Origin of the sequence: Thiohalorhabdus sp., from assembly GCF_046545655.1 — a bacterium.
In the GTDB taxonomy this organism is placed as follows: domain Bacteria; phylum Pseudomonadota; class Gammaproteobacteria; order Thiohalorhabdales; family Thiohalorhabdaceae; genus Thiohalorhabdus.
In genome coordinates, this window is sequence record NZ_JBKGZG010000013.1 from 1 (window position 1) to 48653 (window position 48653).

The window sequence follows — 48653 nt, forward strand, 5'->3', positions numbered from 1 at the left end:
CGTGGGGCTGGCTGGGCTTGGTGGCGGCGGTGACCTCCTGCGCCGGGCCGGCCCCTTGGAGCGGGTGATGGGAGTGATGGAGGATGATTTTCAGGGACTTTCCGGGGCGCTCCTTCGGGAGGATTACGCCGAGGCGGCGGCCGCCGCCCGCCGCCTGGCGGATCACCCCACCCCCAGCCTGACGGAGAAATTGAGCCTGCTGAGTCGGGTCGGCCTGGGTGCCGGGGAGCTCCGAGAATACGACGAGCGGACCAGGGGGGCGGCGCGGGATATCGCGGAGGCCGCGGACGCGGAGGCCCTGGAGCGCATGACCGAGGGCTTCCACCGCTTGGTGGACAGCTGTTTGGCCTGCCACCGCCGGTTCGGGGACCGGCGCGGCACCGAGGTCGGGGAATAGGAGGAGGCAATGGTCGGGCGCATGCCGGCATTCCCGCGCCGCCACCGAAACAGCGGGCCCCCGTGGGATGGGCTCTCGACAAGGTGCATTGGTCATGGCTAGGCGGTTCCCTTCCTTCCGCCGTTGGATCTGGGTGGTGCTGGGCCTGGCGGTCGGCCTGGCCCTGGTGGCGCTGCTCGTCGCCAATCGCCAGTCCCCCGGGCAGGAGGAGGCGGCCAGGGAAGTGCCCACCCTGTCGGTAATCGAAGCCCGACCGCTGGATCTCCGGATGGAGGCGAGCGGCTACGGTGTGGCCCGCGCCGCCGAGAGCTGGAAGGCCACCGCCAACGTCGGTGGGCGCGTTGTGGAGCGCCACCCCGAGCTGGAAAGCGGCAACATCCTGCCGGAGGGCACGGAGCTGCTGGCCCTGGACCCCACCCGCTACCAGCTCACCATCGCCGAAGCCGAGGCCGAGCTGGCGTCCCTGGACACGGAAGAGCGGCAGCTCGATACCGAGGAGGAGAACACCCAGGAGCTGCTGGCACTGGAGCGGGAGCGCCTGGAGCTGGAGGAGCAGGAGCTGGACCGGGTCCAGCGGCTGGCCGAACAGGACCAGATCTCGCGCTCCGCCCGCGACAAGCAGCATCGGGCCACCGTGGCGCAGCGCCAGGCGGTGGCCAAGCTGGAGAACGAGCTGGCCCTGGTCCCCACCCGCCGCAAGCGGTTGCAGGCGCAGCAGGAGCAGGCCCGGGCGCGGCTGGAGCGGGCCCGCGAGGACATCGCCGACACCCGTTTCGAGGCCCCCTACGACCTGCGTATCAGCGAGGTGGACATCGAGCTCCACGACCAGGCCTCCCCGGGCCAGCTGCTGTTCAGGGCGGACAGTACCGAGGCGGTGGAGGTGGAGGCCCACGTCCCCTTGCCCATGCTGCGGCGGGTGGTGGGCGGCGTGGCGAAGCTGGAACAGCCGCCCGGGGCCCTGGACCTGCAGGAGCGGGTGGGCCTTCAGGCCCTCGACGCCGAGGTGGCGCTGGCCGGGATCCGGGAGGTGGTCTGGTCGGGCCGAGTGGCTCGGATCGCCAGCGGTCTGGATCCGAGCACGCGGACCGTGCGGGTGGTGGTCCGGGTGGAGGCCCCCTACGATAAGGCCGAGCCGCCGGAGCGCCCCGCCCTGCAGCCAGGGATGTACGTGCGCGTGCGGCTGTCTGGCCCGAGCCCCGTATCGCGGCTCATCGTGCCCGCCTCCGCCGTGCACGACGGGGCCATCTACCTCGCCACTGCGGAGGACCGCCTCCGCCGGCAGCCGGTGGAGGTGGCCTTCGAGCAGGACGATCTGGCCGTGATCGCCGACGGCCTCGCCCCCGGCGATCGGGTCATCGTTGACGACCCCGTCCCCGCGGTGGACGGCATGGCGGTGGATCCCCACCGCGATGAGGCGCTGGAGGAAGAGCTGCGCCGGCGCGCCGAGGGAGCCGGGGCGTGATCCGCTGGTTCGCCGGCCATTCCACCGCGGCCAACCTGCTGCTCGTCGTCCTCCTGGCCACGGGCCTGTTCGCCGCCCCCGAGCTCAAGCGCGAGACCTTCCCCGACTACCGGCCGGTGGAGGTGAGCGTCGAGGTGGAGTACCGCGGCGCCACCGCCGCCGACGTGGAGGACGAAGTCTGCCGCCGCCTCCACGACGCGGTCCAGAGCGTGGACCGCGTCGACGAGATCACCTGCACCGCCCAGGACAACCGGGCCAGTGCTGTGGCCACCATGGCCGAGGGCGGCGATCCCATCCGCTTCCTCAACGAGATCGACACGGAGGTGGCCGCCATCACCGACCTGCCCGAGCGGGCCGAGGAGCCGGTGGTGCGCGAGCTGCACCGCAGCGACCTGGTGGCGGCGGTGGCGGTGGCCGGCGACATGCCGCGGGACCGGCTGGAGGACTACGCCTACCGATTGGAGGAGCGGATCATGGCCCTGCCCGGGGTGGCGGAGGTGGCCATCCATGGCGTCTCCCAGCGCCAGTGGGAGGTGACCGTCCCACGCGAGGTTCTCGGGCAGCACGGGCTCTCCGCCCAGTCCCTGGCCCGCCGTGTGGCGCGCCAGAACGTGGACATGCCCCTGGGCACCCTGGAGACCCCCGAGCGCGACATCCAGCTGCGCTTCACCGACCAGCGCCGGTCCCTGCGCGAGCTGCGCGACCTGGTGGTGGTCTCCGACCCCGATGGGGGCGAGCTGACCCTGGGCGACATCGCCACCCTGGAGCAGGTAGGCGAGCGGGACGAGGAGAAGATCCGCTTCGACGGGGAGCGGGCGGTAGTGCTGGAGGTCAGCAAGACCCTGCGCGACGACTCGCTGCAGGTAATGGACCGCCTCACCGAGCTGGTCGATGCGGAGCGCCAGCGCTTCGAGGGCGGGGTGCGGCTGGCCGTCACCCAGGACATGACCAGCATCGTGCGCGATCGCTTGCAGATGCTGGTGGAGAACGGGGTGCTCGGGGTGCTGCTGGTGGTGGCGGTTATGAGCCTGTTCTTCCGGCCGCGCCTGGCCCTGTGGGCGGTGCTGGGGCTGCCGGCCGCCTTCATGGGCGCCTTCTTCGTCATGGCCGTGACCGGCCTGTCCCTGAACATGATCACCCTGGTGGCGCTGCTCATGGCCATCGGCATCGTCATGGACGACGCCGTGGTCATCACGGACAACATCGCCGTCCATGCCGGGGAGCAGGGTTCGGCCGTGGCGGCGGTGACGGAGGGGACCCGCCAGGTGCTGCCCGGCGTCCTGTCGTCGTTTTTGACCACGGTGGCCGTGTTCGCGCCCCTGTCCTTCCTCGCCGGGGAGCTGGGTGCCGTGCTGGAGGTGCTGCCGGTGGTGCTCATCGCCGCCCTTGCCGCCAGCCTCATCGAGGCCTTCTGGATCCTGCCGCACCACCTCAAGGGCAGCGTGCCGCGACTGGCCGAAGGCCACGACTCCCGCTTCCGCAGCGCCTTCGAGCGGGGCTTCGCCGCCTTCCGCGAGGCCGTGGGCCGGGCCGCCGACCGGGCGGTGCGGTGGCGCCACGCGGTGCTGGGGGCGATTCTGGCGATCCTGCTCGGCTCGGCCGGCTTTCTGGCCGGCGGCCACATCGGCAGCGAGGCCATGCCCGAGATCGACGGCGACGTCCTGGAGGCGCGCATCCTCATGCCCCAGGGCACGCCGCTGGCGCGCACCGAGGCGGTGGCCGAGCGTGTCGAGCGGGCCATGGGCCAGCTGGACGAGCGGCTTACCCCGGAGCAGCCCGACGGCGCCCCGCTGGTTGAGGCCGTGCAGACCCGCTTCAACCACAACCCCAGCGCCGGCGAAGCTGGGCCCCACGTGGCCACGGTCATGGTGGACCTGCTCACCGCGGAGCGGCGCACGGTGACCCTGGACGAGCTGACGGCGGCGTGGCGGGAGGAGATCGGCTCCGTCCCCGGCATCCACAGCCTGACCATCCAGGAACCGGGCTTCGGGCCCGCCGGGATCCCGGTGGAGTTGCGCCTGCGCGGCGAGGACCTGGACGCCCTCAAGGCCGCCGCCTTGGACGCCGCCGGGCACCTCGCCGGCTACAGCGCCACCTACAACGTCATGGACGACCTGCGTCCCGGCAAGCCGCAGCGCAGCCTGGAGCTGGCTCCCGGCGCCCACGGCCTGGGCCTCACCGCCGAGGAGGTGGGCGCCCAGCTGCGCGCCGCCTGGCTGGGGGAGATCGCCGATACCCAGCGCATCGGCGAGCGGGACGTGGAGGTGCTGGTGCGCGAGCCCGCCGGGGACCGCGACAGCCTCGGCGACCTGGCCGACCAGACCATCACCCTGCCCGACGGCGAGCGGGTGCCGCTGGGGGAGGTGGCCGAGATCCGCGAGCACCGCGACTGGGCGCAGATCAACCGCATCCACGGCCGGCGCACGGTCACCGTAGAGGCCAACGTGGATGCCCGGAAGAGCAGCGGGCAGGAGGTGGTCGCCGACCTGCGCGACGGCTGGCTGGCGGCGTTCGAGGAGCGCCACCCGGCGGTGGACGTGGTGTTCGAGGGCCAGGTGGCCCGCTCCGCGGAGACGGGCGCCTCCATCGCCCGGGGGCTTCTGATCGGCCTGGTGGGCATCTTCGTGATCCTGTCCTTCCAGTTCCGCAGCTACGTGGAGCCCCTGATCGTCATGCTGTCCATCCCCCTGGCCCTCCTGGGGGCCGTGTGGGGCCACGTGCTGACGGGCTACTACCTGTCCATGCCCTCGCTGCTCGGTGCGGCGGGCCTCGCCGGCATCGTGGTCAACAACGCCATCCTGCTGATCCATTTCATCAAGGCCCACCGCGCGCGGGGGCTGCCCGCCGCGGAGGCCGCCGGCCAGGCCAGCCGCGACCGCCTGCGGGCCATCCTCATCTCCTCGTCCACCACCATCGCCGGCCTGCTGCCCATCCTGCTGGAAACCAGCACCCAGGCGGACGCAATCAAGCCCCTGGTGGTGTCGGTGGTATTCGGCCTGCTCACCGCCACCGTGCTGGTGCTGCTGGTGATCCCGGCACTGTACGTGCTGTTCGACGACTGGGGGTGGGCGCGGACGACTGGGCCGGGGGAGGAAAACGAATGAGGAGTCGCCTCAAGGCCCTGCTCACGGGCACCGTCCAGCCCCTCACGGAGGGGGGGGCCGGCAAGCGGCATCCACAAGACCCCCGTCGCCCGGCCCCTCTGGCTGGGGGAGGAAGGGCTGGAGGGTGATGCCCAGGGCAACCGTCGCCATCACGGTGGGCCGGACAAGGCCCTCCACCACTACCCCTGGGAGCATTACGCCCATTGGCAGGGGCTTCCCCACCCGCCGGAGGTACTGGGGCCCCGGGCGCTTTCGGGGAGAACCTGAGCACCGAAGGCCTGACGGAGGCGGAGGTCTGCCTCGGCGACATTCTTTCGCTGGGGGAGGTCGTCCTTCAGGTCTCCCAGCTGCGGCAGCCCTGCGCCACCCTCAACGTGCGTTTCGGGATTCCGGACATGGCGCGGCGGGTTCAGGAATCGGGGCGTGTCGGTTGGTACTACCGGGTGCTGAAGCCGGGCTCCGTTTCCCCGGATAGCTGTCTGGTCCTTCTCCAGCGCCCGCGCCCGGAATGGCCGCTGAGCCGGGTCGCGCACCTGCTGTTCCGCGATCCCCGGGATCTCGCCGGGATCGAAGGCCTGCTGGCCGTTTCCGAGCTGGCGGCGGTCCAGCGGGGCCTGCTCCAGAAGCGCCTGGCGACGGGTCGCGTGGAAGACTGGTCGGGGCGGCTGGGCGAGCCTACCCCCAACACGTGATTGCAAGGAGACCACCCATGTATCAAAAAGCGATCCTGGCCTCTGCCCTGGCTACGGTGGCCCTGGCTGGCCCGGGAGAAGCGGCCCCGGACCAGGAGGGAGCTCCCCGGGATCCGGACCAGCGCCAGGTGCTGGATCTGCCGCCCGACGAGCGCCATCTGGTGCTGGAAGAGATGCGGAATTTCCTGGTGGCCATGCAGGAGATCACCGCGGGACTGGCCGTCGAGGACATGCAAAAGGTGGCCGACGCGGCCCGGCGGATGGGCGGGCAGGCCGCCAACGAGATCCCGCCGCGGGTGGTGGAAAAGCTGCCGGACACCTTCAAGCGGCTCGCCGGCAAGGTGCACACCACCTTCGACCGCATCGCCATGGACGCCGAGTCCATGGGGGATCGGGCCCTTTCCCTGGAGCAGCTGGCCCGGCTCCAGCAGCAGTGCGTGTCCTGCCATGCCACCTACCAGATCGAAAAGAGGCCCTTCGAGACCGCGGAGTGATGCCGGGCTTTTGCCTTTTTTGAGATTTGCACGGGGCGGCTGTTTCCCGGGGGGTCCGCAAGGGAGTGCTCGGACCCTTTCGCGGGAAAACAATGGCCGGTTACGGGCCCGGTAATGTAGAGCACAGAACTGGATGGTCGCGCACGCAAGGAGAATAACCCTTCCAAAGCAGAAAGGGGTATGCGGAGCCATGCTTGTTTTTCCGGCGTGATAATGATTTGATCGAGCCGGGAACTACAAGCCGGCAAGCAAACGGGCCTTGCCTGCCGAAAGGAGACGCCTCCGATGGTGGATGTGGAATACGGCTACGTGGGCAACGGCAAGCGTGTCCATATTGTGCGGGCCGACAGCACGACTTATTGCGAGCGCACCATTTCCAAGCGGGTACCGGACCCCGCGGCGGTGGATCCCGAGGAGGTCTGCAAGACCTGCATGCAGCGGCGCGAGGAGGTGGTTTCCCCGGAGGAGGACGGGCACCCTCAAGGACAGGGAATGGCAGAGGTTGCGGCGGACCCGACCCCCGATCCGGCCGGCGCCGCGGAGGAGGCGGTTGCTGCCGAGGGCGCTGGACAACCGGAGGACGATAAGGAGGAAACCGCCGCCCCGTCCGCAGGAGCCGGTGCTCCCGCCGCCGCGCAGGGCTCCTGGGAACGGATGCAGGCCCTCTGCGAGGAGCGGCTGGGCAGCCTGTGCGCCCCCGCCCTCGCGGCCGCCGTCCTGGTGGTCCTCATCGGGGCCGTTCTGGCCGCCGGGCTCCTGACCGTGGTCGTGGTGCTGGCGGTGGTCGTGGGTGGCGTCTACGGCTACCTGCACCTCACCGGGCAGGAGGAGCGGTGGAGCCGGCTGATGAGCGCTGCCGCCCGCCTGCTCAGCGACGTGCGGCAATGGGTCCGGGGCCTGCTGCGGTAGGAGCGGGGCCCGCCGCGCTACCAGAGGGTGTAGCGGTAGCCGAGGAAGAAGCTGTCCACGTCGAAGGAGGCGGAGGCGGTTCGGGTCTGGGTCTGGTCGGCGGGGTTGGTGGACTCGAAGGAATGGTCGGCGCTGTAGCGCTGATAGCGCAAGAAGACGCCGTGGTAGGACACCTCCGCCCCCAGCGCCGAGACCTGCTCGCTGGACTCCCCGTCCGGAAAGGGGGCGCCGAAGCTGTAGTCGGCCTGGTGGGTGGCCATGTAGGCCCCCGCCTGGAGGCGTAGCGGCCCGAACCAACGGGTGGCTCCCACCCCGGCGAAGGGGGCCTCGTCGGTGCCCCCCAGCTCGAGGAAGACCCCCCAGTCCCCGTAGAGCCGGCCGGTGAACAGGAAGGAGGCGCCGTAGCCGGGCTCCTGCTCCTCCAGGGCGGAGCCGCAATCCCCCGAGCAGGAGGTGCTCTCCGTCACGCCGAAGGCGCCCAGGTGGGTGCCCCCCTGGGCCTGGCCCGCGGCGGCCAGGGATCCCACCAGAACCAGCCGCGCCCACCGCGCTCTCGCCGCCATATCCCGATCCCCTCTGCTCGTGCTCAGAACTGGTAGCCCACCTGATACAGGTTGTAGGTGGTGTCCGCGGTGCCGTCCGTCCAGTGCTGGACAGTGGCTCCCAGGGTGAGTCCGGTGCTCACGAACCGCAGCTCCACCCCATATTGGGTGATCTCGTAGGTGCGGTCGAGCGTGCGGTTGCCGGCTGCGGTGCGGCGCTCCCGGGCCCGCGCGTCCAGGGCCTCGTAGGACAGGAACGGCGTGAGGCGCAGGTCGCCCCCCGCCTTCACCGGGGCCCGGACACCCACCAGGTAGCCGTAGGTCTCCTCCCGACCGTCCACATGCTCCTCCGGGAGGGTGGTCGCGGGGCGGTAGTCCATCTCGTACTCGCCGTAGCCCACCTTGGGCCCGGCGAAGAGGACGGCGCCCAGGTCCGGGGTGAAGCGGTGGCGGTACTCCCCGATGGCGTAGAGCGTGGTCCGCCACAGGGTGAGGTCATCGTCCCCGGAGCGGAGCCGGGCGGTGCCGCTGACGTAGTCGAACTGTCCGCCAAGGGTGAAGGCGAAGGGCCCCTCCAGGGCCTGCCGCCGGGCCACGCCGAGGGTCAAGCCCGTGAGGTCGGCGTCGGACGAGCTGTACTGGCGGAGGCCGCCACTGACCCGGTAGCGGGCCTCTCCGATACGGGAAACCGGCGGATCCAGGGGCGGGCTGGAGAGGATGAACCGACTGCCCAGAGCGGCGGCGGACCCGGGCAGGAGCGGGCCGAGCAGCAGGAGGACCAGAGGCGGAAGCAGGCCGGGGCGGGACAAGGGGCTCCTCCTGGACAAAGGGTATCCGGGAGCAGGATACCAGGAGGTTGCGGATGTGCCCGCCGGGAGCGCGCCCTTGCGATCAGCGCTCCGTGGATTCGAGCCGGACCCGTCGCCCCTGCACGCCCGGAATTTCCCGGGTGGGCCGCTCGAACCGGCCCTGCAAGGCGTCGGCGCCGCTCTGCGGGTGGGCATGGTCGACGAGGTCCTCCCTGGAGGCGCGCCGTGCCTCGGTGTTGATGCCCAGCTCGCGGTCGCGCAGCGCCTGCAGCCAGGGCTGGAGCTCCCCGGCGTGGTTGAAAGACCACGCCAGCTTGGGCTCGCCGAAGGGGAGGTCGTCCCCGGGCTGGCGGTCGGTCCCCGTGTCCCACAGGTGCCAGGTCTTGCCGTAGCTGTTGATCTGCCGGCGCATCAGCATCTTCTCCGCCGGGGCGGGGAGTCCCGGCGCGGCCAGCTGCCCGGAGAGGATTTCCCCGTTATGGGGATGCCAGAAGGCCTGTTCCTCCGGGGGAAGCTGGTTGAAGAGCCGCTCGGAGATGATGTACTCGATCCCCACCAGATTGGCGTCGGCGGTGTTGCCGTCGAACATCACGCACTCCGCGAATTCGTCATTGGCCAGCCGGCACCAGTGGTGGGCGATCCACTGGCGCTCGGGGTCCTCCTTCATGGGGTGGAAGCCCACCAGGTAGGTGTGGAAGCCCCGCAGGGGCGGCCGCGGCTGCATGGCCGTGGCCCCCGTCTCCAGCAAGCGGGTTAGGGGGGTCTTGCTGTTTCCCCGAGGCCTGGTGGGGTTGTGGGACCGGCCGGGCCGAAGCAGAAGGTAGGCGGCCGCCAGGGTAAGCCCCGTGGCCAGCCCGAACGGCGAGATCCGCAGAGCGGAGATCCAGTTCAACATGGCTGCCTCCTTTCCTGGGGGACGGGGTCCTACAGGCCAGCGGCACGATGGGTCCGTCGCTCGATCTAGTGGTTGTGCCGATTGATGTAGTCCGTGACGAACTGCTCCATCTCGGCGTTCTCGCACCGGAAGCCCATGGATTCCGCCTGCCCCACCGCCTCCTCGCCCGACTGGCCCCGCTCACTGGCGGTGTGCATGAGAAGGAAGGCCCCCGAGCGTTTGCCCGATTTGCAGTGTACGAGGACCGGCCTGGGCAACTGCTGCAAGACTTCCCGGAGCTCGTCCACCCGCTCCTCGCTCAGGTCGTCGGTGCTGACGGGGGTGTGGACGTATTCCATGTCGTTCCGCCGGGCCTGCTCCTCTTCTTCCCGGGGGCTGAGGTATTCCTTCTCCTCCCCGGCCTCGCGGAGGTTGGCCACGGCGCGGAAGCCTTTTGCCGCCAGCTCCTCCATTTCCTCGGGATCCGGAACGGACAGCCCGACCACATAGTCTTCGTCCATCTGGATGATCTGCATCATGGCCGCGCTCCTGGGGGCCTGCGCTGGTCCGGTCTGAGGGGCCGGGGAAGAGCAGCTCCGTGGTAAAGGTTTTGGCACGCGGGCGCGGAGCGGCAATTGGCTTTCACCCTATAGGCGTTGGGGAAAGGGCGGGCGGCCCGGTGGGGTCCCTACCGCCAAGCGCAGGTTTTTGTTGCCCCTGCGGTCCAAACCTGGGACCGTCGAAAACGGTAACCAGAGGAGGCCGGCATGCTGGTGCTGGGGCATCGTGGCGTGATGGGGGAGGGGTTCACGGAGAACACCCTGGCGGCCTTCCAGGCGGCGGTGGATCTGGGCGTGGACGGCATCGAGACGGATGTGCGCCTCAGCCGGGACGGACGGCTGGTGCTCTTCCACGATCGCCTGGACGCGGCGGGGACCCCCGTGGCCGAGCTCGACCACGCCGAGCTGGAGGCCGCGGAGGGCCACCACGTGCCGGAGCTCCATGAGGTGCTCGCCCGCTGGCCGGATCTCCTCTGGGACCTGGAGATCAAGAGCCCCCATTTCATCGAGCCCCTGCGGCGCGCCCTGGATGGGATCGAGGCCCCCCGTCTGATCCTGTCCTCCCCCTACCACGACTTCCTCCACGCGCACGGGCGGGACCTGGGGCTGCCCTTCGGGCTGGTCCTGAACCATCGGCCCGTGTCGGCGGAGGCCCTGCTGCGGGCCTGGGCGGGGAGGATGCCGGAATACTGCATCTGGAACCTGGACTACGTGGATGGGGGCATCCTGAAGGCGGTGGGGGAGTCCGGGGTGGCCAACCTGGTGTACAACGTCCACACCCCCGCGGACGTGCGGACGGTGCGGGACTGGGGCTGCGCGGGGGTGATCCTGGATCAGCCCGAGGTGGCGCTGGCCGTCCTGGGGAGGGACGCCAGATGAGGGTGGGCGTGGTGGGCGGAGGCATCAATGGCCTGAGCACCGCCTGGGCCCTGCTGCAGGCGGGCCACGAGGTGGAGCTGTTCGAGCGCGGCGAGCTGATGCGGGCCACGAGCAGCGCCTCCACCAAGCTGCTGCACGGCGGGCTGCGCTACCTGGAGCACGGCGAGCTCCGCCTGGTGCGCGAGTCCCTGCAAGAGCGCAACTGGTGGCTGCGCCACGTGCCGGATCTGGCCCAACCCCTGCGGCTGGTGCTGCCCGTCTACCGCTCCGCATCGCGACCGCGCTGGAAGCTGAAGGCCGGCCTGTGGCTCTACGACCGCCTGGCGGGGCGGCAGGGCATTGGTGCCCATGGCTGGCGGTCGCCGGCGCAGCTCACCGCCCTGGCGCCCGAGCTGCGCGCCCCCGGGCTGCGTGGCGGCTATGTCTTCTACGACGGCCAGATGGACGACTACCGTCTCGGCCTGTGGGTGGCGGAGCGGGTCCGGGAGCTGGGCGGGGTGCTCCACGAGCATGCGGAGGTCCGCCGGATCAGCGAGGAGGGCGCCCTGGAGACGGCCGGGGAAAGCCATGAGTTCGACCGGGTGGTGAACGTTGCCGGGCCCTGGGCGGAGCGGCTCAATGCAGCCAGCGGCATCCAGGGAGGCTGCCGGCTGGACCCGGTGCGCGGCAGCCACCTGCTACTGGAGCGGCCCTTGGCGGTGGGCTTCCTCCTGGAGGCGCCGCGGGACCGCCGGCCCTTCTTCGCCCTGCCCTACCAGGGGCGCACCCTGGTGGGCACCACCGAGGTGCGCCAGGGCCTGGACGAGCCCATCCGGTGCAGCCCGGAGGAGCGGGACTACCTGCTGGAGGCCTACAACCACTACTTCCGCCCGGCGGACCGGGAGGAGATCGCGGAGACTTTCGCCGGCCTCCGCCCCCTGATCCGTGGGGGAACGGATGTGAACCGGGCGAGCCGGGAGTACCGCATCGAGCAGCGGGGGCGGTTGGTGATCGTCTGTGGGGGCAAGTGGACCACGGCCCGCCGCCTGGGCCAGGAGGTGGCGCGCACGGCCGGCGGCTAGCGGTGGTCGTCGCGGGACACCAGGTGCCATCGGCCTTCTCCCGTATGGGGCCGGATTTCCGGCCGTGCTAACAATGGCCGGAAACCCTCCCGCCCCGGATCCCTACCGTGCAGTCGTCCTCCCCCTTCCGCTCCCTCCTCCCCGGCATGGCGCCCAGCCTGCTGGGTGCGGTGGCCGTGGTGGGGCTGCTGTACGTGGGCCGCAATGTGCTAATCCCCATCGTCATTGCCGCCCTGCTGACCCCGCTACTGGCCCCGGTGGCCGGTCTGCTTGAGCGCCTGCGCCTGGGGCGTATCGGCAGCGCCCTCATCGTGGCGGCCCTTCTGTCGGTGGTGGTGGCCTCGGTGGCGGGGGTGGTCTCCCGCCAGGTGGTGGTTCTCGCGGATTCCCTGCCCGACTACCGCGCCAACATCGTGCAGCGCATCGAGGGCCTGCAGCCCGAGGGGAGCACGGTGCTGGGGCGGATCATGGAGGCCGCGCAAAGCGTCCGCGAGGAGGTGGGCGGGGAGGAGGAAGAGCCGCCGGGGGCCGGCGAGGGCGAGGCCGGAGCGGGGGAGGAACGGGAGCCCGTGCCGGTGCAGATCCACCAGGAGCCCGCCTCCGAGGTCCTGGCCGTTCTCCGCACCTATGGCGGCATGTTCATTCAACCCGTGGGCATGGCCGGCCTGGCCTTCGTCTACCTCATTTTCTTTCTGATCTACCGCGAGGACCTCCGGGAACGGGTGATCCGCCTGGCGGGGATCGGGCGCCTCAGTCTGACCTCCCGGGCCCTCGACGACGCCGGCCGCAAGATCACTCACTATCTGCGCGCCCAGGCGATCATCAACGTGACCTACGGCATCCCCGTGGGCATCGGTCTGTGGTTCCTCGGCGTCCCCAACGCCGCCCTGTGGGCGATCCTGGCCATCCTCCTGCGGTTCATTCCCTTCATCGGCCCTTGGGTGGGGGCCGGCTTGCCCGTGCTCCTATCCTTTGCCGTGTTCGACGGCTGGGTCCGTCCGCTGGGGGTGCTGGGGCTCTTCCTGGTCCTGGAGCTGTTCTCCAACAACGTGCTGGAGCCCTGGTTGTATGGGGCCAGCACAAGTCTGTCGCCGGTGGCCGTACTGTTCGCGGTGGTCTTCTGGAGCGCGCTGTGGGGCCTGGTGGGTCTGGTGGTGGCCATCCCCCTGACCGCCTGCCTGGTGGTGCTCGGCCGCTACGTGCCCGCCCTCCGGTTCTTCCCGGTTATCCTGGGCCGGGAGCCTCCCCTGCCGCCCGCGGCGACCTTCTATCATCGGCTCCACGACATGGACGAGGGCGAGGCCAGGCGCCTGTTGGCCGACCACAGCGAACGGCACGGCCTCGTAACCACCCTGGACGATGTGGTGCTCCCTGCCCTGCGCTTGGTCCAGGAGAACCATGTGGGTGGCGAGCTGGGCGCCGGGCAGGTGGACGGGATGGTGGGCGTTGCCCGCAAGTCCATCCTTCCCCTGGTGACCGGCGAGGAGCCGCTCCCCGAGCCCGCCGTGGAGGTACCCCATCAAGCGGGGCTGGTCTGTATCCCCGCCCACGACGACCTGGATGAGCTTCCCGCCCAGCTCCTGGTGGCCCTGCTGCGCTCGAAGGGCATGCCGGCGGTGCACATGCCGGCGGATACGCTGGCCGGGGACCTGGCGGCCCGGCTTCCGGGGGGGCATCGCGCCGTGCTCTGCCTCTCCACCGTACGTCCCGCCGAAGATGCCCGGGTCCGCTACCTGTGCAAGCGCCTGCACGGCCGGGACCCAGTCTGGCCTATCCTGGTTGGGGCCTGGGGGCAGGACCCCGATTCCCTCCAATCCCTGCGGGAGGCGGGGGCGCAGGTGGTGACGGGCAGTCTGGCAGAGGCCCGCGAGTGGGCCCTGCGCAAGCGGCAGGAGCTGGAGACCCTGGAACCGTAGCGGAGCGGCGATCGCCGCTCCGTCACCGAATTTTACGGGTTTTTCGGCTGACCGGGCCCGGTAGGGGGACGTCCGCGGGCGGAACGGTTGGGAGCAGGCGAGGAATAGCGGAAACCTTCGGGATTAAGAGGCAGGATGAGGGGTTTCGTCTCTTGCAGAAGCCCTAATTCAGGCCGCAATGATGGAAAAATTAAAAAGTAACTTTCGGAAAAATTTACAATTAAATTTCCTTTAAGGGTTGCAATGCCGTTTGGTGGACCCTTTGTGTTTCGTGTAATAGTGGAAAAGCAGGGGGATCGTTTCTGGGCGTGACGACCGATAAGGAGCGGTGATGGATACACCCGCAGGCTTGCCCCGGGTTCCGGAGGTTCTGCTCCCCAAGGTGGAGGAGCTGGGAGAAGGCAGGAATGGGTGGCTGGGGGGAGGTCTGGGCGTGCGGCGGGAGGCCTCCCAGGCCCTGGGGCCGCCGGTGCTCATGGGCGAGATGGAGCTGACCGAGCAGGAAGCCAGGGAGCTCAACCTGCTCTTCCATCGCTACAAGGGGCGCCCGGTCTGCAAAGACCCGGGCGACGCGCGCCCCGCGCTGCTGGTTTCCCCCCGTACCCTGCGCTGGAGCGGCGCCGACCGGGCCTATGTAGAGTTCAACATCCTGGGGATCCTGTGAGCCCCTGAGCCCGGGCTTCAGGCCGTGTCGGCCTGGGGCGCGGCGGCCCGCGTCCCGTTGGCGCGCTCCGCAAGGAGGGCGTCCAGGGCCTGGAGCGCTCGCGGCGAGGCCTCCCGGAGCACGGCCTCGGCCCGGTTGTCCACCACCCGGTCCACCCGCACCGGGAGGCGGTGGCGTTCCAGCCCTTCGGCGGTCTCGCGGGTGAGCTCCACCTCGTCGATGGCGTGTGGGTAGAGGGTCCAGGCGCTGAGACGGATGCGCAGCGCCTCCCGGCTCGCGCGCTCGGCGACGCACATGGCGACGGGCAGGCCCTGAACGTATATGGTAACCAGCATGTTCAGCTCATGGGACGGGTTGGTGCGCTGGCTCATGGGGTTCTCCTGGGAATCGGCTGTCCGCACCCGGAACAAAAGCAATTCCCGTGCCTTTCGTGAAAAAAATTTTCATATCAGGGCATTATCCGGTTGCCCGGACGGACCTACCAGGCTGTCCCCGTTACGACCGTCGCCGCCCGCCGACAGCCTCCCGGGTCCCCTGGTCCGTTTGTCCCGAAAGCCACCCCATATCGCGGATTTCCTGTTGCATCGCGGGCCCTTGGAGGTGATGCTTTGCGGCGACAGAGGGAAGCGGGGCCGCACGGGCCGCCCGGTTCCCAACCCGTCCTGGCAATCGGACAGTCACGAGGAAGACATGGGTATATGGGAGTCCCTGCGGGGAGAGCGGGTGGAGGTGGAGCTCACCGACGCCCGGGGCCGCAAACGGCGGAAGCGGGTGCGGCCCGAACGGATCCCCCGCCTGGAGGAGAAGGGCTACAGGGTTCGACGCCTGGACCGGGTGAAGGTCCACGTCCTCGACGCCTTCCAGGGGCCCTCGGAGACGGAGTGGGTGGTCGGCCGGGATGTCACGCGGGACGTGGTGGAGCGCTTCGCGGATCCCGAGACCGACGCCCTGTACGCCGTGGTGCTCTACGAGGGCGCCGAGGTCCGGGACACCAAGATAACCAACCGGACGAAGTGGGAGGAGCTGCGGGCCTCCATGGACCGGTAACCGGCCGCGCGGTTGGCTGCCGGGGTCGAGGGGCCGGCACGGAGTGTTGAGCGGATTGGAGAAGCGGTACCGACCGGCCTGGTGGCTCCCCGGCGGCCACCTGCAGACCTTGTGGCCCGCCCTTATGCGGCGGTCCGCCGAGGTGCGGGTGCGGCGGGAGCGAGTGGAGCTTGAGGACGGCGACTTCCTGGACCTCGACTGGCTGGCGAACGGGCCCGCCACGGGGCCGGTGGTGGTGCTCCTGCACGGCCTGGAGGGCTCGCTGGAGTCGCACTATCTGCCGGGGCTCATGCGGGGGCTGGGGGAGCTGGGACTGCGGCCGGTGCTCATGTACCACCGCGGCTGCAGCGGCGAGCCCAACCGCACCCATCGGCGCTACACCGGGGGCGATACCGGCGACCTGGCCCGGGTGGTGGCGCTCCTGGAGGAACGGGAGCCGGACACGCCGCTGGCGGCGGTGGGCTTCTCCCTGGGCGCCAACCTGCTCCTCAAGTGGCTGGGGGAGACCGGCGCGGAAAATCCGTTGGCCGCGGCGGCGGCCGTCTCCCCGCCGTTCCGCCTCGACCGCGCCGCGGCCCGGCTGGAGCGCGGATTGTCCCGCATCTACCGGGGCCACCTCCTGCGCTCCCTGCGGGCCTCGGTGGCGGCTAGGTACGCCGATCGCCCGCAGACCAGTCCCGTGTCCCTGGAGCGTGTCCGAGCCGCCAGCTCCTTCCGCGAATTCGACGACGCTTTCACCGCCCCCGTGCACGGCTATGCCGGGGTGGACGACTATTACCACCGGGCTAGCTGTCGTTCCTACCTGGGCGACATCACCGTCCCCACCCTGGTCCTGCATGCCCTGGACGATCCCTTCACCACCCCCGACGCCGTGCCCGGCGACGATGAGCTTTCGCCCGCCATCCGGCTGGAGTTGCACCGCCACGGCGGCCACGTGGGCTTCGTCACCGGGCGGATCCCCGGGCGTCCCGGCTACTGGATCGAGGAACGGGTGGCCCGCTACCTGAGCGGGGCGCTGTCATCGAAATTTCACCGCCCTGACCAACCCCTTTCACATTCCGCGACTAGCCTCTCCCCCCGGTAAGGCAATCCCGCCGAACCGCGACCAGCAAGGAGGCTAGTCCATGCCTGAATTGGCGAACCGGGCGGTTCCCGCCCTGCTCTTGGCCGGAGTGGCCGCCCCCGCCTCGTCCCCCGCCGGCGTGACCGTCTACGACAAGGGCGATACCCACCTGGAGTTCGGTGGTCGACTCCAGGCCCAGTACCACCTGGAGAGCCCGGACGCAGGCGACAGCACGGACGAGCTGTTCTTCCGCCGCATGCGCCTGTACATGGAGGGTGGTGTGACGGAGGACATCTCGGGCAAGTGGCAGGTGGATTTCGGCAAGGCCGGAGTCAGCGTGAAGGACGCCTATATCGCCTACACGGCCCTGGGCCCCGGCCGGCTGACCGTCGGCAACCACTACGTGCCCTTCTCGCGCGAGTCCAATACCTCCTCCAAGCGCCAGCAGCTCGTGGAGCGGACCTTCGTCGGGGACCACAACTATGGCACCCCGGACCGTCAGCTGGGCCTTTCCTACGCCGGCGTCACCGGCCCGGTCGGGTACCAGGTCGGCGCCTACGAGGCCTACATCGACGCCGACACCAAAAAGCTGGATTTCGGCTCGGGCACCAACAAGGACGACGATTGGTACGGCGGCAAGATGGTCGCCGGGGGCCTGGATTTCTTCCTCGTGGGGGAGCCGTTCAAGAAGGCCCAGGGAGATTTCGCCCGCGCTCCCAGCCTGGCTTTGGGGATTAACGGGTTCAGCTGGAAGAACGACGACGAGCAGCCGGCCGGGACTCCGGCCCCCGCCCAGCAGTACGACACCGCAAAGGGCCTCAGCGCCGATGTGGCGCTCCGGGCCGGCGGCCTGTCGGTGGATGCCCAGTACAACCGCTTTGCCACCGAGGCCAACGGGAGCAACGTCACTTCCGGCCTTATCGAGGGGGGAGAGGGCGACTTCCGAACCTACGCGGTGGAGGGCGGCTACATGGTGGTTCCGTCACGGGCGGAGCTGGTCGCCGGCTACCAGGCGCTCGACGCCGATGCCTACGACGAGACGTGGACCCGGGCCTCCGCAGGCCTGAATTTCTTTCTCAACGGGCACACCGACAAGCTCCAGGCCACCTACCGGGTGGGGTCCAACCGGGAGGGGGTCGACGGGAAGGACGCCAACGAGCTGTTCGTGCAGTTCCAGCACGTGATCTAGCCGCCTCGGGCGAGCGCTTCCTCCCTCAGCAGGGCCCCGGGGTCCCCCGGGGCTTTTTCGCGACTGCCCCACGCCCTGCAAAAGACCGACCGGGGAGCCCGGGAGCGTGCCCTGGTGGCCCGCAGCCGGTGCCCGGTACAATGGCGGGTCTTTCCCCTACTAAGGCGGTACCCAGCAATGGAACGGTTTCGAGCCGGGCACGCCGGGGGCGCCCTGTGGCGGGACGCGGCGGATTCCTGCCTGCGGCAGTTGGGGGAGCTGCCGGCGGACGCCAACCTCGGTTTCGTATACATCACGGACGAGTGGAGCGAGGAGTTCGGTCCCATCGTCGATTACCTCAAGGCCCGCACCGGCATCGAGCAGTGGGTGGGCACCCTCGGGGCCGGGGTCTGCGGGTCCGGCCAGGAGTACCACCTGACGCCGGCCCTGAGCGTCCTGGTGGCAGCCTTCCCGCCGGAGGCCGTGCGCCTGTTGCCCACCCAGCGGGAGGATCTGTCGGACCTGCGCGCGGAGCTGGGGTCCTGGTACCGGGGGCAGGAATCGGTGCGGGGCATCGTGCACGGCGATCCCCGCAACGCCGAGGTGCCCGACCTGATCGGGCAGCTGGGCGCCGAGCTTCCGGATGGGTTCCTGGTGGGTGGCCTCACCTCCACCCGGCGCCGGGCCTATCCGCAGGCTGCCGGGACGGTGACCGAGGGCGGGCTCTCGGGGGTGCTGCTCGGCGGGGAGGCGCCCGTGGTGACGGGGCTCACCCAGGGCTGCACCCCCATCGGCCCGCGCCGCGAGATCACCTCCTGCGACGGCAACGCCCTCATCGAACTGGACGGCCGGCCCGCCCTGGACGCTTTCTACGAGGACATCGGCGAGCTGCTGGCCCGCGACCTCAACAAGGCCGCCGGCTACATCTTCGCCGGTTTCCCCCAGGGTGGCGCCGACAGCGGCGATTACCTGGTGCGCAACCTGGTGGGGGTCAACGAGGCCAAGAAGGTGGTGGGCGTTGGCGAGGAGGTCAGCGAGGGCCAGGAGATCATGTTCTGCCGCCGCGACGGCAACACCGCCCGCGAGGACCTGATCCGCATGGTTCGTGAGGTGCGCGAGCGGGCTGGGGGCGAGGCACGCGGGGCGCTGTACTTCTCTTGCGTGGGGCGCGGGGCCAGCCTGTTCGGCGAGGACTCCAACGAGCTGCGCCTGGTGCGCCAGGAGCTCGGCGACGTGCCGCTGGCCGGGTTCTTCTGCAACGGCGAGATCCACGACAGCCGGCTGTACGGGTACACCGGCGTCCTGGCCCTGTTTCCGTAGGGGGTCCGGCCCCAGGGTGACCCGGCCACCGCTTTCGGGCGGGAACGGGAGGGTGTGGGAGCGTTCCCTGACCGCGAACCGTTCAGGAGACCCGTGGCGTTTTCCGGAGAGGGGTGGCGGTGGAAGCAACGCTCTGGAAAGGGTTCACGCTAGGGCCATGCCCAGTACCGATCTTCCCTTGTGCACGGTGATCTCCGGCGGCCAGACGGGGGTGGACCGCGCCGCCCTGGACGCCGCCCTGGCGGCGGGGCTGGCCGTGGGCGGCTGGTGTCCCAAGGGGCGCCGCGCCGAGGACGGTCCCCTCGAGCCCCGCTATCCGCTGACCGAGACCCCTTCCCGGGACTACCGGCAGCGCACCCGCTGGAACGTCCGGGACGCCGACGCCACCCTGGTGCTCGGCTGGGGGCGCCTGGCGGGGGGAACGGCCCTGACCGTGGGCTTTATCCGGGAATACGGCCGGCCCCACCGGGTGGTGCCCCTGGACGGGGATCCCGATCCCGGCCCCGTGCGCACGTGGCTTCGGGAACAGGAGGTGGCGACTCTGAACGTGGCGGGGCCGCGGGACGACGCCGAGGGCCGGATCTACGCGGCGGCCCGGGCCTTTCTCAGGGCGCTTTTCGAAGACGCGAAGGAGGCTTGAGCGTGACGGCCATCCGGCTCGGGGTGGACCTGGGCGGCACCAAGACCGAGGTCATCGCCCTCGACGGGGAGGGCCGGGAACGCCTGCGGCGGCGGGTGGGCAGCCCCCGCGAGGACTATGGCGCCACCCTGGAGACCATCGCCGGCCTGGTGGGCTGGGCGGAGGCGCAGCTGGGCACCCGGGCCACGGTGGGCGTGGGCACGCCCGGGGCTTTGTCGCGGGCCACCGGCACCATCAAGAACGCCAACTCCACCTGGCTCAACGGCCAGGCCCTCCACCGCGACCTGGAGGCGCGCTTGGCGCGCCCCGTGCGCATCGCCAACGACGCCAACTGCTTCGCCCTGTCCGAGGCCGCGGACGGGGCCGGCGAGGGTGCGCGGGTGGTGTTCGGGGTGATCGCCGGCACGGGGACCGGCGCCGGCGTGGTGGTGGACCGGGAGGTGCTGACCGGCCCCAACGCCATCGCCGGGGAGTGGGGGCACAACCCCCTGCCCTGGCCAGCCCCGCACGAGGTCCCCGGGCCCCCCTGCTACTGCGGGCTGAATGGCTGCATCGAGACCTTCCTGTCGGGGCCGGGGCTGGCCGCGGACCACCAGCGCCAGACCGGGGAGGCCCGCGAGGCCCCGGCCATCGTCGCCGCTGCCGAGGGGGGCGACCCCGACTGTGTGGCCTCCCTGCGCCGCTACGAGCACCGCATGGCCCGCGCCCTGGCCCATGTGATCAACATCCTCGATCCGGACGTTGTCATCCTCGGCGGTGGCATGGGCAACATCGGCCGTCTCTACGAGCGCGTTCCGGCCCTGTGGGACCGCTTCGTCTTCTCCGACCGGGTGGATACCCGGCTGCTGCCGCCCCGCCACGGGGACTCCAGCGGGGTGCGCGGGGCGGCCTGGCTCTGGGGCCCCCGGGAGGCCGCGCTGGCCGTGGGAGGCGCCTGAGGGCCCGCCCCGCATACTGCCCGCCGGAAAAATCTGCCAAAATGGTCGGCTTCTCGGCCCGCGCCACCGGCCGCCCGTTTCAGACACCGCTAAGGAAGCCCCAGGCCCCATGTCCGGCGCCACCAAATACCTGCACCTGGACGGCCCCTTCGAGATGGTTCGCGGTGGGGCCTTGCCCGAGGTCACGCTGGCCTACGAGACCTGGGGGGAGCTCTCCCCCGAGCGGGACAACGCCATCCTCATCTTCACCGGGCTCTCTCCTAGCGCCCACGCCGCCTCCTCCATGGAGGACCCTTCCCGCGGCTGGTGGGAGTTCATGATCGGCCCCGGCCGAGCCCTCGACACCAGCCGCTACTTCGTCATCTGCATCAACAACCTGGGCTCCTGCTTCGGCTCCACGGGGCCGGCCTCCACCAACCCGGAGACCGGGCGGCCCTACCGTCTGGACTTCCCGGAGCTGTCCGTGGAGGACATCGTCCGCTCCCAGCGCCAGGCTCTGCACAAGCTGGGCATCGAGCGGCTGCACGCGGTGGTGGGCGCGTCGCTCGGCGGCATGTCGGCCCTGGCCTTCGCCGTGACGTATCCCGACGACGTGGACGAGCTGGTGGTGATCTCGGCGGCCACCCGGGCCACCCCCTTCGCCATCGCCATCCGCTCCCTGCAGCGGGACTGCATCAAGAGCGATCCGGCCTGGCGGGGCGGGTTCTATCCGGAGGGGCAGCAGCCGCAGGAGGGCATGCGGCTGGCGCGCAAGCTGGGCCTCATGTCCTATCGCTCGCCGGAGGAATGGCTGCAGCGCTTCGGGCGGGAACGGGTGGAATGGCTGGACGAGCCGGGCAGCCAGCCCTTCGACATCGAGTTCCAGGTGGAGTCCTACCTGGAGGCCAACGCCCGCAAGTTCGTGAGGGTGTGCGACGCCAACTGCTATCTGTACCTGTCGCGGGCCATGGACCTGTTCGATCTGGGGGAGCACGCCGAGGACTGGGATCCGGATACGGCCCTCAAGCGGGTCCGGGCCCGGCGGGCACTGGTGCTCGGCGTGGAGACCGATTTCCTGTTCCCGGTCTGGCAGCAACGGGCCGTCGCCGACGGGCTGAAGGAGGCCGGCCTGTCCACCCACTACATGCCGTTGTCCTCCGTACAGGGCCACGACGCCTTCCTGGTGGACAAGGCCCGGTTCATCCCCGTGGTGGGGGAGTTCTTCTCCAGCGGCGGAAACACCCCTGGGGCGTGACCCGCCGCCCGGAGGAGGGCTAGCCGGCCCTCCGCCCCGTCACCTGCTGGGACCGCCACGGGGAGCGGAACCACGTCCACGGCCAGTACCCGCGCTGGGCGCCGGTCTCCCGACAGGCTGCTGATCCGCCCTGTTTGGTGGTGTGCTGCGGTTGGTTCCACACCACGCCGCGGGCGGCGTCCACCTCCGCCTCCAGCCGGGCCTCCCGCTCGGGCCGTTCCTGGTTATCGCTCATCGGACTCGCCTCCTTGGGGATCCACCGCGCGGCGCCCTTCCGGTCGCCCCCTGCTCTTTTCACCATCCTCTCTTACCTCGCTAGCATCCATTCGGATTCGCCGCAATGGGCGGCCCGGGAAGCCTGCCCGTAGACTTCTCCGAGGTACGGCGGGCGGGCGCAAGGCGGAGGACGTGCCATGAGCCGGGAGAGCCGGGGAAGGCAGGCCGTCCGGCCGGGCGAGCTGGGAGTGGCCGACTGGAAGGCGGTGGCCCTGCGCGTGTGGCGGGGGATCAGCCAGGACAACCTGGGCGTGGTGGCTGCGGGAGTGGGCTTCTATGCCTTCTTCGCCCTGTTCCCCGCCCTGGCCGCCGTGGTCTCGCTCTACGGGCTGATCGCCGATCCCGGGGACGTGGAGCGCATGGTCCGCCAGGTCCAGGACGTCCTCCCGGAGGCGGTGACCGGGATCCTGTCCGGCCAGCTTCGGAAGCTGGCGGAGAACACCGACGCCCGCCTGGGGGTGGGCGTGGCGGTCGGCATCCTCATCGCCCTCTGGAGCGCCACCAAAGGGACCAAGGCCCTGATGGTGGGCCTGAACATCGTCAACGGGGAGGAGGAGAAGCGGGGCTTCCTGCGCCTGAACGCGCTGGCCCTCGGCCTCACCTTCGGCGCGGTGGTGGCCGTGATCCTGGCCCTGGCCATGGTGGTGGTGGCCCCGGCGGTTCTGGCCGCCTTCCCCCTGCCCGACCTCCTGCGCCCCCTCATCGCCTGGGTGCGCTGGCCGGTGCTGGCCGTCCTGATGGCGCTGGGGCTGTCGGCGCTCTACCGCTACGCCCCCAGCCGCCGGCCCGCCCGCTGGCGCTGGCTCACCCACGGGGCGGTGCTCGCCACCGGGCTGTGGCTGATCGCCTCCGGCCTGTTCTCCTGGTACGTGGCCAATTTCGGTGCCTACAACGAGACCTACGGTTCCATGGCGGCCATCGCCATCCTGCTCATGTGGTTCTTCCTCTCGGCCTACGTCATCCTTCTCGGGGCAAAGGTAAACAGCGAGCTGGAGCACCACACGGAGCGGGATACCACGGTCGGAGCGGATCGGCCCATGGGCCGGCGGGAAGCGGTGATGGCGGACACGGTGGCCGGCTCGGCCGACACGGAGGGGAGCGGGGGCCTTCGGGCCGAGTGAAGGGGGCTACCGGGCTGTGCGGGGGGGCCTCGAACGCACTTGTCCGGGAGCCGCCGCTCCCGGACAAGGTCGGGCGGAAGCCTACAAAGGCCCTACAGGTGCTCCTCGCGGATCTCCTGCTTGATGCCGTCGGTGGCTTCCCGCTTGTAGTTGAAGAAGTCCTCGCCTTCCTCGTAGGCGCCGTCCACCACGAATTTGCCCAGGGCCAGGAATTCGTCGGTACTGGGGTTGGAGATGAGGCGTACCGCTTCCTCGCCGTCCTCGTCGTAGACGATCAGGGTCGGGGTGGCGCGGGCCCGGTTCTGCACGGCGAAGTCTCCCTGGGAGAGGGAATCGCCGTCCACGTCCACGAACTCGGCGTCGCCCTTGATGTTCACCTTGTAGACGTCGAAGTACTTGTGGAAGAAATCGTGGACGATGGGCTGGGTGAAGACCTCCTCCTCCATCTTCTGGCAGAAGGGGCATTCGTCCTGGTGGAAGTAGAGCAGCATGCCCTTCTTGCCCTCATCCACGGCGTCTTGGAGGTTGCGCTGGAAGTCGCCGAAGGCGGGAATGTCGTAGAAGGATTCCGGGTCGGCGCGTTCGGCCTGGACCGGCGCTGCCGCCAGCGCCAGGAGCGCGCCGAGCCCCATGGATAGGATCCGCTTCCATGGGCGCGTGCGTTTCATTGCTGTCTCCTCCGGGGCTGAGGGGACGGGCAGGCCGTCTCCGAAACATGGGAACCGAACGATGATTCGGTTATAGGCCACCAAGCAATCCACGTCAACCGTCTACCTCGACGGCGGCCATCTTCGGGGCATCGGAGGAAACCTTCGCCAGGGCCTCCCGGATCACCTCCACCCCGGCTTCCCGGCGGGGGGCATTCTCCGAGATGTGGCGTCGCCAGCCGCGGGCCCCCGGCATTCCCTGGAACAGCCCGAGGATGTGGCGGGCCATGGCCTGCAGCCGCACGCCCCGCTCCAGCTCCTGCTCCATGTAAGCCATGTAGCGCTCCACCACGTCGCGGCGGCTCAGGAGGGCGGGATGCTCGCCCAAAAAGCGCCGTTCCGCCTCGGCCATGATCCAGGGCCGCTCGTAGGCGGCGCGGCCGATCATGACGCCGTCTACGTGGGGCAGCTGCTCCGCCATGTCCTCGGCGCTGCGCAGCCCGCCGTTGGTGATGACCGTCAGCTCCGGGAAGTCCCGCTTGAGGCGGTGCACCACCTCGTGGCGCAGGGGCGGCTTCTCCCGGTTCTCCTTGGGAGAAAGACCCTGCAGCCAGGCCTTGCGAGCGTGGACTATGAAGGTTCCGCAGCCGGCCGCCGCTACCCGGTCCACGAAAGCATGCAGATGGGCGTAGTCGTCCTGGTGGTCGATGCCGATGCGGTGCTTGACGGTCACGGGCAGGGCGACGGCCTCGCGCATGGCGGCCACGCATTCGGCCACCAGGCCGGGCTCCGCCATGAGGCAGGCGCCGAAGCGGCCGTTCTGCACCCGGTCGCTGGGGCACCCCACGTTGAGATTCACCTCGTCGTAGCCCCATTCCTCCGCCAGGCGCGCGCATCGGGCCAGCTCGGCCGGCTCGGAGCCGCCTAGCTGCAGGGCCACCGGATGCTCCTCGGGGTTGTAGGCAAGATGCCGCGCCACGTCGCCATGCAGCAGCGCCCCGGTGGTGACCATCTCCGTGTACAGCAGGGTCCGTGGCGCCACCAGCCGCATGAAATAGCGGTGGTGGCGGTCGGTGCGGTCCATCATGGGGGCCACAGAGAGGGTGGGGTCGGGCATGGCGCAGCGGCGGTTCTCGGGGTGACAGGGCGCGGTTCGGGCTTGCCGGCCGCATCGGGCGTTCGCCCCATACGGGGGTCCCGACTCGTTCAGGGTCCGGGCAGGATAGCCGGGGTGGGAGAAGCCTACAAGCCAAGGAGCCGACCTCCCAGCAGGGGGGGAGGGGAGGGAAGGGCGCGGGAGGCCGGCTAACGCAACGGGAAAGGGTCAGGCCTGCAGGCGCTCGAACTTGGCCTCCAGGTCGGCCCGGCTCTCCTGGTTGTCCGGGTCGGGCTCGATGCAGTCCACCGGGCACACCTCGATGCACTGCGGATCGTCGTGATGGCCCACGCACTCGGTGCAGCTTTCCGGGTCCACCTGGTACAGCTCCAGGTCCTCGTCGAAGAAGATGGCCTCGTTGGGGCACTCGGGCTCGCAGACCGAGCAGTTGATGCAGTCCTCCGTGATCAGCAGGGCCATGCCCATCCTCCTTCTGGGTGTGTGGGTGGTTGCGCGCGGTCACTCCATGCGCATGGTGGTGGTGGGATGCTCCGGATCCTTGGTCCAGGCGTGCATGGAGCCGTCGTAGGCGCGGACGTCGGGATTGCCCAGGATCTCCTGGAAGACGAACCAGCCCACGGTGCAGACGTTGCCGCTGTTGCAGTAGGTGATCGCCGGACGGTCCGGGTCGATGCCCATGGCCTCGGCAAAGTCCCGCAGCTCCTCCGCCGGGCGCATGGTCAGCGCTTCCTCGCCGTGGGCCAGGTACATGAAGGGCAGGAGCTTGGCGCCGGGGATGTGCCCCGGGGCCTGGACGTAGGACTTCTGCTCCAGGCCCAGGTAGTAGGGCAGGGAACGGTTGTCCACCAGCTGAGCGTTGTCCTCCTCCACGGCGCGCGCCACGTCCGCGGTGGTGGCCAGGATCTCCCGCCGTTCTTCGCGGACCCGGAAGTCGCCCGGTTCCGGATCGGTTTCCCCGCGCTGAAGGTCGTGCCCGGCTTCCTTCCAGGCGGCGTTGCCGCCATCGAGTACGGCGACATTGTTGTGGCCGTAGTACTTCACCTGCCAGTAGAGGCGGGCGCTGTGGGCTACATGGCCGGGGCTGGTGCCGGGGGCGGTGATTACCACGGCTTCCCCTTTGTCCACGCCCCAGTCCCGCATTAGCTCGGTGAAGGTGTCGGCATCGGGCAGCATCTTGCGCAGGGCGACGCCATCCTCTTCCCCTTCCGTGCGAATGGCACCCCAGCGGGCGAGGGCCGCGCCCTCGATGTGGCCCTTCGTGAAGGCGGCGTCGTCGCCGCGCACGTCGATGACCGCCACCTCATCCCGATGCTCGGCCACCCAATCGGGGTCCACCAGGGGGCCGGGCACGTCCGCTGCCTGTAGGTTGGCGGCCATCAGAAGCCCGGCCGCCGGAATCAGCGTGCGTAGCATGGCTGTCTCTCCTCGCATCAAAGCCCAAACCCCACCATGGCGCCGATGCTCGCGAGCAGGAAGAGGGCGCCAGCAGCACGCAGAACCCTCCGGAGGCCGGGAACGGCTATGGGCACGCACATGGAGCTACTCCCTGGGGGGTTCCCCCATTGCTTGGGCCTGCGGAAGAGGGATCAGGACTCGGCGCGAGATTCCTGCACCCGGCTGCAAGGGGGTTGAAGGCAAGGGGCGTGCCAATTCGGGCATCGCCTCCGGGGTGGGATTAAGTAGCTGTTAAAAATAAGAAATTTTCAGTAGGTGGGGCGGGGGCTTGGGCGGTCACCAGAGGGGTAAGCGCCAATTCTGGCGCCCAACCCTGGAACTTCTGCCATAAGTGGCGTGCGGAGCCAAAGCTTCCGGGCCCTTCATTCGCCTCCGGTGCGGGCCTCGCGGAGCTTGCGGTAGAGGGTGCGCTCGCTCACGCCCAGGCGCTCGGCCAGGGCGGCGCGGTCTTCCCCGGCCTGGGCCGCCGCCCACCGCAGGTAGCGGTGCTCCATGTCACGCAGGGGGATGATCTCCTCCGGCAGGGGCCCGCTCCGGCCCGGGGGGCGCTCGCCTCCGCAGACACCCGGAAAGTGCTCGGGAAGCAGGGTGTCGCCGTCCGCGAGGATGGTGGCCCGCTCCAGGAGGTTGCGCAGCTCCCGGACGTTGCCGGGGAAATCGTAGCCGCGTAGGCAGTCCTTGGCCTCCTCGGTGAGGATGTATCCCGGGCTCCGGTCCAAGCGCTGCAGCAGCGTATCCGCCAGCAGGACGACGTCCTCAGGGCGCTCGCGCAGGGCGGGCAGGTGAATGGGGAAGGGGCTGATGCGGTAGTAGAGGTCCTCCCGGAAGGCCTCGTCCCGTACCATCTCGTCCAGCCGGCGGTGGGTGGCGCACACCAGCCGGAAGTCCGCCTTCTTGGTTTCCACGCTCCCCACCGGGCGGAACGTGCCCGTCTCCAGCAGGCGCAGCAGCTTCACCTGGAGGCTAAGGGGGATGTCGCCCACCTCGTCCAGGAACAGGGTTCCCCCGCTGGCCGCTTCCACCAGCCCCGTCTTGCGGTAATGGGCGCCGGTGAAGGCGCCCTTCTCGTGGCCGAACAGCTCGGACTCGAACAGGCCTTCCGTCAGGCCCGAGCACTCCACGGGCACGAAGGGCCCGTCCGCCCGCCCGCTATCCTTGTGCACCGCCTTGGCCACCAGCTCCTTGCCCGTTCCCGACTCGCCCAGGAGCAGCACCGCCGTCTCCGTGGGGGCGACGCGCTCCACCAGCTCCACCATGTGGTTGAAGGCGGACGAGCGCCCCACCAGGCCCTCCCCTCCCGCCCGGGGGGAGGCGGCCCGGGCGTGGCGCAGGACTTCCAGGAAGTAGACGATCTCCCTCGCCTCGTTGCGGATGGGGTGGGTCTCCACGTCCACGTGCTCCTCTCCGGACGGAGTGTGGTGGATGTGGAGCACCCGCCGCGGGCCTCCGGTCTCCAGGCTGGATTTCAGGGGGCAGTCCTCCCCGGCCTCGTCGCAGGGCACGGAGAAGCCGTGGGAGACCTCGTAGCAGTGCCGCTGGCCCAGGGGCGCGCCCTCGCCGTAGGCATCCCGGTAGGCGCGGTTCGCGGTGACGATGCGGTAGTGCCGGTCGAGAAGGATGGCCGGATCCCGGTAGGCATTGATCAGACTGGTGACCTCGGGGAGGGCCTTCTGGGGCAGCGCGTTCATGTTGTCGATCCGGTACGGGTGCCAATTTTGGCAAGGAGTCTACCGCTTTTTTGTCATCGATGACATAGGCGCCCCCGTGGCGGCCCCTTCCTCCGCCGCTCCCTGCCCACGGGTCTCACGCGGCTATCGACGTAATTAACTGAAAAAGAATGATTCGGTCCGGGGTGGAGGGCGCCTGTCCCGCCATGGCACGGCTCTTGCCAAATAGCCCCGGCGAAGCCAACCGCTACCCCGCGTAGGGCCCAACCAACGGCAGGAGATGGGTGGTCCCATGATCTTCCGGCAGCTGATGGACCCCGGAACGGGTGCCCTGAGCTACCTCCTCGGTGATCCCGTAGCCGGCGAGGGAGTGCTGGTGGACCCCGTCTACGAGCAGTCCCGCGAGTACCTCGAGCTTCTGCGGTACTTCGGCCTGCGGCTGCGCTATCTGGTGGAAACCCGCCTGCACGATGGGCGGCTCAGCGCCTCGCCGGTGCTCCGTGAAGAGTCCGGCGCGCGCATCGCGGTGCACGGCGCGGCCGGCCTCGGTTGCGCCGATCTGCGCCTGCACCACGGCGATCTCCTGCACTTCGGCGAGGAGACGGCGGAGATCCTACACGTCTCGGGAATCTCGCCCTGCGCGGTGGCCCTGCATTGGCGGGACCGGCTCTTTACCGGCGAGGCTCTCCTGGCGGGACGGCTCGGCTGCCCCTCCCAGGAGAGCGGGGATCCCGCCTCCCTCTGTGCGGGGATCCGGGAGCGCCTGTTCCATCTGCCCGGGGAAATCTTGGTGTTCCCGGGGTGGGCATGGGACGGCCGCCGGGTCAGCACCCTCGCTCAGGAGTGGGATACCAACCCCGATCTGCTGGCCAAGGAGGCGTGCAGCGAGATGATTGCCGCCCGCTGCCGAGAGGGGCGGATGACCCCAGCGGACCCCGAGCTGCGGGTCATCAATCAGCGGTGCGCCACACGCAACCTCACACCCTGAAGGGCCCTGTGGGCTCCATGGAAATCAGAGGAGCAGCCCCATGTTCAGCCCCCAATCCTGCCGTCTGCCCGTCCGGGTCCGTTCCGGTGGTGGATCGAGCGGTCGTTGCCCGGCGACGAGGAGGCTTTCGGCGAAGGACTCGCAAGACCCTCTGCTCAAGGAGCTCGCCGTGGTCCTGCTGGTGAAGGTGGGCGTCCTGGGGGCTCTCTGGCTCGCCTTCTTTAGCGGACCCGAGCAGGGAGGAAGTCCGGCCGACGTGGCCGATCGGTTCCTGCCAAGCGGGGCAGCTCCCACCCAAACCGACGCAGACCGTAAGTAGAGGCGCAACATGGTTAGCGAAGCCGTTGTTGACTTATCGCGTCTGCAGTTCGCGCTGACGGCGCTCTATCACTTCCTGTTCGTGCCCCTGACCCTGGGCCTGTCCTTCCTGCTGGTCATCATGGAGACCGTCTACGTGATGACCGGCAAGCAGATCTACAAGGACATGACCCGCTTCTGGGGCAAGCTGTTCGGCATCAACTTCGCAATGGGCGTGGCCACCGGCCTGACCCTGGAGTTCCAGTTCGGCACGAACTGGTCCTACTACTCCCACTACGTGGGCGACATCTTCGGGGCACCGCTGGCCATCGAAGGGCTCATGGCCTTCTTCCTGGAGTCCACCTTCATCGGCCTGTTCTTCTTCGGCTGGGACCGGCTCTCCAAGGTGCAGCACCTGGTGGTCACCTTCCTGGTGGCTCTGGGCTCCAGCCTCTCCGCGCTGTGGATCCTCATCGCCAATGCCTGGATGCAGTACCCCATCGGCGCGGAGTTCAACCCCGAGACCATGCGCATGGAGATGAGCAGCTTCAGCGAAGTGCTGTTCAACCCGGTGGCGCAGGTCAAGTTCGTGCACACCGCGGCGGCGGGCTATACCACCGGCGCCATGTTCGTCCTCGGGGTCTCCGCTTGGTACCTGCTCAAGGGCCGCGACCTCGCCTTCGCCCGGCGCTCCTTCGCCGTGGCCGCCGGCTTCGGCCTGGCCTCCGTGCTGTCGGTGATCACCCTGGGCGACGAGAGTGGCTACGAGCTCGGCGAGGTGCAGCAGATGAAGCTGGCGGCCATCGAGTCGGAGTGGGAGACCCACGAGCCGCCGGCGAGCTTCAAGCTGTTCGGCCTCCCCGACATGGAGGAGCAGACCACCGACTACGCCTTGGAGATCCCCTGGGTCATGGGCATCATCGCCACGCGCTCGCTCAGCGAGGAAGTGACCGGCATCACCGATCTGGTGGACACCAACCGCGAGCGCATCGTGGACGGCATGCTGGCCTATCGCCTGCTGCCGAAGCTCCGCTCCGGGGAGGCCACCGAGGAGGAGCGGGCCACCTTCAACACGGTCAAGGAGGATCTGGGCTACGCCCTGTTGCTGAAGCGCTACACCGAGGAGGTCACCGACGCCACGCCGGCGCAAATCGAGAAGGCCGCGCAGGACACGGTGCCCAATGTCCCGGTGGTGTTCTGGAGCTTCCGCCTCATGGTCGCAGCGGGCTTCACCATGCTCTTTATCTTCGGCGCGGCGGTGTACTACTGCGCCAAGCGCCAGGCCGATCAGAAGCGATGGCTCCTGAAGATGGCGCTGTGGGCCATTCCGCTTCCCTGGATCGCCGCCGAGCTGGGCTGGATCACCGCGGAGATGGGCCGCCAGCCCTGGGCCATCGGCGGCATCTTGCCCACGGGGCTGGCCACCTCCACCCACACCGTGGGCGATCTGCTCTTCAGCCTGGGCGGGTTCATCCTGTTCTACACCGCCCTGGCCGTGGTGGAGGTCTGGCTCATGCTCAAGTACATCCGCCAGGGGCCTTCCTCCCTGCACACAGGCCGCTACCACTTCGAGGGTGGCGGTACGGGCGCAGCAACCACCATTCCCCAGAGCTGAGCGAAGCGAGGAGCCGCACGCCATGCTGTTCGACTACACGACCATCCAGCTGATCTGGTGGGGCTTGGTGGCCGTCCTGCTCATCGGCTTCGCCCTCACCGACGGTTTCGACATGGGCGCGGGGACCCTGATGCCTTTCCTCGGCAAGACGGACACCGAGCGGCGGGTCGTCACCAACGTCCTCGGCCCCCACTGGGACGGCAACCAGGTGTGGTTCATCCTGGCCGGCGGCGCGCTGTTCGCCGCCTGGCCCATGGTGTACGCCGCCGCCTTCTCCGGCCTCTACATCCCGCTGCTGCTGGTGCTGTTCGCCCTGATCCTGCGGCCGGGGGCCTTCGAGTACCGCTCCAAGGTGGACGACACGCGCTGGCGCAGCAGCTGGGACTGGCTGTTGTTCGTGGGCAGCGCCCTGCCGGCGCTGCTGTTCGGGGTGGCCATGGGCAATCTGTTCCTGGGCCTGCCCTTCTACCTGGACGAGGATCTGCGGCCCTTCTACGAGGGCGGGTTCTTCGAGCTCCTGCACCCTTTCGCCCTGCTGGCGGGGATCACCAGCCTCAGCCTGCTGGCCATGCACGGCGGTACCTACCTGCAGATGCGCACGGAGGGGGCGCTGCGCCGGCGCGCCGTCGGCGCCTCCCGCCTCATGGCGGGGGTCATGCTGGTGGCCTTCGGCGCCGCCGGCGCCTGGCTGGCCGCGGGCATGGAGGGCTTCCGGATCCTGCAGATGCCCGAGGTGACCGACACCATCCAGCCGCTGCAGAAGAGCGTGGCGAGCGTGGAGGGTGCCTGGCTGGACAACTACGAGCGCGCGCCCCTGACCATGCTGGCGCCTTTGGCGGGGTTCCTCGGCGCGGTGGGGGTGCTGCTGTTCTCCGGCGCCGGACGCGGGATCGCGGCCTTTGGGGCCAGCACCCTGGCCGTTCTGGGGGTGCTACTCACCGCGGGAGTCAGCCTGTTCCCGTTCATCATGCCGTCGAGCATCGACCCGGTGAGCAGCCTGACCATCTGGGACGCCACCTCCAGCCATCGCACCCTGAGCGTCATGCTCATTGCCACGTTGATCTTCATGCCGATCATCCTCCTCTACACCTTCTGGGCCTTCCGCGCCATGCGCGGCCGGGTCACGGAGGAGCAGGTGGAGGAGAACAGCCACGCCATGTACTGACCGCCCGCGCCGGCCCTGCGGGGCCGGACGGCGTAGCGCTTAGAGGAGCACGAACATGTGGTATTTCGCTTGGATTCTCGGGGTCATGCTGGCCCTGGCCCTGGGGGTGATCAATGTCCTGTGGCTGGAGTCCTCCCAGTGCCTGGGGACGGAGGATGAGGATTCCGGCGGGGGAGCGCACCGTTGACGGGCGGGGAGGGGACGCCTTCCCCGCTCTTTTACGGACTGGTGCCCCGGCTCTTGTCCTTTTTCCTGGCCCTTGCCGTGACCTTCTGGGTCCTGGCGGTGCCCACGGATTTCGCCGGGCCGGAGGGGGACGTGGACCATCGGGCCCTGCTGGCCCTCATGTGGGGGCTCGCCGCGGGCTATACCCACGGTGTGGGCTTCATTCCGCGCAACCGCATCCTGCGGGTGCTTCTGGGGCCGTTGGCCGCCTGGGGGCTGCTGGTGGGGGGCGGCTGGTGGTTCCTGGCAAGGGGGTAGCCGACGGAGCCGTTTTTAATGGTCTTTCAGCAACCGGACCCGTGGCAGGGCGTGGGGGGCGCCTTGCCGGGTCCCTTCAAACCTGAGGTACATCCATGGCACATGTCGCGATTCTGGGCGCGGGTACGGGCGGACTGCCCGCGGCCTACGAGATGCGGGAAGCGCTCGGCAAGGAGCACGAGGTCACCCTCATCAACGCCACCGACTACTTCCAGTTCGTGCCCTCCAACCCGTGGGCGGCGGTGGGGTGGCGGGACCGGGAGGGCATCACCTTCCCCATGCGGCCGTACCTGGAGAAGCACGGCATCGGTTTCATCGCCCAGCCCGTGACCCGGATCGAGGCCCCGGAGAACCGGCTGCACCTGGCCGACGGGGAGACCGTCGACTACGACTACTTGGTGATCACCACCGGCCCCAAGCTCAACTTCGAGGCCATCGAGGGCCTGGGCCCCAACGGCCACACCCAGTCCGTGTGCACCATCGACCACGCCGATCAGGCCTGGCGGGCCTACCAGGAATTCGTGGAGAACCCCGGTCCGGCGGTGGTGGGTGCGGTGCAGGGGGCGAGCTGCTTCGGGCCGGCCTACGAGTTCGCGGCGATCCTCCACCGGGACCTGGCCAAGCGCAAGATCCGGGACCAGGTGCCCATCACCTTCGTCACCAGCGAGCCCTACATCGGCCACCTGGGCCTGGGCGGGGTGGGCGACTCCAAGGGCATGCTGGAGCACGAGATGCGCCAGCGCCACATCAACTGGATCACCAACGCCAGCGTGACCAAGGTGGAAGACGGCACCATGCACGTGGCCGAGCACGACGAGAGCGGCGAGGTCAAAAAGGAGCACGAGCTGCCGTTCAGCTACTCCATGATGCTGCCGTCGTTCGTGGGCGTGGACCCGGTGGCGGAGGTTCCGGACCTGTGCAATCCCAAGGGCTTCGTCAAGGTGGACGAGCACCAGCGCAGCCCGGCGTACCCCAACATCTTCTCCGCGGGGGTGTGCATCGCCATCCCGCCGGTGGAGTCCACGCCGGTTCCCACCGGGGCGCCCAAGACCGGGTACATGATCGAATCCATGGTCTGCGCCATCGTGCACAACATCCAGGCGGAGCTGGAGGGCGGCACGGCGGACGCCCGGGGCACCTGGAACGCCATCTGCCTGGCGGACCTCGGGGACACGGGCGCGGCGTTCGTGGCCATGCCGCAGATCCCGCCGCGCAACGTATCGTGGTTCAAGGAAGGCAAGTGGGTGCACTGGGCCAAGATCGCCTTCGAGAAGTACTTCCTGCGCAAGGTGAAAAAGGGCACCACCGAGCCCATCTACGAGAAATACATACTGAAGGCACTGGGCATTAACCGTCTGCGGCATGACGACGGGCTTTGAGGCCGGATGGCCATGGGTCCGGCGGGACGCGGCCGCCGGGCCCACGATCCCAATTGTCGCGGTTTGACCGGCACGGCCTCGATAACGGATTCTCCCTTGAAGGGCAGAGACCTTCCGGGGGGGTTCCTGCAGGCGGAGCCAATGGAATGACTCGGAAAACGTGGGACCAAGCGTTCCAGAAGGAGGCAGCGGTGAAGCGGATGATCGGAGGCGGGACCCTTGTTGCCGGCTTGATGATGGCCTTACCCACAGGGGCGGAGGAGATGCCCGAGCGCGAGAAGGCCGCCAAGGAGGCTGCGAACGCCCTCATGAAGGAGCTCGGGGGCGAGCTCCAGGCGGCCATGGAGGAAGGCGGTCCTACCGAGGCCGTCAAGGTGTGCACCCAGAAGGCACCCCGGATCACCGCCCGCCTGTCCCGCGAGCGCGGCTGGCAGGTGACCCGCGTCTCCAACGATTTCCGCAATCCCCTCCTGGGGATGCCGGACCCCTGGGAGCAGGAGGTCCTGAACGAGCTTGAGAGCCGGGCCGCGGAGGGCGAGTCCCTGAAAGGGATGGGCTACGGGGAGGTGGTGGACGAGCCGGAGGGCAAGTTCTACCGCTACATGCAGGCCATCCCCACCCAAGAGATGTGCGTCGCCTGCCACGGCCCCGAGGACCAGCTGGACCCGACGGTGCGCGAGAGCCTGGAGGAGCGCTATCCCCACGACCGGGCTACCGGTTTCCAGCCCGGGGACCTGCGGGGGGCCTTCAGCATCAAGCAGCCGGTGGAGGAGTGAAGCCCGGTGACCACCTGAGGTTCGCGGTTCGTCCGGGCCTGACCCGGACCGCCGCAAGGAGGGCCCCATGCCCGGCCGGAGACCGGAATCCCCGAGCTTTTACTACGGGTGGCTGCCCCGCCTGATCTCCGGCCTCCTGGTGGTGGCGGTGGTCGGGGTGGGGCTGGCCGCCCCCTGGCTGTGGATGGCGCGCGGCGGGGTGGGCGTGGTCCTGCCCTGGCTGGCCATTCTCTGGGGGCTGGCGGCCGGGTTCGCCCATGCCCTGGACTTCATTCCCGCCCGGCCCCTTCCGCGGCTCCTCCTGGGCCCGGGACCGGCCTGGATTCTGCTGCTCGGGGGGCTCCTTTGGATGCTGGTTCTGAGCGGGGCCCCGCCCGGGAGGTCCGGATGAGGACTACTTGACGCCCATCAAACGAAAGGGGGATAAGGAGGGTCTACACTTTAAGCCACCACACGGATCACGCGGCAAGAGGGGACGCAACATGGCCCATATCGTCATTCTGGGCGCGGGTACGGGCGGACTGCCCGCGGCCTACGAGATGCGGGAAGCGCTCGGCAAGGAGCACGAGGTCACCCTCATCAACGCCACCGACTACTTCCAGTTCGTGCCCTCCAACCCGTGGGCGGCGGTGGGGTGGCGGGACCGGGAGGGCATCACCTTCCCCATGCGGCCGTACCTGGAGAAGCACGGCATCGGTTTCATCGCCCAGCCCGTGACCCGGATCGAGGCCCCGGAGAACCGGCTGCACCTGGCCGACGGGGAGACCGTCGACTACGACTACTTGGTGATCACCACCGGCCCCAAGCTCAACTTCGAGGCCATCGAGGGCCTGGGCCCCAACGGCCACACCCAGTCCGTGTGCACCATCGACCACGCCGATCAGGCCTGGCGGGCCTACCAGGAATTCGTGGAGAACCCCGGTCCGGCGGTGGTGGGTGCGGTGCAGGGGGCGAGCTGCTTCGGGCCGGCCTACGAGTTCGCGGCGATCCTCCACCGGGACCTGGCCAAGCGCAAGATCCGGGACCAGGTGCCCATCACCTTCGTCACCAGCGAGCCCTACATCGGCCACCTGGGCCTGGGCGGGGTGGGCGACTCCAAGGGCATGCTGGAGCACGAGATGCGCCAGCGCCACATCAACTGGATCACCAACGCCAGCGTGACCAAGGTGGAAGACGGCACCATGCACGTGGCCGAGCACGACGAGAGCGGCGAGGTCAAAAAGGAGCACGAGCTGCCGTTCAGCTACTCCATGATGCTGCCGTCGTTCGTGGGCGTGGACCCGGTGGCGGAGGTTCCGGACCTGTGCAATCCCAAGGGCTTCGTCAAGGTGGACGAGCACCAGCGCAGCCCGGCGTACCCCAACATCTTCTCCGCGGGGGTGTGCATCGCCATCCCGCCGGTGGAGTCCACGCCGGTTCCCACCGGGGCGCCCAAGACCGGGTACATGATCGAATCCATGGTCTGCGCCATCGTGCACAACATCCAGGCGGAGCTGGAGGGCGGCACGGCGGACGCCCGGGGCACCTGGAACGCCATCTGCCTGGCGGACCTCGGGGACACGGGCGCGGCGTTCGTGGCCATGCCGCAGATCCCGCCGCGCAACGTATCGTGGTTCAAGGAAGGCAAGTGGGTGCACTGGGCCAAGATCGCCTTCGAGAAGTACTTCCTGCGCAAGGTGAAAAAGGGCACCACCGAGCCCATCTACGAGAAATACATACTGAAGGCACTGGGCATTAACCGGCTCAAGGACAAGGAGACCGGCTGATCCCGGCCCGCGTACGGACCACCCGGAGGCCGGCCCCGCAATGGGGCCGGCCTTTTTTGCCTGTTAGTGGTACCCCGTGTCTCTGGTGACCTTGCCCCGGAACACCCAGTAGGACCAGGCCGAGTAGCCCAGAATGACCGGCAGCAAGATGGCCAGGCCGATCAGGGTGAAGCCCTGGCTCGACGGGTGGGCCGCCGCGTTCTCGATGGACAGGTCCGGCGGGACGATCCGCGGCCACAGGCCGATGAGCAGGCCGATGTAGCCCAGGCCGAACAAGGCCAGGGACAGGAGGAAGGGCCACGCTTCTCGCCCCTCCTGCACGGACCGCCACAGCAGCCAGGACGTGACCACCACCAGCACCGGCAGGGGCACCAGCCAGAGGGCGTCGGGGAAGGTGAACCAGCGTTCCAGGACTCGGGTGTGCAGGAACGGCATCCACACGCTCACCAGCGCCAGGAAGATGATGACCAGCATGGCCAGCGGCCGGGCGAAGGTAAAGGCCAGCTGCTGCACCTCGCCCTCGGCCTTGAGGATCACCCAGGTGGCCCCCAGCAGGGCGTAGCCGCAGACCAGGGCGAAGCCCGTCATCACCGTGAAGGGGGCGAACCACTCGAGGGGCCCGCCAACGTACTGGCCGTCCTCCAGGGGCAGGCCTCGGACGATGGCCCCCAGGATCACCCCCTGCGCGAAGGCGGCGACGATGGAGCCCACCATGAAGGACAGGCCCCACAGCCGCCGTGAGCGCCCCGCCTTGAAGCGGAACTCGAAGGACACCCCGCGAAAGATCAGGGCGATCAGCATCAGGATGACCGGCAGGTACAGGGCCGACAGCACCAGGGAATAGGCCCGGGGGAAGGCCGCCAGCAGGCCGGCGCCGCCGAGCACCAGCCAGGTCTCGTTGCCGTCCCATATGGGGGCGGCGGTGTTCATCATCAGGTCGCGGTCGTCCTCGTTGTCCACGAAGGGCATGATGACGCCGATGCCCAGCACGAAGCCGTCCAACAGGACATACATGATGACGCCCAGGCCGATGACCCCGAACCAGATGTAGGGCAGGAGCTCGATCACCTCAGCCCTCCTCGGCGGTGTCGTTGGATGCGGAAATGGGCCGTCCAGGGGCCCCGCGGGGGGCCTCGGGGGCCGGGCGCCGGATCCCCTTCCGGATCAGCCGAAGCATGTACCAGATCCCCGCGCCGAACACCACGAAGTAGACCAGGACGAACACCGTGAGGGAGGTGGCCACGCTGGCGGCTCCCACGGCCGAATGGGCATCCGCCGTGCGCAGCAGGCCCTGGATCACCCAGGGCTGCCGCCCGATCTCGGTGGTGTACCAGCCCATGAGGATGGCCACGAGCCCGGAAGGGGCCATGACGATCCAGGCGCGGTGCAGCCCCGTCGCGCGCTCCAGTCGGCCGCGCCACGCCGCCCACGCGCTCCCCCACGCCACCACCAGCATGAGCACCCCCAGGGCCACCATGATCCGGAAGGACCAGAACACCGGTTGCACGGGCGGTCGGTCCTCCGGGGCGAAGTCCTTGAGGCCCGTGACCTCCCCGTCCAGATCGTGCTTGAGGATCAGGCTGCCCAGCTTGGGGACGGCCACCTCGTAGTGGTTCTCCTCGGCTTTTTCGTCCGGCCACGCCGCCAGCACCAGCGGCGCGCCGCGGTGGGTCTCCCAGTGCCCCTCCATGGCCGCCAGCTTGGCCGGCTGGTGCTCCACCACGAACAGGCCGTGGAGGTCCCCCGCCACGATCTGCGCCGGGACCACCAGCGCCGTGAAGGCCGTGGCGAGCTTCAGCATGCGCAGAGATTCCGCCCGGTGGCGGTCCCGGCGCAGGTACCACGCCGACACGCCGCCCACGAAGAAGGCGGTGGCGAGGAAGGCCGCCAGGACCATGTGGACGAAGCGGTAGGGGAAGGAGGGGTTGAAGACGATCTCGAACCAGTCCACCGGCATGAACACGCCGTCCTCCAGGGCGTAGCCCGCCGGGGAGTGCATCCAGCTGTTGGCGGACAGAATCCAGAAGGCCGAGATCAGGGTCCCCAGGGCCACCATGCAGGTGGAGAAGAAATGCAACCGGGGCGATACCCGGCGCCAGCCGAACAGCATCACCCCCAGGAAGGTGGCCTCCAGGAAGAAGGCGGTGAGCACCTCGTAGCTCAGCAGGGGCCCGAGGATGTTCCCCGCGGCGTCGGTGAGCCGGCTCCAGTTGGTGCCGAACTGGAAGCTCATGACGATGCCCGACACCACCCCCATGCCGAAGCTCAGGGCGAAGATCTTGAGCCAATAGAAGTACAGGTCCAGATAGACCTGCTCCCGCTTCCAGAAATGGGCCGCCTGCAGGAAGGCCAGCCAGCACGCCAGGCCGATGGTGAGCGCCGGGAAGAGGATGTGGAAGGAGACCACGAACCCGAACTGGATGCGGGACAGCATCAGCGCGTCGAGCATGCCGCTCTCCATCCGCTTGTGGCCGAAGCGGGAATCGTACGGACCCCGCCCTCCGGGGCTGACGGTCTACCCGTGGTCGGGCTGGCCCCCACCGTGGGTCGGATAGGCTAGCTTCCGACCATGGCAAGGGGGCCCCGCCTTGCCAATCCGGGTTGTTCTTTACGTCGGGGAGCTCCTCCGGGCCAAATGGTAGGAGGGTGCGGATTCGGCAACCGTCGGGAGATAACCATGGGCAAGGCGCACAACCTCGGCTTCCCGCGCATCGGCGCGCACCGGGAGATGAAAAAGGCGGTGGAAGCCTACTGGTCCGGCGAGAGCAGCCGGGAGGATCTGGAGCAAACCGGCCGCGACCTGCGCGCCCGGCACTGGCAGCGGCAGGCGGAGGCCGGCCTGAACTACGTGCCAGTGGGCGACTTCTCCTGGTACGACCACATGCTGGAGACGAGCTGCCTGTTGGGCGCCGTGCCGGAGCGCTTCGGCACGGTGCACGGCAACGTCGACCTGGACACCTTCTTCCGCATGGCCCGGGGCCGGTCCGCGGACGGCGTGGAGACCACGCCCTGCGAGATGACCAAGTGGTTCGACACCAACTACCACTACCTGGTCCCCGAGCTGCACGCCGACATGGCCTTCGAGATCAGCTCCGAGCGCCTGTTCAGCGAGACCCGGGAGGCCCTGGACCAGGGCTACAACCCCAAGCCCGTGCTGGTGGGGCCGCTCACCTGGCTGTGGCTGGGCAAGATCAAGGGCGGGGACTTCGACAAGCTCGGCCTGCTCGACCGCCTCCTGCCGGCCTACGAGCGCATCCTGGAGCGCCTCGCCGGCCAGGGCGTCGAGTGGGTGCAGGTGGACGAGCCCATCCTGGTGCTGGACCTGCCGGAGGCATGGCGCGCGGCCTATACCCGCGCCTACAACCGGCTCACCGGGCGGGGACCGAAGGTGCTGGTGGCCACGTACTTCGGCGCCCTGGGCGACAACCGGGACCTGGTGGCCTCCGCTCCGGTGGACGCCCTCCACGTGGACGGCGTGCGCGGTGCCGCCGAGCTGGAGGCGGTGGCCGGGCGCCTGCCCGCCGGCACCATCCTCTCCGCGGGGGTCATCGACGGCCGCAACATCTGGCGGACCGACCTGGAGGGGGCCCTGGAGCGGCTCCGGCCCCTGGAGCAGATCCTGGGGAACGAGCGCCTCTGGGTGGCCCCGTCCTGCTCCCTCCTGCACGTTCCGGTGGACCTGGCGGAGGAAACCGGCCTCGACGGGGAGCTCAAGGGCTGGCTGGCCTTCGCCGCGCAAAAGCTGGAGGAGATTGCGACCCTGAGGGGGGCCCTGAACGAGGGGAGGGAGGCGGTCGCCGAGGCCCTGGACGCCAGCTCCGCGGCGGTCGCCTCCCGGCGGCGGTCGGCCCGGACCCGCAGCCCGGAGGTGCGCGACCGGGTCGCCGGATTGACTCCGGAGATGACCCGGCGGGGCAGCTCCTACTCGGAGCGCCGGCCGCGCCAGCGGGCCAATCTGGACCTGCCGGAGCTGCCCACCACCACCATCGGCTCCTTCCCGCAGACCTCGGAGATCCGTCAGGCCCGGCGCGACTTCAGGGCGGGGCGGCTGCCCGAGGACGGCTACACCCAGGCCATGCGCGACGCCATTGCCAGCGATGTGCGCATCCAGGAGGAGATCGGACTGGACATGCTCGTCCATGGCGAGCCCGAGCGCAGCGACATGGTGGAGTACTTCGGCCAGCGGCTGGAGGGCTATGCCTTCACCACGAACGGCTGGGTGCAGAGCTACGGTTCCCGCTGCGTGCGGCCGCCGGTGATCTTCGGCGACGTGGCCCGCCCGGCGCCCATGACGGTGGACTGGTCCGTGTACGCCCAGTCGCTCACCGACAAGCCCATGAAGGGGATGCTCACCGGGCCGGTGACCCTGCTGCAGTGGTCCTTCGTGCGGGACGACCAGCCCCGGGCCGAGACGGCCCGCCAGATCGCCCTGGCCCTGCGCGAGGAGGTGGCCGATCTGGAGGCCGCCGGCCTGCGGGCCATCCAGGTGGACGAGCCGGCCCTGCGCGAGGGTCTGCCGCTGCGGTGCGGCGAATGGGGCGACTACCTGGACTGGGCGGTGGAAAGCTTCCGCATCGCTACCAGTGGCGTCGGCGACGCCACCCAGATCCACACCCACATGTGCTACGCCGAGTTCAACGACATCATCGAGGCCATCGCCGCCCTGGACGCGGACGTCATCTCGGTGGAGGCTTCCCGCTCGGATATGGAGCTGCTGGAGGTGTTCCGGGAGTACGCGTACCCCAACGAGATCGGCCCCGGCGTCTACGACATCCACTCGCCGCGCATCCCCTCCGCCGAGGAGATGGTGGGCCTGCTGGAGAAGGCCGAGCGGGTGATCCCGCGGGACCGGTTGTGGGTGAACCCGGACTGCGGCCTCAAGACCCGGGGCTGGGCGGAGGTGCGCCCGGCGCTGGAGAATATGGTGGAGGCCGCGCGCCGGATGCGGGAGCCCCTGCCCGTGCGCTGAGCGCAGGCTGCCCGGCGCCCCGGGGTCGCTGGGTCCCGGCTGCCGGCCTCACGCCCGTTCCCGCAAGCCGAGGTGCTCGGCCAGATCTTCCAGATGGTCTTCCCGCACGCCGATGGCCCGCAGGCCCTCCCAGGTTCTTGCCACGTACTCGGTGTTGGGGCCCGACCGGCCCCTGGCCCGCCGGACGATGGCGGCGGCCTGCGGCGCGGAGAGGTCGAGCCGGCAGCGGGGGTGCTCCGGGTTGGCCACGTAGGTCAGGGCGGTCTCCGCGCGGCCGCCGACCGAAACGGGCAGCCAGGCCCGCTCGTACACGGAGTCCCCCAGCTCGCGCCGGTCCAGGTAGGCCTGGACCTCCGCCTCCCGTTCGGGGGCGACGCGGAAGGCCAGCCCTCGGCAGACGCCGTCCTCGGCGGGGACAAGCCCCAGGACGAGGCCCGGGTACTCCCAGGTCCCGCGGTGGTCGTGGGTGTAGACGCAGAAGCGGCGGGCGAATCCCCGGAGTGTGGCCACATGCGCCTCCTCAAACGGGAATCCCGGGTTCCAGACCAGACTGCCGAAACCGAAGACCCACATGGAGAAACGCCTCGCTGCTGCTGGGGAGCGGCTCCCTCCCCGTTGCCTTGTGCCCGGGAAACGCAGTCTAGCCCGTCAGGGGCGAGGTGTCAGGGGGGTTGGGGGTAGGGAGCGCGAACAGGCCCGCCATTTGGCGGGCCTGTTCGGGTGGTCGCGGCCGGGACGGCCGCTCCTACTGCTGGTGGTAGAGCTTGCCGCCCGTTTCCAGGAACTCCTCGGCCTTCTCCTTCATGCCCTCCTCCAGGGCGGTCTCGCTGTCCACGCCCTGGGCCGCGGCGTAGTCGCGCACTTCCTGGGTGATCTTCATGGAGCAGAAGTGCGGGCCGCACATGGAGCAGAAGTGGGCCACCTTGGCGGAGTCCTGGGGCAGGGTCTCGTCGTGGAGCTCCTTGGCCTTGTCCGGATCCAGCCCCAGGTTGAACTGGTCCTCCCAGCGGAACTCGAAGCGCGCCTTGCTGAGCGCGTTGTCGCGCACCTGGGCGCCGGGGAAGCCCTTGGCCAGGTCGGCGGCGTGGGCGGCGATCTTGTAGGTGACGATGCCCTCGCGCACGTCGTGCTTGTTGGGCAGGCCCAGGTGCTCCTTGGGCGTCACGTAGCAGAGCATGGCCGTGCCGTACCAGCCGATGTTGGCGGCGCCGATGCCGGAGGTGATGTGGTCGTAGCCGGGGGCGATGTCCGTGGTCAGCGGGCCCAGGGTGTAGAAGGGCGCCTCGCTGCAGTCCGCCAGCTCCGCCTCCATGTTCTCCTTGATGCGCTGCATGGGCACATGGCCCGGTCCCTCGATCATCACCTGGCAGTCGTTGGCCCAGGCGCGCTCGGTGAGCTCGCCGAGGGTGCGAAGCTCGGCCATCTGCGCCTCGTCGTTGGCGTCGAACACCGAGCCCGGGCGCAGGCCGTCGCCCAGGGAGAAGGCCACGTCGTAGGCCTTCATGATCTCGCAGATCTCGTCGAAGCGCTCGTAGAGGAACGACTCCCGGTGGTGGGCCAGGCACCACTTGGCCATGATGGAGCCGCCGCGCGAGACGATGCCGGTCTTGCGCTTGGCGGTCATGGGCACGTAGGGCAGGCGCACGCCGGCGTGGATGGTGAAATAGTCCACGCCCTGCTCGGCCTGCTCGATGAGGGTGTCGCGGAACAGCTCCCAGGTGAGCTCCTCGGCCTTGCCGTCCACCTTCTCCAGGGCCTGGTACATGGGCACCGTGCCGATGGGCACCGGGCTGTTGCGCAGGATCCACTCGCGGGTCTCGTGGATGTGCTTGCCGGTGGACAGGTCCATGACCGTGTCCGCGCCCCAGCGGATGGCCCAGATCATCTTCTCCACCTCCTCGTCGATGGAGGAGGTCACCGCCGAGTTGCCGAGGTTGGCGTTCACCTTCACCCGGAAGTTGCGGCCGATGGCCATGGGCTCCGATTCCGGGTGGTTGATGTTGGCGGGGATGATGGCGCGGCCGGCCGCCACCTCCTGGCGGACGAGCTCCGGCGTGAATTCCTCCGGGAGCTGGGCGCCGAAGGCCTCCCCGGGGTGCTGGGCCAGCAGCCCGGCGGTCTCGTAGGCCTCGCGCATCTCGGCCAGGCGGTTGTTCTCCCGGATGGCCACGTACTCCATCTCCGGGGTGACGATGCCGCGGCGGGCGTAGTGCATCTGGGTGACGTTGGCGCCCTCCGTGGCCCGGCGCGGTGTGCGCAGGTGGGCAAAGCGCAGCCCGGCGGTGGCCGGGTCGGCGCGCCGTTCGGCACCGAAGGCGGAGGTGGGGCCATCGAGCTCCGCGCTGTCGCCGCGCTCGGCGATCCAGGCGGCGCGCACGTCCGGCAGGCCCTGGCGCAGGTCGATGTCGGCGTCCGGGTCGGTGTAGGGCCCGGAGGTGTCGTAGACGGTGATGGGCGGGTTGTCCTCGGCGCCGAACTGGGTGGGCGTGGGCGACTGCGCGATCTCGCGCATGGGCACGCGCAGATCGGGGCGGCTGCCGGTGACGTGGATCTTGCGGCTGCCGGCGAAGGGCCGACGGACCTCGTCCGCTACGCGGGCGGGGCCCTGCTGCAGGGCTTCGGTATGGGTGCTCATGGCTGCTTCCTCCCCCGGCCGGACAAGCCGGCGGCTCGTAAACGCGGTTGCGGACAAGGAGGAAGCCGGTGTGGCCGCTGGGCGGGCGGAATACGGCAGGGGCGGAACGGGGACGAAAGGGCCCGGGTGAGGCCGCGAAACGAAGCCGTACGGTTGCCGCACTCTCCCTGCGCCGGTATTACCCGGTTCAGGTTCCAAGGGTCGTCCCGCCCAGAAGCCTGCAGAGAACCTGTTGCGGAGGCCGTCTGCTGCGTTGCGCACTGCTCGCTCCTTCAGCTACCTGATTAGGTATGCTTCAGTCGCTGCGCGGTGCGTGCTCTTCAGCGCGCCCGCCAAGACTTTGCTTGGCGAAACGGAGCGGCGGTGTGTGCCTTGCAGCCGGCCTTCCTTTCGACGGTTCTCAGCAGGCTTCGTGGGACCTCTCAGCCGGTCGCACCGGCTCCCCCGAGTGGTAGCCGCCCATGTTGCCGCAGCCTTTTGTCCTAGGCAAGCAGGTCCCCGACCGAGGTGGAACCGTGGGGTACGCGAAGAGGGCACCGATGCAGTCGGGACCAAGGGGCACCTGGCGCGGCGCGCAGGAGCGGCGTTCAAGTGCGCCCGCGGTCAGTGTCCCCCGTGCTCGCCCTGCGCGGGGCCGCCACCGGGGAGGTCGGCCACCAGGTCCCGTTCAATTTCCCCGAAGCGCCGGATCTCCCCGCCGTGCTCGGCCGCGAACGCCTCGGCCTGGGACCGGTCGGCGAAGGGGGCCAGGGTGGGGCCCATGGCGCCACGGCGGTCGCTGCCCACCACATAGTGGGCTTCGCGCGCCGGGATCCAGGCGGCCTCTTTTTCCGCGTGGGGACGCTCCCAGTCGACCCGGGCCATGTCGTGCACGTACATGCCGGCGATCTGGTGGTCCCGCGGGCCGTCCTCTTCCAGGAGGTAGGCGAAGAAGTCGCGGGTGGAGCAGAAGTGCTCCGGGCCTTCCCGGTCCTGAAGGAAGATCTGGGCCTTGGGGCCCGGGTAGTCCACCACCGTCATGCCGCATACCGCGCAAGCGGCGGAGCGGTCGGGGGCCTGCGGCTCCGGGGGTGGGGCCTCCTGTCCACCGCCGCTGCAGGCGGTCAGGAGGAGAAAGAAAAGCAAAGACCAGATGGGGCGCATCACGATGGGCTCCTTGCCCTCCCGGGGCTTGCTCGTTCGCTGCCCCCGCTCACCGGGGGCGCATGCAAATAAGAGGGGCCGGCCCTAGGCCGATTCCCCCCGGTTGAACAGCCAGGCGGCCAGGGCCAGGGGCACCCCCGTCCAGGCAGCCAGGACCCCGAGGAGCAGCGACCGGGAGAACAGGGCCTCCGGGACCACCGACGCCAGCCCGGAGCTCAGCGCCACGGCATCGAAGCCGGTCAGGTTGAGCAGCCGGTACGCGTCCGCCGGGTTGAGCAGCAGGAGGTAGGGGAACACCCCGCCGCCGATGGCGCCCTCCGTGGCCACCAGCAGGCCCAGCAAGAGGAGGTCGAAGATCAGCACGAAGATGAGCCATAGCAACAGCGCCAGGCCCGCGGCGCGCGTCTTCTCGGCCACGGCCGCCGAGACCACGTAGGCCAGGCTCTGGAAGGCCAGGGCCAGGAGGATGGAACTGGCCACGAACAGGGCGAAGGCCGACCAGGCGCCGGGCTCCCGGGCCTCGGGCGCGAGCACCGCCAGCAGGGCGCCGGCCACGGAGAAGCCCAGGAGGATGGACAGGGAAAGCACGGCCGCCTGTCCCAGGAACTTGCCAACGAAGATCTGCCAGCGCTGCAGGGGGTGCCCCAGCAGCAGGAGCAGGGTGCCGGCCTCCCGCTCGCCCACGATGGCCCCGTAGCACAGCACTAGGGCGATCAGGGGAATCAGGTAGATGGCCAGGCTGGTGAGGCTGGCGATGGTCACGCCCATGGGGGTGAAGCCTACTTGGCCGCTCGGCGCCGAGCCGAAGTAGGCCAGTCCCAGGGCCAGCAGGGCCAGCATGAGCGACACCGCCAGCACCCAGCGGTTGCGGATGCCGTCGCGAAGCTCCTTCCGGGCCAGAGCGAGAATCGGGCTCATCGCACTTCCTATCCGGTTCGGTCGGGGAGGGGGCCGCATTCCTCTCCCAAGGGGCTGCGGGGACGGCCGGACGCCGCGACAAATGCGCTACCGCGGGAAGTCCCGGCCGGTAGCCGCTCCCATAAGAGCGCTGGCATGGGGAAGCGGGCCATCAACGGGCGCCCTCTCCGGCGAGGCCGAAATGGCTGTAGATGTCCGGCAGCGAGGGCGGGGCCATGTCCACGTCCTGGACGCGCTCTCCCGCGGCGGTGACCTCCCGCAGCACTGCTAGCTTCCGCTTCTCGCCGCAGGTCACGGTCAGCCCGGTGCCGTCCGGCTCAGCCGTGACCCCCTCCATGGCGGCGAGCGCCGCTTTCAGGCCCCCCAAGCCTTCCCCGTGGACCCGGATGCGGAGCCGCAGCCCCGTCCGTCGGCGCAGCTCGCGAAGGCCCCCCTGGGCGAGCAACTGCCCCCGCCCGAGTATGGCCAGGGTGTCGGCCCGGTCCTCGATCTCGGCGAGGATGTGGGAGGAGAGGATCACGGTAGTGCCGCCCGCGCGGAGGGCTCCCAGGCGGGCGTAGAGCTCCTCGGTGGCCTGGGGGTCCAGGCCCACCGTAGGCTCGTCGAGCATCAGGAGATCGGGCTCGCCCAGCAGCGCCTGGGCTAGGCCCAGGCGCTGGCGCATGCCCTTGGAATAGGTGCGCACCTTGCGGTCGGCGGCGTGGGCGAGGCCCATCTCTTCCAGCATGGCCCCGCACTGGTGCCGATCCACACCCTTCAGGTCGGCGTAGAAGGCAAGCACCTCGGCACCCGTGAGCTGGTCGTAGAAGGCCACGTTCTCCGGCAGATAGCCCACCCGGCGACGGATGCGGGCCCCCTCGGCCCCCCGCGGCTCGCCGCCGAGCAGCCGCACCCGCCCCGTGGTGGGGGCGAGGATGCCGAGCAGCATCTTCATGACCGTGGTCTTGCCGGCGGCGTTGTGGCCGAGCAGGCCCAGGATCCGGCCCCGGGGGATGGTCAGATCCATCTCTCGCACTGCCTCCAACCGCCCGAAGCGCTTGCCGACTCCCTCCAGCTCGGCGGCCGGCGATTCCGGTTGCCGGGTGCGGTTCATGGGGCCACTCCTCCCGGATCCATGAGGGGGTGGCGGTCGGTGACGCCGGGGCCGCGCAGGGCGGGGAACTGCTGCTGGATCCAGCGCAGGCTCTGCACCGCCGGGCTGTTCATGAGGATACGGACCAGGGGGTACTTCCAGATGAGCTTGTCCACCAAGTCGTTGGGGCGGTAGGGCACGTCGCCGATGCCGTCGCCGTCGGTGTCCCAGCCCAGGTAGTCGCTCCAGTAGTTGCCCCGCCCGTCCCGCGACCACTCCTGCTCGCGGTTGCCCACGTACTTCACCTGGTTGCGGGAGTGCAGGAAGGCGTTCTCATGGATGCGGTTGTGGAAGGAACCGGCTGTGAGGTGGATGCCCACCTCACAGCCCCGGAAGCGGTTGTGGTGGAGGTCGTTGCGCTGGGCGTTGTAGACGAAGACGCACTTCTCCGGGCCCGGGGCCACGCGGTTGTGGTGGATGGCGCTCTGTTTCACGTAGTTGAGCAGGAGGCCGTAGTCCTCGTCGCCCGCGGAGCGGTTGTGGTGGACCTCCAGGTTGTCCGACATCATCAGGGCGTAGCCGGCCCGGGTGTCATGGGTGCGATTGTTGGTCACCTCATTGCGGTGGGAGTACATGTAGTGGACTCCGTAGCGGAGGTGGTGGAGGTGGTTGTCGTGGAGCACGTTGCCGCCGTGGGAAACCTCGATGTAGATGCCGTCGCGGGTCTCCCAGATCTCGTTGCCCGTGACCAGGCCGCCGGAGACGCTCCAGAGCTGGATGCCGTTGCCGCGATCCGGGGAGACCACCTCGGTGTTGCCGTGGATGCGGTTGTCGCGGATCACCGGGGAGGCGGCGCCGTCCACCCAGATGCCCCAGGCCGTGCGATCGATGAAGCAGTCCTCGATGCGGGTTCCGGTGGCCGCCTCCTCCACGAAGACGCCGGCGTTCATCTCGTCGAGGTCCATGCCGGAATGGCGGATCTCCAGGCCGCGTAAAGTCACGCCCGGGGCCGCCACCCGGATCACGTCGCCGGAGCCGCCGCCGTCGAGCACCGTGGCCTCCGACCCGGTGAGGGTCAGGGCCTTATCGATCCGCAGATTGTCCACAGCGTGGGTGCCTTTCGGGACGATCAGCGTGTCCCCCTCCGCGGCTCGCTCCACTGCACCCTGCAAGGACTCCCCGGGCTTCGGCCGGAGCTCGGCGCCCCATGCAGAAGAGGCGGCCCCTGCCGCTAGAAGGATCAGGCCGAGGATCGGTGCCGGATTGGGCACTGGCTCGCCTCCGTTGGAAAGACCAATACGTTCAAAGGGGGGCGTTGTAGGAGCGGCCAGTGGCCGCGATCCGGCCACGGAGGCATACCATGTCGCGGCCCGTGGCTGCTCCTACCGGGG

Annotated in this window: 47 protein-coding genes and 1 pseudogene; 29 read left to right on the forward strand and 19 right to left on the reverse strand. The window is 69.4% G+C overall.

All coding sequences use genetic code 11. From position 1 onward, the window contains the following. The 6 genes and pseudogenes from ACLFRB_RS04590 to ACLFRB_RS04615 form a co-directional block, all read left to right on the forward strand. Positions 1-397 (forward strand): hypothetical protein (locus ACLFRB_RS04590; RefSeq protein WP_411067829.1); only part of this gene is annotated, 397 nt, incomplete at its 5' end. Between the two features lie 94 nt (positions 398-491). Further along, positions 492-1859 carry an efflux RND transporter periplasmic adaptor subunit gene (locus tag ACLFRB_RS04595; RefSeq protein ID WP_411067830.1) on the forward strand — a complete coding sequence of 456 codons (1368 nt, stop codon included), beginning with the start codon at positions 492-494 and terminating at the stop codon, positions 1857-1859. Continuing rightward, a complete protein-coding gene (locus tag ACLFRB_RS04600; protein WP_411067831.1) occupies positions 1856-4963 on the forward strand; it encodes an efflux RND transporter permease subunit in 3108 nt (1035 codons plus the stop codon). The genes ACLFRB_RS04595 and ACLFRB_RS04600 overlap by 4 nt, the downstream gene beginning before the upstream one ends. Beyond that, positions 4960-5655, forward strand: a pseudogene (locus ACLFRB_RS04605) (MOSC domain-containing protein). The gene ACLFRB_RS04600 and the pseudogene ACLFRB_RS04605 overlap by 4 nt, the downstream one beginning before the upstream one ends. Before the next feature lie 17 nt (positions 5656-5672). Next, positions 5673-6149: a hypothetical protein gene (locus ACLFRB_RS04610; RefSeq protein WP_411067832.1), complete on the forward strand. Its 477-nt coding sequence runs from the start codon at positions 5673-5675 to the stop codon at positions 6147-6149. Between the two features lie 285 nt (positions 6150-6434). Then, on the forward strand, positions 6435-7058 hold the full coding sequence (locus ACLFRB_RS04615; protein ID WP_411067833.1) for a hypothetical protein: 624 nt from the start codon (positions 6435-6437) through the stop codon (positions 7056-7058). Positions 7059-7075: 17 nt separating this feature from the next. Here ACLFRB_RS04615 and ACLFRB_RS04620 read toward each other — a convergent pair whose 3' ends face one another. The 4 genes from ACLFRB_RS04620 to ACLFRB_RS04635 all read right to left on the reverse strand — a co-directional run bounded on the left by ACLFRB_RS04620 (position 7076) and on the right by ACLFRB_RS04635 (position 9822). Then, entirely contained in the window at positions 7076-7621 is a 546-nt protein-coding gene (locus ACLFRB_RS04620; RefSeq protein WP_411067834.1) for a hypothetical protein, read from the reverse strand. Positions 7622-7644: 23 nt separating this feature from the next. Next, positions 7645-8409 carry a hypothetical protein gene (locus tag ACLFRB_RS04625; RefSeq protein ID WP_411067835.1) on the reverse strand — a complete coding sequence of 255 codons (765 nt, stop codon included), beginning with the start codon at positions 8407-8409 and terminating at the stop codon, positions 7645-7647. Positions 8410-8491: 82 nt separating this feature from the next. Further along, positions 8492-9292 carry an OBAP family protein gene (locus tag ACLFRB_RS04630; RefSeq protein ID WP_411067871.1) on the reverse strand — a complete coding sequence of 267 codons (801 nt, stop codon included), beginning with the start codon at positions 9290-9292 and terminating at the stop codon, positions 8492-8494. Positions 9293-9369: 77 nt separating this feature from the next. Beyond that, positions 9370-9822: a beta-lactamase hydrolase domain-containing protein gene (locus ACLFRB_RS04635; RefSeq protein WP_411067836.1), complete on the reverse strand. Its 453-nt coding sequence runs from the start codon at positions 9820-9822 to the stop codon at positions 9370-9372. A 228-nt stretch (positions 9823-10050) separates the two neighbouring features. On the opposite strand from ACLFRB_RS04635, the gene ACLFRB_RS04640 reads away from it, so the two are divergent. The 4 genes from ACLFRB_RS04640 (at position 10051) to ACLFRB_RS04655 (ending at position 14363) form a co-directional block, all read left to right on the forward strand. Then, positions 10051-10722, forward strand: a complete 672-nt coding sequence (locus tag ACLFRB_RS04640) for a glycerophosphodiester phosphodiesterase (protein ID WP_411067837.1) — start codon at positions 10051-10053, stop codon at positions 10720-10722. Then, complete coding sequence (locus ACLFRB_RS04645; RefSeq protein WP_411067838.1) at positions 10719-11783, forward strand: glycerol-3-phosphate dehydrogenase/oxidase; 1065 nt, start codon at positions 10719-10721, stop codon at positions 11781-11783. Before ACLFRB_RS04640 ends, ACLFRB_RS04645 begins: the two co-directional genes overlap by 4 nt. A gap of 107 nt (positions 11784-11890) precedes the next feature. Next, positions 11891-13699 carry an AI-2E family transporter gene (locus ACLFRB_RS04650; RefSeq protein ID WP_411067839.1) on the forward strand — a complete coding sequence of 603 codons (1809 nt, stop codon included), beginning with the start codon at positions 11891-11893 and terminating at the stop codon, positions 13697-13699. A gap of 331 nt (positions 13700-14030) precedes the next feature. After that, complete coding sequence (locus tag ACLFRB_RS04655; RefSeq protein WP_411067840.1) at positions 14031-14363, forward strand: hypothetical protein; 333 nt, start codon at positions 14031-14033, stop codon at positions 14361-14363. A gap of 17 nt (positions 14364-14380) precedes the next feature. Here the strand turns inward: ACLFRB_RS04655 and ACLFRB_RS04660 are convergent, their stop codons facing one another. Further along, entirely contained in the window at positions 14381-14734 is a 354-nt protein-coding gene (locus tag ACLFRB_RS04660) for a hypothetical protein (protein WP_411067841.1), read from the reverse strand. 319 nt (positions 14735-15053) lie between these two features. On the opposite strand from ACLFRB_RS04660, the gene ACLFRB_RS04665 reads away from it, so the two are divergent. The 7 genes from ACLFRB_RS04665 (at position 15054) to ACLFRB_RS04695 (ending at position 21773) form a co-directional block, all read left to right on the forward strand. Beyond that, positions 15054-15410 carry a hypothetical protein gene (locus tag ACLFRB_RS04665; RefSeq protein ID WP_411067842.1) on the forward strand — a complete coding sequence of 119 codons (357 nt, stop codon included), beginning with the start codon at positions 15054-15056 and terminating at the stop codon, positions 15408-15410. Positions 15411-15465: 55 nt separating this feature from the next. Next, complete coding sequence (locus tag ACLFRB_RS04670) at positions 15466-16494, forward strand: hydrolase (RefSeq protein ID WP_411067843.1); 1029 nt, start codon at positions 15466-15468, stop codon at positions 16492-16494. Positions 16495-16534: 40 nt separating this feature from the next. After that, positions 16535-17662, forward strand: coding sequence for a porin (locus tag ACLFRB_RS04675; RefSeq protein WP_411067844.1), 1128 nt, complete (start codon positions 16535-16537; stop codon positions 17660-17662). 177 nt (positions 17663-17839) lie between these two features. Further along, positions 17840-18961, forward strand: a complete 1122-nt coding sequence (locus tag ACLFRB_RS04680; protein WP_411067845.1) for an FIST C-terminal domain-containing protein — start codon at positions 17840-17842, stop codon at positions 18959-18961. 157 nt (positions 18962-19118) lie between these two features. Next, positions 19119-19601, forward strand: coding sequence for a putative molybdenum carrier protein (locus tag ACLFRB_RS04685; protein ID WP_411067846.1), 483 nt, complete (start codon positions 19119-19121; stop codon positions 19599-19601). Positions 19602-19612: 11 nt separating this feature from the next. After that, complete coding sequence (locus ACLFRB_RS04690) at positions 19613-20539, forward strand: ROK family protein (protein WP_411067872.1); 927 nt, start codon at positions 19613-19615, stop codon at positions 20537-20539. A 109-nt stretch (positions 20540-20648) separates the two neighbouring features. Then, a complete protein-coding gene (locus ACLFRB_RS04695) occupies positions 20649-21773 on the forward strand; it encodes a homoserine O-acetyltransferase (RefSeq protein ID WP_411067847.1) in 1125 nt (374 codons plus the stop codon). 19 nt (positions 21774-21792) lie between these two features. Here the strand turns inward: ACLFRB_RS04695 and ACLFRB_RS04700 are convergent, their stop codons facing one another. Then, positions 21793-22008, reverse strand: a complete 216-nt coding sequence (locus tag ACLFRB_RS04700) for a hypothetical protein (RefSeq protein ID WP_411067848.1) — start codon at positions 22006-22008, stop codon at positions 21793-21795. Between the two features lie 178 nt (positions 22009-22186). Between ACLFRB_RS04700 and ACLFRB_RS04705 the strand changes: the two genes are divergently transcribed. Beyond that, complete coding sequence (locus ACLFRB_RS04705; protein ID WP_411067849.1) at positions 22187-23170, forward strand: YihY/virulence factor BrkB family protein; 984 nt, start codon at positions 22187-22189, stop codon at positions 23168-23170. A 92-nt stretch (positions 23171-23262) separates the two neighbouring features. Here ACLFRB_RS04705 and ACLFRB_RS04710 read toward each other — a convergent pair whose 3' ends face one another. The 5 genes from ACLFRB_RS04710 to ACLFRB_RS04730 form a co-directional block, all read right to left on the reverse strand. Beyond that, positions 23263-23838: a thioredoxin family protein gene (locus ACLFRB_RS04710; RefSeq protein ID WP_411067850.1), complete on the reverse strand. Its 576-nt coding sequence runs from the start codon at positions 23836-23838 to the stop codon at positions 23263-23265. Between the two features lie 94 nt (positions 23839-23932). Beyond that, positions 23933-24934, reverse strand: coding sequence for a tRNA dihydrouridine(20/20a) synthase DusA (dusA, locus tag ACLFRB_RS04715; protein ID WP_411067851.1), 1002 nt, complete (start codon positions 24932-24934; stop codon positions 23933-23935). A gap of 207 nt (positions 24935-25141) precedes the next feature. After that, a complete protein-coding gene (locus ACLFRB_RS04720) occupies positions 25142-25393 on the reverse strand; it encodes a YfhL family 4Fe-4S dicluster ferredoxin (protein WP_411067852.1) in 252 nt (83 codons plus the stop codon). A gap of 39 nt (positions 25394-25432) precedes the next feature. Continuing rightward, entirely contained in the window at positions 25433-26347 is a 915-nt protein-coding gene (locus tag ACLFRB_RS04725; RefSeq protein ID WP_411067853.1) for a sulfurtransferase, read from the reverse strand. A 404-nt stretch (positions 26348-26751) separates the two neighbouring features. Further along, on the reverse strand, positions 26752-28077 hold the full coding sequence (locus tag ACLFRB_RS04730) for a sigma-54 interaction domain-containing protein (protein ID WP_411067854.1): 1326 nt from the start codon (positions 28075-28077) through the stop codon (positions 26752-26754). Positions 28078-28348: 271 nt separating this feature from the next. On the opposite strand from ACLFRB_RS04730, the gene ACLFRB_RS04735 reads away from it, so the two are divergent. From ACLFRB_RS04735 to ACLFRB_RS04780, 10 genes are all read left to right on the forward strand, one after another. Then, on the forward strand, positions 28349-29044 hold the full coding sequence (locus ACLFRB_RS04735; protein WP_411067855.1) for an MBL fold metallo-hydrolase: 696 nt from the start codon (positions 28349-28351) through the stop codon (positions 29042-29044). 40 nt (positions 29045-29084) lie between these two features. Further along, on the forward strand, positions 29085-29363 hold the full coding sequence (gene cydP, locus ACLFRB_RS04740) for a cytochrome oxidase putative small subunit CydP (RefSeq protein WP_411067856.1): 279 nt from the start codon (positions 29085-29087) through the stop codon (positions 29361-29363). 9 nt (positions 29364-29372) lie between these two features. Then, entirely contained in the window at positions 29373-30956 is a 1584-nt protein-coding gene (locus tag ACLFRB_RS04745; RefSeq protein WP_411067857.1) for a cytochrome ubiquinol oxidase subunit I, read from the forward strand. Between the two features lie 25 nt (positions 30957-30981). Continuing rightward, complete coding sequence (gene cydB / locus ACLFRB_RS04750; RefSeq protein WP_411067873.1) at positions 30982-32121, forward strand: cytochrome d ubiquinol oxidase subunit II; 1140 nt, start codon at positions 30982-30984, stop codon at positions 32119-32121. 55 nt (positions 32122-32176) lie between these two features. Next, a complete protein-coding gene (cydX, locus tag ACLFRB_RS04755; protein WP_411067858.1) occupies positions 32177-32308 on the forward strand; it encodes a cytochrome bd-I oxidase subunit CydX in 132 nt (43 codons plus the stop codon). Positions 32309-32361: 53 nt separating this feature from the next. After that, positions 32362-32604 (forward strand): cyd operon YbgE family protein, encoded by a 243-nt coding sequence (locus tag ACLFRB_RS04760; protein WP_411067859.1) that lies wholly within the window; start codon positions 32362-32364, stop codon positions 32602-32604. 95 nt (positions 32605-32699) lie between these two features. After that, the gene (locus ACLFRB_RS04765; protein WP_411067860.1) at positions 32700-33983 is read left to right on the forward strand and encodes an NAD(P)/FAD-dependent oxidoreductase; all 1284 of its coding nucleotides are present in this window, start codon (positions 32700-32702) and stop codon (positions 33981-33983) included. A 263-nt stretch (positions 33984-34246) separates the two neighbouring features. Beyond that, positions 34247-34759: a DUF3365 domain-containing protein gene (locus ACLFRB_RS04770; protein WP_411067861.1), complete on the forward strand. Its 513-nt coding sequence runs from the start codon at positions 34247-34249 to the stop codon at positions 34757-34759. Positions 34760-34826: 67 nt separating this feature from the next. Continuing rightward, entirely contained in the window at positions 34827-35150 is a 324-nt protein-coding gene (locus ACLFRB_RS04775; protein WP_411067862.1) for a Cyd operon protein YbgE, read from the forward strand. 91 nt (positions 35151-35241) lie between these two features. Then, on the forward strand, positions 35242-36525 hold the full coding sequence (locus ACLFRB_RS04780) for an NAD(P)/FAD-dependent oxidoreductase (protein WP_411067863.1): 1284 nt from the start codon (positions 35242-35244) through the stop codon (positions 36523-36525). A 63-nt stretch (positions 36526-36588) separates the two neighbouring features. Here the strand turns inward: ACLFRB_RS04780 and cydB (ACLFRB_RS04785) are convergent, their stop codons facing one another. Both cydB (ACLFRB_RS04785) and ACLFRB_RS04790 read right to left on the reverse strand, forming a co-directional pair. After that, positions 36589-37590: a cytochrome d ubiquinol oxidase subunit II gene (cydB, locus tag ACLFRB_RS04785; protein ID WP_411067874.1), complete on the reverse strand. Its 1002-nt coding sequence runs from the start codon at positions 37588-37590 to the stop codon at positions 36589-36591. A 4-nt stretch (positions 37591-37594) separates the two neighbouring features. After that, a complete protein-coding gene (locus tag ACLFRB_RS04790; RefSeq protein ID WP_411067864.1) occupies positions 37595-38974 on the reverse strand; it encodes a cytochrome ubiquinol oxidase subunit I in 1380 nt (459 codons plus the stop codon). A gap of 228 nt (positions 38975-39202) precedes the next feature. On the opposite strand from ACLFRB_RS04790, the gene metE reads away from it, so the two are divergent. Beyond that, the gene (gene metE, locus ACLFRB_RS04795; protein WP_411067865.1) at positions 39203-41494 is read left to right on the forward strand and encodes a 5-methyltetrahydropteroyltriglutamate--homocysteine S-methyltransferase; all 2292 of its coding nucleotides are present in this window, start codon (positions 39203-39205) and stop codon (positions 41492-41494) included. A 48-nt stretch (positions 41495-41542) separates the two neighbouring features. Here the strand turns inward: metE and ACLFRB_RS04800 are convergent, their stop codons facing one another. The 6 genes from ACLFRB_RS04800 to ACLFRB_RS04825 form a co-directional block, all read right to left on the reverse strand. Continuing rightward, positions 41543-42067: a gamma-glutamylcyclotransferase gene (locus tag ACLFRB_RS04800; RefSeq protein WP_411067866.1), complete on the reverse strand. Its 525-nt coding sequence runs from the start codon at positions 42065-42067 to the stop codon at positions 41543-41545. Between the two features lie 172 nt (positions 42068-42239). Beyond that, positions 42240-44129, reverse strand: coding sequence for a phosphomethylpyrimidine synthase ThiC (gene thiC / locus ACLFRB_RS04805; RefSeq protein ID WP_411067867.1), 1890 nt, complete (start codon positions 44127-44129; stop codon positions 42240-42242). A gap of 603 nt (positions 44130-44732) precedes the next feature. Continuing rightward, on the reverse strand, positions 44733-45272 hold the full coding sequence (locus tag ACLFRB_RS04810) for a nitrous oxide reductase accessory protein NosL (RefSeq protein ID WP_411067875.1): 540 nt from the start codon (positions 45270-45272) through the stop codon (positions 44733-44735). 84 nt (positions 45273-45356) lie between these two features. Then, a complete protein-coding gene (locus ACLFRB_RS04815) occupies positions 45357-46190 on the reverse strand; it encodes an ABC transporter permease (RefSeq protein ID WP_411067868.1) in 834 nt (277 codons plus the stop codon). Between the two features lie 151 nt (positions 46191-46341). Next, the gene (locus tag ACLFRB_RS04820) at positions 46342-47283 is read right to left on the reverse strand and encodes an ABC transporter ATP-binding protein (protein WP_411067869.1); all 942 of its coding nucleotides are present in this window, start codon (positions 47281-47283) and stop codon (positions 46342-46344) included. Continuing rightward, entirely contained in the window at positions 47280-48434 is a 1155-nt protein-coding gene (locus ACLFRB_RS04825; RefSeq protein WP_411067870.1) for a nitrous oxide reductase family maturation protein NosD, read from the reverse strand. The genes ACLFRB_RS04820 and ACLFRB_RS04825 overlap by 4 nt, the downstream gene beginning before the upstream one ends. Positions 48435-48653: the final 219 nt, after the last annotated feature.

Bases quoted from the DNA above. Each gene is read 5' to 3' on its own strand.
- ACLFRB_RS04720 (WP_411067852.1), bottom strand. From the start codon at position 25,393: ATGGCCCTGCTGATCACGGAGGACTGCATCAACTGCTCGGTCTGCGAG.
- cydP (WP_411067856.1), top strand. From the start codon at position 29,085: ATGTTCAGCCCCCAATCCTGCCGTCTGCCCGTCCGGGTCCGTTCCGGT.
- ACLFRB_RS04810 (WP_411067875.1), bottom strand. From the start codon at position 45,272: ATGCGCCCCATCTGGTCTTTGCTTTTCTTTCTCCTCCTGACCGCCTGC.
- ACLFRB_RS04780 (WP_411067863.1), top strand. From the start codon at position 35,242: ATGGCCCATATCGTCATTCTGGGCGCGGGTACGGGCGGACTGCCCGCG.
- ACLFRB_RS04770 (WP_411067861.1), top strand. From the start codon at position 34,247: ATGCCCGAGCGCGAGAAGGCCGCCAAGGAGGCTGCGAACGCCCTCATG.
- ACLFRB_RS04685 (WP_411067846.1), top strand. From the start codon at position 19,119: ATGCCCAGTACCGATCTTCCCTTGTGCACGGTGATCTCCGGCGGCCAG.
- ACLFRB_RS04635 (WP_411067836.1), bottom strand. From the start codon at position 9,822: ATGATGCAGATCATCCAGATGGACGAAGACTATGTGGTCGGGCTGTCC.
- thiC (WP_411067867.1), bottom strand. From the start codon at position 44,129: ATGAGCACCCATACCGAAGCCCTGCAGCAGGGCCCCGCCCGCGTAGCG.
- ACLFRB_RS04820 (WP_411067869.1), bottom strand. From the start codon at position 47,283: ATGAACCGCACCCGGCAACCGGAATCGCCGGCCGCCGAGCTGGAGGGA.
- ACLFRB_RS04790 (WP_411067864.1), bottom strand. From the start codon at position 38,974: ATGCTCGACGCGCTGATGCTGTCCCGCATCCAGTTCGGGTTCGTGGTC.
- ACLFRB_RS04800 (WP_411067866.1), bottom strand. From the start codon at position 42,067: ATGTGGGTCTTCGGTTTCGGCAGTCTGGTCTGGAACCCGGGATTCCCG.
- ACLFRB_RS04705 (WP_411067849.1), top strand. From the start codon at position 22,187: ATGAGCCGGGAGAGCCGGGGAAGGCAGGCCGTCCGGCCGGGCGAGCTG.
- ACLFRB_RS04665 (WP_411067842.1), top strand. From the start codon at position 15,054: ATGGGTATATGGGAGTCCCTGCGGGGAGAGCGGGTGGAGGTGGAGCTC.
- ACLFRB_RS04725 (WP_411067853.1), bottom strand. From the start codon at position 26,347: ATGCTACGCACGCTGATTCCGGCGGCCGGGCTTCTGATGGCCGCCAAC.
- ACLFRB_RS04695 (WP_411067847.1), top strand. From the start codon at position 20,649: ATGTCCGGCGCCACCAAATACCTGCACCTGGACGGCCCCTTCGAGATG.
- ACLFRB_RS04710 (WP_411067850.1), bottom strand. From the start codon at position 23,838: ATGAAACGCACGCGCCCATGGAAGCGGATCCTATCCATGGGGCTCGGC.
- ACLFRB_RS04655 (WP_411067840.1), top strand. From the start codon at position 14,031: ATGGATACACCCGCAGGCTTGCCCCGGGTTCCGGAGGTTCTGCTCCCC.
- dusA (WP_411067851.1), bottom strand. From the start codon at position 24,934: ATGCCCGACCCCACCCTCTCTGTGGCCCCCATGATGGACCGCACCGAC.
- cydX (WP_411067858.1), top strand. From the start codon at position 32,177: ATGTGGTATTTCGCTTGGATTCTCGGGGTCATGCTGGCCCTGGCCCTG.
- ACLFRB_RS04680 (WP_411067845.1), top strand. From the start codon at position 17,840: ATGGAACGGTTTCGAGCCGGGCACGCCGGGGGCGCCCTGTGGCGGGAC.
- ACLFRB_RS04700 (WP_411067848.1), bottom strand. From the start codon at position 22,008: ATGAGCGATAACCAGGAACGGCCCGAGCGGGAGGCCCGGCTGGAGGCG.
- ACLFRB_RS04745 (WP_411067857.1), top strand. From the start codon at position 29,373: ATGGTTAGCGAAGCCGTTGTTGACTTATCGCGTCTGCAGTTCGCGCTG.
- ACLFRB_RS04610 (WP_411067832.1), top strand. From the start codon at position 5,673: ATGTATCAAAAAGCGATCCTGGCCTCTGCCCTGGCTACGGTGGCCCTG.
- ACLFRB_RS04775 (WP_411067862.1), top strand. From the start codon at position 34,827: ATGCCCGGCCGGAGACCGGAATCCCCGAGCTTTTACTACGGGTGGCTG.
- ACLFRB_RS04765 (WP_411067860.1), top strand. From the start codon at position 32,700: ATGGCACATGTCGCGATTCTGGGCGCGGGTACGGGCGGACTGCCCGCG.
- ACLFRB_RS04675 (WP_411067844.1), top strand. From the start codon at position 16,535: ATGCCTGAATTGGCGAACCGGGCGGTTCCCGCCCTGCTCTTGGCCGGA.
- ACLFRB_RS04730 (WP_411067854.1), bottom strand. From the start codon at position 28,077: ATGAACGCGCTGCCCCAGAAGGCCCTCCCCGAGGTCACCAGTCTGATC.
- ACLFRB_RS04645 (WP_411067838.1), top strand. From the start codon at position 10,719: ATGAGGGTGGGCGTGGTGGGCGGAGGCATCAATGGCCTGAGCACCGCC.
- ACLFRB_RS04615 (WP_411067833.1), top strand. From the start codon at position 6,435: ATGGTGGATGTGGAATACGGCTACGTGGGCAACGGCAAGCGTGTCCAT.
- ACLFRB_RS04735 (WP_411067855.1), top strand. From the start codon at position 28,349: ATGATCTTCCGGCAGCTGATGGACCCCGGAACGGGTGCCCTGAGCTAC.
- ACLFRB_RS04595 (WP_411067830.1), top strand. From the start codon at position 492: ATGGCTAGGCGGTTCCCTTCCTTCCGCCGTTGGATCTGGGTGGTGCTG.
- metE (WP_411067865.1), top strand. From the start codon at position 39,203: ATGGGCAAGGCGCACAACCTCGGCTTCCCGCGCATCGGCGCGCACCGG.
- ACLFRB_RS04815 (WP_411067868.1), bottom strand. From the start codon at position 46,190: ATGAGCCCGATTCTCGCTCTGGCCCGGAAGGAGCTTCGCGACGGCATC.
- ACLFRB_RS04660 (WP_411067841.1), bottom strand. From the start codon at position 14,734: ATGAGCCAGCGCACCAACCCGTCCCATGAGCTGAACATGCTGGTTACC.
- ACLFRB_RS04620 (WP_411067834.1), bottom strand. From the start codon at position 7,621: ATGGCGGCGAGAGCGCGGTGGGCGCGGCTGGTTCTGGTGGGATCCCTG.
- ACLFRB_RS04640 (WP_411067837.1), top strand. From the start codon at position 10,051: ATGCTGGTGCTGGGGCATCGTGGCGTGATGGGGGAGGGGTTCACGGAG.